The sequence below is a fragment of the Pseudomonas sp. yb_5 genome (assembly GCF_043103865.1).
In the GTDB taxonomy this organism is placed as follows: Bacteria; Pseudomonadota; Gammaproteobacteria; order Pseudomonadales; family Pseudomonadaceae; genus Aquipseudomonas; species Aquipseudomonas putida_Y.
Genome location: NZ_JBICKE010000077.1, coordinates 57,672 through 112,685, shown reverse-complemented (window position 1 = coordinate 112,685; position 55,014 = coordinate 57,672). Strand labels below are relative to the sequence as shown.

The 55,014-nt window shown below is 63.0% G+C and carries 54 protein-coding genes and 1 pseudogene (2 of these 55 running past the window's edge); 26 read left to right on the top strand and 29 right to left on the bottom strand.

The features are described 5' to 3' along the window. Positions 1-1,078, bottom strand: the 5' portion of a protein-coding gene (locus ACF8GF_RS12700; RefSeq protein WP_392487868.1) for a DUF2868 domain-containing protein. It extends 314 nt beyond the left edge of the window; the window shows 1,078 of its 1,392 coding nt (coding positions 1-1,078); it begins with the start codon at positions 1,076-1,078; its stop codon lies beyond the left edge, outside the window. A 54-nt stretch (positions 1,079-1,132) separates the two neighbouring features. Between ACF8GF_RS12700 and ACF8GF_RS12695 the strand changes: the two genes are divergently transcribed. Next, a complete protein-coding gene (locus tag ACF8GF_RS12695; protein ID WP_176684755.1) occupies positions 1,133-1,648 on the top strand; it encodes a dihydrofolate reductase in 516 nt (171 codons plus the stop codon). A 275-nt stretch (positions 1,649-1,923) separates the two neighbouring features. On the opposite strand, the gene ACF8GF_RS12690 is transcribed toward ACF8GF_RS12695, so the two are convergent. Next, positions 1,924-3,315: an L-cystine transporter gene (locus ACF8GF_RS12690; RefSeq protein ID WP_209969350.1), complete on the bottom strand. Its 1,392-nt coding sequence runs from the start codon at positions 3,313-3,315 to the stop codon at positions 1,924-1,926. A gap of 244 nt (positions 3,316-3,559) precedes the next feature. On the opposite strand from ACF8GF_RS12690, the gene ACF8GF_RS12685 reads away from it, so the two are divergent. Continuing rightward, positions 3,560-4,615 (top strand): haloacid dehalogenase-like hydrolase, encoded by a 1,056-nt coding sequence (locus ACF8GF_RS12685; protein WP_392487867.1) that lies wholly within the window; start codon positions 3,560-3,562, stop codon positions 4,613-4,615. A gap of 8 nt (positions 4,616-4,623) precedes the next feature. Here the strand turns inward: ACF8GF_RS12685 and ACF8GF_RS12680 are convergent, their stop codons facing one another. Then, positions 4,624-5,292, bottom strand: coding sequence for an NAD(P)H-dependent oxidoreductase (locus ACF8GF_RS12680; RefSeq protein ID WP_176684757.1), 669 nt, complete (start codon positions 5,290-5,292; stop codon positions 4,624-4,626). A gap of 102 nt (positions 5,293-5,394) precedes the next feature. Here ACF8GF_RS12680 and ACF8GF_RS12675 point away from each other — a divergent pair, with 102 nt between their 5' ends. Beyond that, complete coding sequence (locus tag ACF8GF_RS12675; protein ID WP_218115555.1) at positions 5,395-6,285, top strand: LysR family transcriptional regulator; 891 nt, start codon at positions 5,395-5,397, stop codon at positions 6,283-6,285. Positions 6,286-6,355: 70 nt separating this feature from the next. Here ACF8GF_RS12675 and ilvD read toward each other — a convergent pair whose 3' ends face one another. Then, positions 6,356-8,197 carry a dihydroxy-acid dehydratase gene (ilvD, locus tag ACF8GF_RS12670; protein ID WP_003249056.1) on the bottom strand — a complete coding sequence of 614 codons (1,842 nt, stop codon included), beginning with the start codon at positions 8,195-8,197 and terminating at the stop codon, positions 6,356-6,358. A gap of 270 nt (positions 8,198-8,467) precedes the next feature. Then, the gene (locus tag ACF8GF_RS12665; protein ID WP_004575470.1) at positions 8,468-9,664 is read right to left on the bottom strand and encodes a class I SAM-dependent rRNA methyltransferase; all 1,197 of its coding nucleotides are present in this window, start codon (positions 9,662-9,664) and stop codon (positions 8,468-8,470) included. Between the two features lie 175 nt (positions 9,665-9,839). Between ACF8GF_RS12665 and ACF8GF_RS12660 the strand changes: the two genes are divergently transcribed. Then, positions 9,840-10,658 (top strand): HDOD domain-containing protein, encoded by an 819-nt coding sequence (locus ACF8GF_RS12660; RefSeq protein ID WP_176684827.1) that lies wholly within the window; start codon positions 9,840-9,842, stop codon positions 10,656-10,658. Between the two features lie 3 nt (positions 10,659-10,661). Beyond that, positions 10,662-11,474 carry a bifunctional DNA-formamidopyrimidine glycosylase/DNA-(apurinic or apyrimidinic site) lyase gene (mutM, locus tag ACF8GF_RS12655; RefSeq protein ID WP_004575471.1) on the top strand — a complete coding sequence of 271 codons (813 nt, stop codon included), beginning with the start codon at positions 10,662-10,664 and terminating at the stop codon, positions 11,472-11,474. Between the two features lie 104 nt (positions 11,475-11,578). On the opposite strand, the gene ACF8GF_RS12650 is transcribed toward mutM, so the two are convergent. The 5 genes from ACF8GF_RS12650 to ACF8GF_RS12630 form a co-directional block, all read right to left on the bottom strand. Continuing rightward, positions 11,579-11,830, bottom strand: coding sequence for a YfhL family 4Fe-4S dicluster ferredoxin (locus ACF8GF_RS12650; protein WP_003249063.1), 252 nt, complete (start codon positions 11,828-11,830; stop codon positions 11,579-11,581). Positions 11,831-11,931: 101 nt separating this feature from the next. After that, positions 11,932-12,417: a pantetheine-phosphate adenylyltransferase gene (gene coaD / locus ACF8GF_RS12645; protein ID WP_010955660.1), complete on the bottom strand. Its 486-nt coding sequence runs from the start codon at positions 12,415-12,417 to the stop codon at positions 11,932-11,934. Positions 12,418-12,529: 112 nt separating this feature from the next. Continuing rightward, positions 12,530-14,128 carry a GMC family oxidoreductase gene (locus ACF8GF_RS12640; RefSeq protein ID WP_176684758.1) on the bottom strand — a complete coding sequence of 533 codons (1,599 nt, stop codon included), beginning with the start codon at positions 14,126-14,128 and terminating at the stop codon, positions 12,530-12,532. A 20-nt stretch (positions 14,129-14,148) separates the two neighbouring features. Then, positions 14,149-14,634, bottom strand: coding sequence for a twin-arginine translocation pathway signal protein (locus tag ACF8GF_RS12635; RefSeq protein ID WP_176684759.1), 486 nt, complete (start codon positions 14,632-14,634; stop codon positions 14,149-14,151). 10 nt (positions 14,635-14,644) lie between these two features. Then, positions 14,645-16,075, bottom strand: a complete 1,431-nt coding sequence (locus ACF8GF_RS12630; protein ID WP_176684760.1) for a coniferyl aldehyde dehydrogenase — start codon at positions 16,073-16,075, stop codon at positions 14,645-14,647. 151 nt (positions 16,076-16,226) lie between these two features. Between ACF8GF_RS12630 and ACF8GF_RS12625 the strand changes: the two genes are divergently transcribed. Both ACF8GF_RS12625 and ACF8GF_RS12620 read left to right on the top strand, forming a co-directional pair. Further along, complete coding sequence (locus ACF8GF_RS12625) at positions 16,227-16,892, top strand: TetR/AcrR family transcriptional regulator (RefSeq protein ID WP_176684761.1); 666 nt, start codon at positions 16,227-16,229, stop codon at positions 16,890-16,892. A 35-nt stretch (positions 16,893-16,927) separates the two neighbouring features. Further along, positions 16,928-17,782 (top strand): sulfurtransferase, encoded by an 855-nt coding sequence (locus ACF8GF_RS12620; RefSeq protein WP_339444584.1) that lies wholly within the window; start codon positions 16,928-16,930, stop codon positions 17,780-17,782. A gap of 51 nt (positions 17,783-17,833) precedes the next feature. Here the strand turns inward: ACF8GF_RS12620 and ACF8GF_RS12615 are convergent, their stop codons facing one another. The 4 genes from ACF8GF_RS12615 to ACF8GF_RS12600 all read right to left on the bottom strand — a co-directional run bounded on the left by ACF8GF_RS12615 (position 17,834) and on the right by ACF8GF_RS12600 (position 22,408). Further along, a complete protein-coding gene (locus tag ACF8GF_RS12615) occupies positions 17,834-18,826 on the bottom strand; it encodes a hydrolase (RefSeq protein ID WP_021783650.1) in 993 nt (330 codons plus the stop codon). A 141-nt stretch (positions 18,827-18,967) separates the two neighbouring features. Then, a complete protein-coding gene (gene rsmD / locus ACF8GF_RS12610) occupies positions 18,968-19,570 on the bottom strand; it encodes a 16S rRNA (guanine(966)-N(2))-methyltransferase RsmD (RefSeq protein WP_176684765.1) in 603 nt (200 codons plus the stop codon). After that, positions 19,570-21,060, bottom strand: coding sequence for a pitrilysin family protein (locus ACF8GF_RS12605; protein ID WP_176684766.1), 1,491 nt, complete (start codon positions 21,058-21,060; stop codon positions 19,570-19,572). The genes rsmD and ACF8GF_RS12605 overlap by 1 nt, the downstream gene beginning before the upstream one ends. Continuing rightward, a complete protein-coding gene (locus tag ACF8GF_RS12600; protein WP_176684767.1) occupies positions 21,053-22,408 on the bottom strand; it encodes a pitrilysin family protein in 1,356 nt (451 codons plus the stop codon). The genes ACF8GF_RS12605 and ACF8GF_RS12600 overlap by 8 nt, the downstream gene beginning before the upstream one ends. 231 nt (positions 22,409-22,639) lie before the next feature. On the opposite strand from ACF8GF_RS12600, the gene ftsY reads away from it, so the two are divergent. From ftsY to rpoH, 4 genes are all read left to right on the top strand, one after another. Continuing rightward, entirely contained in the window at positions 22,640-24,133 is a 1,494-nt protein-coding gene (ftsY, locus tag ACF8GF_RS12595) for a signal recognition particle-docking protein FtsY (RefSeq protein ID WP_392487866.1), read from the top strand. A gap of 2 nt (positions 24,134-24,135) precedes the next feature. Then, entirely contained in the window at positions 24,136-24,807 is a 672-nt protein-coding gene (gene ftsE / locus ACF8GF_RS12590) for a cell division ATP-binding protein FtsE (RefSeq protein WP_176684769.1), read from the top strand. Continuing rightward, positions 24,804-25,829, top strand: a complete 1,026-nt coding sequence (gene ftsX, locus ACF8GF_RS12585; RefSeq protein WP_021783657.1) for a permease-like cell division protein FtsX — start codon at positions 24,804-24,806, stop codon at positions 25,827-25,829. The genes ftsE and ftsX overlap by 4 nt, the downstream gene beginning before the upstream one ends. Before the next feature lie 111 nt (positions 25,830-25,940). After that, entirely contained in the window at positions 25,941-26,795 is an 855-nt protein-coding gene (rpoH, locus tag ACF8GF_RS12580) for an RNA polymerase sigma factor RpoH (RefSeq protein ID WP_003249083.1), read from the top strand. A 384-nt stretch (positions 26,796-27,179) separates the two neighbouring features. Here rpoH and mtgA read toward each other — a convergent pair. Further along, positions 27,180-27,925 (bottom strand): annotated as a pseudogene (gene mtgA, locus ACF8GF_RS12575) (monofunctional biosynthetic peptidoglycan transglycosylase). Positions 27,926-27,954: 29 nt separating this feature from the next. Here mtgA and ACF8GF_RS12570 point away from each other — a divergent pair. The 4 genes from ACF8GF_RS12570 (at position 27,955) to trmB (ending at position 30,228) form a co-directional block, all read left to right on the top strand. Next, positions 27,955-28,326, top strand: a complete 372-nt coding sequence (locus ACF8GF_RS12570) for a DUF423 domain-containing protein (RefSeq protein ID WP_176684771.1) — start codon at positions 27,955-27,957, stop codon at positions 28,324-28,326. 102 nt (positions 28,327-28,428) lie between these two features. Further along, the gene (gene thiS / locus ACF8GF_RS12565) at positions 28,429-28,629 is read left to right on the top strand and encodes a sulfur carrier protein ThiS (RefSeq protein ID WP_003249090.1); all 201 of its coding nucleotides are present in this window, start codon (positions 28,429-28,431) and stop codon (positions 28,627-28,629) included. 54 nt (positions 28,630-28,683) lie between these two features. Further along, positions 28,684-29,496, top strand: a complete 813-nt coding sequence (locus ACF8GF_RS12560) for a thiazole synthase (protein WP_003249091.1) — start codon at positions 28,684-28,686, stop codon at positions 29,494-29,496. A gap of 9 nt (positions 29,497-29,505) precedes the next feature. Further along, complete coding sequence (gene trmB / locus ACF8GF_RS12555; protein ID WP_004575478.1) at positions 29,506-30,228, top strand: tRNA (guanosine(46)-N7)-methyltransferase TrmB; 723 nt, start codon at positions 29,506-29,508, stop codon at positions 30,226-30,228. Between the two features lie 588 nt (positions 30,229-30,816). Here trmB and ACF8GF_RS12550 read toward each other — a convergent pair. The 9 genes from ACF8GF_RS12550 to ACF8GF_RS12510 form a co-directional block, all read right to left on the bottom strand. Further along, a complete protein-coding gene (locus ACF8GF_RS12550) occupies positions 30,817-31,143 on the bottom strand; it encodes a DUF3392 domain-containing protein (RefSeq protein ID WP_003249095.1) in 327 nt (108 codons plus the stop codon). 9 nt (positions 31,144-31,152) lie between these two features. After that, positions 31,153-32,328: a radical SAM family heme chaperone HemW gene (hemW, locus tag ACF8GF_RS12545; protein ID WP_392487865.1), complete on the bottom strand. Its 1,176-nt coding sequence runs from the start codon at positions 32,326-32,328 to the stop codon at positions 31,153-31,155. Continuing rightward, entirely contained in the window at positions 32,325-32,921 is a 597-nt protein-coding gene (rdgB, locus tag ACF8GF_RS12540) for an RdgB/HAM1 family non-canonical purine NTP pyrophosphatase (RefSeq protein ID WP_176684773.1), read from the bottom strand. The genes hemW and rdgB overlap by 4 nt, the downstream gene beginning before the upstream one ends. Continuing rightward, complete coding sequence (locus tag ACF8GF_RS12535; RefSeq protein WP_021783663.1) at positions 32,918-33,352, bottom strand: DUF4426 domain-containing protein; 435 nt, start codon at positions 33,350-33,352, stop codon at positions 32,918-32,920. The genes rdgB and ACF8GF_RS12535 overlap by 4 nt, the downstream gene beginning before the upstream one ends. A gap of 22 nt (positions 33,353-33,374) precedes the next feature. Continuing rightward, on the bottom strand, positions 33,375-33,995 hold the full coding sequence (gene metW / locus ACF8GF_RS12530; protein ID WP_176684774.1) for a methionine biosynthesis protein MetW: 621 nt from the start codon (positions 33,993-33,995) through the stop codon (positions 33,375-33,377). A gap of 7 nt (positions 33,996-34,002) precedes the next feature. Next, on the bottom strand, positions 34,003-35,142 hold the full coding sequence (locus ACF8GF_RS12525; protein WP_252460712.1) for a homoserine O-acetyltransferase: 1,140 nt from the start codon (positions 35,140-35,142) through the stop codon (positions 34,003-34,005). A gap of 99 nt (positions 35,143-35,241) precedes the next feature. Then, positions 35,242-35,832 carry a YggT family protein gene (locus tag ACF8GF_RS12520; protein WP_012053960.1) on the bottom strand — a complete coding sequence of 197 codons (591 nt, stop codon included), beginning with the start codon at positions 35,830-35,832 and terminating at the stop codon, positions 35,242-35,244. A 10-nt stretch (positions 35,833-35,842) separates the two neighbouring features. Continuing rightward, positions 35,843-36,661, bottom strand: a complete 819-nt coding sequence (gene proC / locus ACF8GF_RS12515; protein WP_004575483.1) for a pyrroline-5-carboxylate reductase — start codon at positions 36,659-36,661, stop codon at positions 35,843-35,845. Positions 36,662-36,699: 38 nt separating this feature from the next. Further along, the gene (locus ACF8GF_RS12510) at positions 36,700-37,386 is read right to left on the bottom strand and encodes a YggS family pyridoxal phosphate-dependent enzyme (protein WP_176684776.1); all 687 of its coding nucleotides are present in this window, start codon (positions 37,384-37,386) and stop codon (positions 36,700-36,702) included. A gap of 65 nt (positions 37,387-37,451) precedes the next feature. Between ACF8GF_RS12510 and ACF8GF_RS12505 the strand changes: the two genes are divergently transcribed. Further along, positions 37,452-38,447 (top strand): type IV pilus twitching motility protein PilT, encoded by a 996-nt coding sequence (locus tag ACF8GF_RS12505; RefSeq protein ID WP_176684777.1) that lies wholly within the window; start codon positions 37,452-37,454, stop codon positions 38,445-38,447. 130 nt (positions 38,448-38,577) lie between these two features. Here ACF8GF_RS12505 and ACF8GF_RS12500 read toward each other — a convergent pair whose 3' ends face one another. Beyond that, the gene (locus tag ACF8GF_RS12500) at positions 38,578-39,204 is read right to left on the bottom strand and encodes a C40 family peptidase (RefSeq protein WP_176684778.1); all 627 of its coding nucleotides are present in this window, start codon (positions 39,202-39,204) and stop codon (positions 38,578-38,580) included. A 165-nt stretch (positions 39,205-39,369) separates the two neighbouring features. Here ACF8GF_RS12500 and ACF8GF_RS12495 point away from each other — a divergent pair, with 165 nt between their 5' ends. Continuing rightward, positions 39,370-39,789 carry a TM2 domain-containing protein gene (locus tag ACF8GF_RS12495; protein ID WP_010955634.1) on the top strand — a complete coding sequence of 140 codons (420 nt, stop codon included), beginning with the start codon at positions 39,370-39,372 and terminating at the stop codon, positions 39,787-39,789. 92 nt (positions 39,790-39,881) lie between these two features. Here the strand turns inward: ACF8GF_RS12495 and ACF8GF_RS12490 are convergent, their stop codons facing one another. From ACF8GF_RS12490 to ACF8GF_RS12480, 3 genes are all read right to left on the bottom strand, one after another. Continuing rightward, complete coding sequence (locus ACF8GF_RS12490) at positions 39,882-40,580, bottom strand: SPOR domain-containing protein (protein WP_053870424.1); 699 nt, start codon at positions 40,578-40,580, stop codon at positions 39,882-39,884. 1 nt (position 40,581) lies between these two features. After that, positions 40,582-42,318 (bottom strand): arginine--tRNA ligase, encoded by a 1,737-nt coding sequence (argS, locus tag ACF8GF_RS12485; RefSeq protein WP_209969416.1) that lies wholly within the window; start codon positions 42,316-42,318, stop codon positions 40,582-40,584. 187 nt (positions 42,319-42,505) lie between these two features. Continuing rightward, entirely contained in the window at positions 42,506-44,725 is a 2,220-nt protein-coding gene (locus tag ACF8GF_RS12480) for a primosomal protein N' (RefSeq protein WP_392487864.1), read from the bottom strand. Between the two features lie 167 nt (positions 44,726-44,892). Here ACF8GF_RS12480 and rpmE point away from each other — a divergent pair, with 167 nt between their 5' ends. The 3 genes from rpmE (at position 44,893) to ACF8GF_RS12465 (ending at position 47,379) form a co-directional block, all read left to right on the top strand. After that, positions 44,893-45,108 (top strand): 50S ribosomal protein L31, encoded by a 216-nt coding sequence (gene rpmE, locus ACF8GF_RS12475; protein ID WP_003249127.1) that lies wholly within the window; start codon positions 44,893-44,895, stop codon positions 45,106-45,108. A gap of 2 nt (positions 45,109-45,110) precedes the next feature. Continuing rightward, positions 45,111-45,932 carry a thermonuclease family protein gene (locus tag ACF8GF_RS12470; RefSeq protein WP_176684781.1) on the top strand — a complete coding sequence of 274 codons (822 nt, stop codon included), beginning with the start codon at positions 45,111-45,113 and terminating at the stop codon, positions 45,930-45,932. A 178-nt stretch (positions 45,933-46,110) separates the two neighbouring features. Further along, positions 46,111-47,379: a malic enzyme-like NAD(P)-binding protein gene (locus ACF8GF_RS12465; protein ID WP_003249133.1), complete on the top strand. Its 1,269-nt coding sequence runs from the start codon at positions 46,111-46,113 to the stop codon at positions 47,377-47,379. A 178-nt stretch (positions 47,380-47,557) separates the two neighbouring features. Here ACF8GF_RS12465 and ACF8GF_RS12460 read toward each other — a convergent pair whose 3' ends face one another. After that, on the bottom strand, positions 47,558-50,008 hold the full coding sequence (locus tag ACF8GF_RS12460; protein WP_370844389.1) for a penicillin-binding protein 1A: 2,451 nt from the start codon (positions 50,006-50,008) through the stop codon (positions 47,558-47,560). A 206-nt stretch (positions 50,009-50,214) separates the two neighbouring features. Here ACF8GF_RS12460 and pilM point away from each other — a divergent pair, with 206 nt between their 5' ends. From pilM to aroB, 6 genes are all read left to right on the top strand, one after another. Then, positions 50,215-51,096: a type IV pilus biogenesis protein PilM gene (pilM, locus tag ACF8GF_RS12455; protein ID WP_176684784.1), complete on the top strand. Its 882-nt coding sequence runs from the start codon at positions 50,215-50,217 to the stop codon at positions 51,094-51,096. Next, positions 51,093-51,629, top strand: coding sequence for a PilN domain-containing protein (locus ACF8GF_RS12450; RefSeq protein ID WP_392487863.1), 537 nt, complete (start codon positions 51,093-51,095; stop codon positions 51,627-51,629). The genes pilM and ACF8GF_RS12450 overlap by 4 nt, the downstream gene beginning before the upstream one ends. 11 nt (positions 51,630-51,640) lie before the next feature. Continuing rightward, a complete protein-coding gene (locus ACF8GF_RS12445; protein ID WP_392487872.1) occupies positions 51,641-52,642 on the top strand; it encodes a pilus assembly protein PilP in 1,002 nt (333 codons plus the stop codon). Then, on the top strand, positions 52,566-53,828 hold the full coding sequence (locus ACF8GF_RS12440) for a type IV pilus secretin PilQ (protein WP_392487862.1): 1,263 nt from the start codon (positions 52,566-52,568) through the stop codon (positions 53,826-53,828). The genes ACF8GF_RS12445 and ACF8GF_RS12440 overlap by 77 nt, the downstream gene beginning before the upstream one ends. Before the next feature lie 4 nt (positions 53,829-53,832). Next, complete coding sequence (aroK, locus tag ACF8GF_RS12435; RefSeq protein ID WP_176684787.1) at positions 53,833-54,351, top strand: shikimate kinase AroK; 519 nt, start codon at positions 53,833-53,835, stop codon at positions 54,349-54,351. Positions 54,352-54,447: 96 nt separating this feature from the next. Continuing rightward, positions 54,448-55,014, top strand: the 5' portion of a protein-coding gene (gene aroB, locus ACF8GF_RS12430) for a 3-dehydroquinate synthase (protein WP_003249149.1). Its footprint extends 531 nt past the window's final position; only the first 567 of its 1,098 coding nucleotides appear in the window; it begins with the start codon at positions 54,448-54,450; the stop codon falls past the right edge of the window.

The following is a 55,014-nucleotide window of genomic DNA, read 5'->3' as shown; positions in this document are numbered from 1 at the left end:
TTGGCAGGGCGGGTGGCCAAGGGCGCTGGTCGTCCAGCTCCAGGCCCACCAGCAGGGCACCGCTGCTGCCGCTTTCCAGCTGCCCGGCGGCAAACTGCGGCAAGGCTTCCGGGGCTGCATCCTGCACGCCGATGCGCTCGCTGCGCGGCATCAGTGCTTCGCGCAGTTGCGTGTAGCCGGGCAGGCCCAGGTCTAGCATCAGGCGTTCACGGCCCTGGCGCCAGCGCCACAGGCACAACCCGGCCAGTAGCAGGCGGGGCAGCAGGCCGTATACCAGCACTACGCCGAGCAGCCAGCTGGCCCAGGCCTGGCGTGCCATGTCCAGTGCCGGCAGGCTGTCGCCGCTGGCGCGGATCATGGCTTCGTCGGGCACGGCGAAGCCCAGCAACGAGGGCAGGGCGCCCAGCGATTGGGTCAGGTGAATGAACGGGGCGGGGGCGAGCAAGGTGGTTTCCCAGACAAAGCCATAGCGCCGGGTCGCCAGCAAGGCCAGCAGCATGCCCAGTGCGGTAAGCATCGCCAACAGCCAAAGGCCATGTACCAACAGGCCGAGCAGCCACCGGTTGAGGCGTTGACGTTGCAGCAGCACCAGCAGCGCTGGCGCCAGGTGCGCGGCCTTGGCATCGCGGGCAAAGCGTTCGCTTAGCCACAGCCACAAGCGGCCCAGCCCTGCGCCATGCTCGCGGCTCAGGGCAAAACCCATGCCCCAGCCCAGCAGCATCAGCAGGTTCAGCCCGAGCAGGCTGCCCAGCGCCCAGAACACATTCACCGGGCGCTGCCCGTCACCGAGGGCGGCCAGCCCCAGGCCCGCACCGCTGAGCACGGCCAGCAGCAGCAGGGCCAGCAGCGCCAGGCGCGCGCCCTGCTTCCAATGGCGCAGGGCGCCGGTCATGCCATCGCGCTCGGCCAGGAACAGCGCACGTGTTTCGATGCGCGTGGCCAGGTCGCCACCTAGCTGGCGGGCGTGGCGGTTGGCTTCCTGGTCTTCCAGCGGGCCGGCATGTTCTTCGCGCAGGCGTACCGCTTCGGTGAGCCAGCGCTTGTCCAGTGGCGTGGGTGCAGTCACAAGGTCTTCCATTGCACAGGTCAAGGCAGAAGCATAACCCACACGCCCGGTGCTATCCTCGCTGGCATGAATACATCACTCCCCCTCAGCCTGATCGCGGCGTATGCCGAGAACCGCGTGATCGGCATCGACAACTCCATGCCCTGGCATTTGCCGGGGGACTTCAAGTACTTCAAGGCCACCACCCTGGGCAAGCCGATCATCATGGGGCGCAAGACCTGGGATTCGCTGGGGCGGCCGCTGCCGGGGCGGCTGAACATCGTGGTCAGCCGCCAGCCGGGGCTTGAACTGGCGGGGGCCGAGGTGTTCGCCTCGCTTGAAGAGGCTTTGGTGCGGGCCGAGCAGTGGGCGCGCGAGCAGGGCGTCGGTGAGCTGATGCTGATTGGTGGCGCGCAGCTGTATGGGCAGGCGCTGGAGAAGGGGCTGGTCAGCCGCATGTACCTGACGCGGGTTGAGTTGGCGCCAGAGGGGGATGCGTGGTTCCCGGCGTTTGATGAAGGGCAGTGGAGGCTGACTTCTAGCGAGGCACGGGCTGAGGAAGGTAAGCCGGTGTATCACTTCGAGGTTTGGGATAAGGGTTGAGATTGTTGGGGGCTGCTTTGCAGCCCTTCGCGGGTGAACCCGCTCCTACAACGGCCTGTGTCCAACCCCCGATGTGTATCCACCACCCTGTAGGAGCGGGTTTACCCGCGAATACGATAGCGGCGGCAACGGCGAACGGCTGGTGAAAATTGGCCAGCAGGCCTGGCCCTTTCGCGGGTGAACCCGCTCCTACGGGGGACAGCAGGGTGTTCAGACTTTGAGCAAGACACGAGCGGTCTTGTCGCGAAAGGGGCGCATTGCGCCCCGGCGATCTGTCAGGTGTGGCTCAGCTCGGCATGTTCATCACCGGCCAGCACTTCCTTGTCCGTCTCTTTCAACAGCTGGCTGGTGACAACGCCCGCCGTCATCGAACCGTTCACGTTCAACGCCGTACGGCCCATGTCGATCAGCGGCTCCACCGAAATCAGCAGCGCCACCAACTCCACCGGCAAGCCCATGGCTGGCAGCACGATCAGCGCGGCGAAGGTGGCACCGCCGCCCACGCCGGCAACGCCTGCCGAGCTCAGCGTGACGATTGCCACCAGGGTGGCGATCCACAGCGGGTCGAAGGTATCGATGCCTACCGCTGGCGCGACCATCACCGCCAGCATGGCCGGATAGAGCCCGGCGCAGCCGTTCTGGCCAATGGTGGTGCCGAACGATGCGCTGAAGCTGGCGATCGATTGCGGCACCCCCAGACGGCGGGTTTGTGCCTCGATGTTCAGCGGAATGCTGGCGGCGCTGGAGCGGCTGGTGAAGGCGAAGGTCAGCACCGGCCACACCTTGCGGAAGAAGCGCAGCGGGCTCACGCCGGTGGCGGCGAGGATCATGCCGTGCACCACGAACATCAACCCCAGGCCCAGGTACGACACCACCACGAAGCTGCCCAGCTTGAGGATGTCCTCTGTGTTGGAGCTGGCCACGACTTTGGTCATCAACGCCAGCACGCCATAGGGGGTCAGCTTCATCACGACCCGCACCAGGCGCATCACCCACGCCTGCAGGGTGTCGATGGCCGACAGGGCGCGCTCGCCCTTCTCGGCGTCGTCCTTGATCAACTGCAGCGCGGCCAGGCCGAGGAACACCGCAAAGATCACCACGCTGATGATCGAGGTCGGCTTGGCCCGCGCCAGGTCGCCTACCGGGTTGCTGGGGATGAACGACAGCAGCAGTTGCGGGATGTTGAGGTCGGCGACCTTGCCCGCGTAGTCACTGTGGATAACCTGCATGCGTGCGCTTTCCTGGACGCCGGCCACCAGGCCCTCGGCGCTGAGGCCGAACAGGTTGGTCAACACAATGCCGATCAGGGCAGCAATGGCAGTGGTCAGCAGCAGGGTGCCGATGCTCAGCACGCTGATGCGGCCCAGCGAAGAGGCATTGTGCAAACGTGCCACGGCACTGAGGATCGAGGCGAAGATCAGCGGCATGACGATCATTTGTAACAGGCCGACATAGCCGTTGCCGACCAGATCGAGCCAGGCGATGGTTGCCTTGAGCACGGGGTGGCCTGCGCCATAGATCGTATGCAGCACAAGGCCGAAGACCACGCCCAGCACCAGGCCAAGCAGTACCTTCTTGGCCAGGCTCCAGTCGGTGCGGCGGGTTTGTGCCAGGCCCAGCAACAGGGCCAGGAACGCCAGCAGGTTGAGTGACAGCGGCAGGTTCATTGAAGCTCCAGCAGAAAAAAGCAGAAGTGGCATCGCCTCTGTGAGCGATTGCGAACGGAAATGCTAACAGCCTGAAAACAAACGAATTTATACCCAAATGGAATTTACATAGTCGTTTATGGAATAACGAGGTGTCGCGAATTGCAATGAACAAGGCGTTTACAGTTGCCTGGGGGTCGTTATCGAGGGTTTGCAGTGGGGATTGTTGCACTAGCGTTTCTGGGTCATTTCAGGAGATTCGTACATGAAAGTCGCTGTGAAAGCCGCCGCCATCGGCCTGTCCCTGCTGTTCAGTATCGAAACCTTCGCCACCGAGCTCAAACACTGGCCTGCCGACGCGGCCAAACAGCTCGACAGCATGATCGCCGCCAATGCCAACAAGGGTAACTACGCGGTATTCGACATGGACAACACCAGTTACCGCTATGACCTGGAAGAAGCCTTGCTTCCGTTCATGGAAAACAAGGGCCTGCTAAGCCGCGACAAGCTCGACCCTTCGTTGAAGCTGATGCCGTTCAAGGACACTGCCGAGCACAAGGAAAGCCTGTTCAGTTACTACTACCGGCTGTGTGAAATCGATGACATGGTCTGCTACCCGTGGGTAGCCCAGGTGTTCTCCGGTTTTACCCTCAAGCAGCTGAAGGCGCAGGTGGATGAGCTGATGGCCTTGACCAAGCCGATCCCCAGCACCTATTACGAAGGCGACCAGGTCAAGGCCATCGAGGTTCAGCCGCCCAAGGTCTTCAAGGGCCAGGCCGAGCTGTACAACAAGCTGATGGAGAATGGCATCGAGGTCTATGTGGTTTCGGCTGCCTCCGAAGAGCTGGTACGCATGGTCGCCTCGGACCCCAAGTATGGATACAACGTGAAACCCCAGAACGTGATTGGCGTGAGCCTGCTGCTCAAGGACCGCGCCAGCGGCCAGCTGACCACTGCGCGCAAGCAGATCAGCGCCGGGCACTACGATGCCAAGGCTAACGAGGGCCTGGAGCTGACCCCCTACCTGTGGACCCCAGCCACCTGGATGGCGGGCAAGCAGGCGGCGATCCTTACCTACATCGATGAATGGAAGAAACCGGTGCTGGTGGGCGGCGACACGCCGACCAGCGATGGCTACATGCAGTTCCACGGGGTGGATGTGGGCAAAGGCGGTATCCACCTGTGGATAAACCGCAAGGCCAAGTACATGGACCAGCTCAACGGGATGATTGCCAAAAATGCGGCGGCGCAGGCCAAGGAAGGGTTGCCGGTGACGGCCGACAAGAACTGGGTGATCGTCACGCCGGAGCAGATCCAGTAACGGGAATATCAACCATCGCGGCCCACAATGAGGGTCTGGGCCGCTTTCTGGTCAATGGTCTGCGCCAGCAGGGTCACTTGTTCAATGGCACGTTCACGGATCCTGGCGCCCTCAGGGCCGAGGGTCTGTTCGACCACTAAACTGTGCGCCTGGTTAATCCCAACGAAGCGAAACCATGTGTCGATGAAGGTTTTCTCCAGGCCAAACACCTGGTCGGGTGTCTGTGAGCCGGGCCCGTAGCCCAAACCACGGGTGTAGATGGCAATCGCTCGACGCCCGCCAAGCATGCCGTTCAATCCTTGCTCATCGAAGGTGAACAGCACGTCTTTGTGCGAAATCGCGTCGATCAGGTGCTTGAGCTTGTACGGAATACCGAAATTCCACAGCGGTACGCTGAACACCAAGGTATCCGCCCGGTGGAACCGTTGAGCGAGGGCCTTGATCCGGTCCCATGCAGCTGCCTGTGTGGTTGACAGCGGGGCATCGGCAAGCCCCGCGTACTTCGCCGCGAGCAAGGCGCCATCTACCTCAGGCAGTTCACATTCCCAAGGATTCAAGTGATCGATTTCCACCGCTTTGCGCTCGGCCAATGCCGCCAGGAACACGTCGGTAATCTGAGCGGAAACGGACCGCTCTCCTCTGGGTGAGGCGCAGACATACAAGATACGTTCAACCACGGGGCTTCTCCCAAGTAGTGTTGATAAGCCTTGCCCGGCGCTTGAGCGCCCAGGCGTTCGGTGGTCAGTCTGATTCAGGGCGATTCATTATAGAAATGACGTATGCTCGCGAGATTGAGTGAGATAGGTGATGAATCTGTGTTCGATACTGTGCTTTTGCGGAGCTTGCTTGCCGTTGCCGACACCGGTGGTTTCACCCGTGCTGCGCAGAGGCTGCACCTAACGCAGTCGGCGATCAGCGCTCATATTCGGCGGCTTGAACGCGAAGCCGGACAAAAATTGCTGGAGCGTACGACCCGCTCGGTCAGCCTGACACCCGCAGGCGCTCGGTTGGCAGGCTATGCCCGCACCATCCTGGCGCTGCACGATGATGCCCGCGCAAGCCTTGGGGCAGGTCGGCGGGTGTCAGGCACGGTGTACGTGGGGTTGAGCGAGGAAATGGTGAAAGCCCCGATCATCGACTGCATGCGTCGTTTTTCGGTGGCACATCCCGATGCAGAGGTGTCCCTGACCGTCGGCCTGACTGGGGAGTTGCTCTCGCTCGTCCACTCGGGTGGGCTGGATATCGTATTGGGCAGCCGCTGCAGCGATGAAGAACGTGGCGAGGTGCTTTGGTCCGAACCATTGGTGTGGGCGAGAGGGCCGATTGCGCTGGGCAGCGATGAGGTCACCACGCCTGTGCCCTTGGCGGTATTTTCTGATCAATGCCCTTATCGGGCCGCAGCTATCGAGGCCTTGGTACGCGCCGGGCGGCAATGGCGCATCGTTTGCCAGAGCCCAAGTGTCGGCGGGCTGATGACCGCCGTAAGTGGCGGGCTTGGGGTAACGCCTGTCACGCGATCTTCTGCTCTGGCTGCCGGCCTGGTGGAGGTGTCGACGTTGCCAGCCTTGCCTCAAGCGCAGTTCGTGCTGACGTCGGCGGCGACACCGAAGCGCTCGGCTGCCCTGCTGCTGGCGCAATTACGCCAATGTGTCGCGAAGGGAGAGCTTTGATCCGGCCTTTATCCACAGGCAAAAAAAACCGGCGTACGAGACGCCGGTTGTGCCAATGCCAGAAAAGCCCTTACAGCCCTTCGAGCATTGCCTTGTTACGCACCGCACCCTTGTCGGCACTGGTGGCCAGCAGGGCATAGGCCTTGAGCGCCGTGGTCACCTTGCGTGGACGGACCTCGGCTGGCTTCCAGCCCTTCTTGTCCTGTTCGACACGGCGTTCCGCCAGCTCTTCATCGCTGACCAGCAGGTTGATCGAACGGTTAGGGATGTCGATCAGTACCTTGTCGCCGTCGCGCACCAGGCCGATGGCGCCGCCCGCCGCGGCCTCTGGCGAGGCGTGGCCGATCGACAGGCCCGAGGTACCGCCCGAGAAGCGACCGTCGGTGAGCAGGGCGCAGGCCTTGCCCAGGCCTTTGGACTTGAGGTAGGAGGTCGGGTAGAGCATTTCTTGCATGCCCGGACCGCCTTTCGGGCCTTCGTAGCGGATGATCACGATGTCGCCGGCTTTTACCTCGTCGGCGAGGATGCCGCGCACGGCGCTGTCCTGGCTTTCGAAGATCTTCGCGGTGCCCTCGAACACGTGGATCGATTCGTCGACACCGGCGGTTTTGACCACGCAGCCATCCAGCGCGATGTTGCCGTACAGCACGGCCAGGCCGCCCTCTTGCGAGTAGGCGTGTTCGAAGCTGCGGATACAGCCGTTTTCACGGTCGTCGTCGAGGGTTTCCCAACGGGTCGACTGGCTGAATGCGGTCTGGGTCGGGATACCGGCAGGGCCGGCCTTGAAGAAGGTGTGCACGGCTTCGTCATCGGTCTGGGTGATGTCCCATTTGGCGATGGCTTCTTCCATGCTGCGGCTGTGCACGGTCGGCAGGTCGGTGTGCAGCAGGCCGCCACGGGCCAGCGAACCGAGGATGCTGAAGATGCCGCCGGCGCGGTGGACGTCTTCCATGTGGTACTTCTGGATGTTCGGCGCCACTTTGCACAGCTGCGGCACTTTGCGTGACAGGCGGTCGATGTCGCGCAGGTCGAACGCCACTTCGCCTTCCTGTGCTGCTGCCAGCAGGTGCAGGATGGTGTTGGTCGAACCGCCCATGGCGATGTCCAGCATCATGGCGTTTTCGAACGCTTTGAAGTTGGCGATGCTGCGTGGCAGGACCGACTCGTCATTCTCGCCGTAGTAGCGTTTGCACAGCTCGACGATGGTGCGGCCGGCCGTGAGGAACAGCTGCTCGCGGTCGGAGTGGGTGGCCAGGGTCGAGCCGTTGCCCGGCAGGGCCAGGCCCAGGGCTTCGGTCAGGCAGTTCATCGAGTTGGCGGTGAACATGCCGGAGCACGAACCGCAGGTCGGGCAGGCGCTGCGCTCGTATTCTGCGACTTTCTCGTCGGAGGCCGTGGAGTCGGCTGCGATGACCATGGCATCGACCAGGTCCAGGCCGTGGCTGGCCAGCTTGGTCTTGCCGGCTTCCATCGGGCCGCCGGAAACGAAGATCACCGGGATGTTCAGGCGCAGGGCGGCCATCAGCATGCCGGGGGTGATCTTGTCGCAGTTGGAGATGCAGACGATGGCGTCAGCGCAGTGCGCATTGACCATGTATTCCACGGCGTCGGCAATGATTTCGCGGCTTGGCAGCGAGTACAGCATGCCGTCGTGGCCCATGGCGATGCCGTCATCGACCGCGATGGTGTTGAATTCCTTGGCCACGCCACCGGCGCGTTCGATTTCGCGAGCCACCAGCTGGCCCAGGTCCTTCAGGTGCACATGGCCCGGGACGAACTGGGTGAACGAGTTGGCGATGGCAATGATCGGTTTCTTGAAGTCTTCGTCCTTCATCCCGGTGGCGCGCCACAGGGCGCGGGCGCCGGCCATGTTGCGGCCTTGGGTGGAAGTCTTGGAACGATAATCAGGCATGAAACACTCCTGGCGGCTTAATCAGGTCACAAATAGGGGAGTGAGCTTCTCTTGTCCTTTGCGCCGCAGGCCGGTTGCCACTGGCACGGATGGGGCCAAGACGGCGCGGGATCGCCGCGTGCTTGACCAGAGCTCATAAACCCGCCGGGGATGACTGGCGATGAATAGGCCGATTCTACACCGCTGGCGCGGTGAGGGAATGCAGATGTGGATGGTTGGCGGGGGGATTGCGGCAGGAAAGGGCCGCTGGGCGGCCCTTTTTGGCAGATTTCAGCTGTTCGGCAGTAACCGGCAGGTGATGCTTTTGATGTAGCGGGTTTCGGCAATGGCCGGGTGTACCGGGTGATCCGGGCCCTGACCGCCTCGCTCGAGCAACTGCATGTTGCGGTCCAGGTGGCGGGCGCTGGTCAGCAGGATGTTGTTCAGGTCGTCCTCGGGCAGGTGCATCGAGCACGAGGCGCTGACGAGGATGCCGTCTTTGTTCAACATGCGCATGGCCTGTTCGTTCAGGCGGCGGTAGGCCGCTTCGCCGTTTTTCAGGTCTTTTTTGCGCTTGATGAAGGCAGGTGGGTCGGCAATGATCACGTCGAAGCGTTCTTCGGCCGCCTTGAGCTCGCGCAGGGCTTCGAACACGTCGCCTTCGATGCAGGTCAGCTTCTCGCTGATGCCGTTCAGTGCAGCATTACGCTCCACGCCGTCCAGGGCAAAGCCCGAGGCATCGACACAGAACACTTCGCTGGCGCCAAAGGCACCGGCCTGCACGCCCCAGCCGCCGATGTAGCTGAACAGGTCGAGTACACGCTTGCCCTTCACGTATGGCGCCAGGCGGGCCCGGTTCATGCGGTGGTCGTAGAACCAGCCCGTCTTCTGGCCTTCGCGCACCGGGGCCTCGAACTTGACGCCGTTCTCTTCCAGCGGCACCCAGTCCGGCACTTCGCCGTAGACGGTCTCGACATAGCGCTGCAGGCCTTCGGCGTCGCGCGCGGCGGAATCGTTCTTGAACAGGATGCCGCTGGGCTTGAGCACCTGCACCAGTGCGGCGATCACGTCATCCTTGTGCGCTTCCATGGTGGCCGAGGCCAGCTGCACCACGAGGATATCGAAGAAGCGGTCGACCACCAGGCCTGGGAGCAGGTCGGAGTCACCGTAGACCAGGCGGTAGCACGGCTGGTCGAACAGGCGCTCGCGCAGCGACAGGGCGACGTTCAGGCGGTGTACCAGCAGCGACTTGTCCAGCGGCAGCTTGATGTCGCGTGACAGCAGGCGGGCGCAGATCAGGTTGTTAGGGCTCAGCGCGACGATGCCCAGCGGCTTGCCGTTGGCTGCCTCGAGAATGGCCTGCTGACCCGCCTGGAAGCCTTGCAAAGGGGTCGCGCTGACATCGACTTCGTTGCTGTAGACCCACAGGTGGCCGGCGCGCAGGCGGCGGTCGGCATTGGCTTTGAGGCGAAGGCTGGGCAGGGACATGACGTCGCTCCGGGAAAAAGAGCGGGATTATAACGTGTCTGCGGTGCTTTCGCCTTTAGAGGAGTGGTAACCGGGGGCGCTTAGAGGGTTAAAATGCCGCGTCCTAAACGAGTGTGCACGTATGTCCCAAGAACTCAGCGCCGAACAGATCCAGCAAGCCTTGCAAGGCATCACCATCCCGCCTCAACCGCAGATCATGGTCGATCTGCAGTTCGAGCAGTACATGCCTGACCCGGACCTGGAAACCATCGCCAAGCTGATTTCCCAGGACCCGGGCCTCTCTGGCGCCTTGCTCAAGCTGGTCAACTCTCCGCACTTCGGCTTGTCCAACAAGATCGGTTCGATCCAGCGTGCGGTGAACCTGCTGGGTAGCCGTTCGATCATCAACCTGATCAACGCCCAGTCGATCAAGGGTGAGATGAGCGACGAGACCATCGTTACCCTCAACCGCTTCTGGGATACCGCCCAGGACGTGGCGATGACCTGCCTGACGCTGGCCAAGCGAACCGGCATTCAGGCGGCGGACGAGGCCTATACCCTTGGCCTCTTCCATGACTGTGGCGTGCCGTTGATGCTCAAGCGCTTCCCCACTTACATGGACGTGCTGGAAGAGGCATACGCCAAGGCCGATGAAGAAACACGCGTGGTCGATACCGAAAACCGAGCGTTCAACACCAACCATTCAGTGGTTGGCTACTTCACAGCCAAATCCTGGCGCTTGCCCGAACACCTCAGTGCGGCCATCGCCAACCACCACAATGCCTTGGCCGTGTTCCGCGACGATACCTCGCGCAACACCCAGAGCCAGCTGAAAAACCTGCTGGCGGTGCTGAAGATGGCCGAGCATATCTGCGCGTCCTACCGGGTGCTGGGCAACCAGTCGGTGGACCACGAATGGAATGCGGTCGGCCCGTTGGTGCTCGATTACATTGGCTTGTCGGAATACGATTTCGAAAACCTCAAGCAGAACATTCGCGAGTTGGGCGGACACTGACACATGCCGGAATTGCCAGAAGTAGAAACCACCCGGCGCGGTATTGCGCCACACCTGGAAGGTCAGCGCGTCAGCCGTGTGGTGGTACGCGACCGACGCCTGCGCTGGCCGATTCCGGAAGACCTCGATGTGCGTCTGTCAGGGCAGCGCATCGTCAGCGTGGAGCGACGCGCCAAGTACCTGTTGATCAATGCCGAAGTGGGGACGCTGATCAGCCACTTGGGCATGTCGGGCAACCTGCGGCTGGTCGAGCTGGGCTTGCCGGCGGCCAAGCATGAGCATGTCGACATCGAACTGGAGTCCGGGCTGATGCTGCGCTACACCGACCCACGCCGCTTTGGTGCCATGCTGTGGAGCCTGGACCCTCTGAACCATGAGCTACTGCTGCGCCTGGGGCCTGAGCCGCTGACCGACCTGTTCGATGGTGAGCGGCTGTTCCAGCTGTCCCGCGGGCGGTCGATGGCGGTCAAGCCGTTCATCATGGACAACGCGGTGGTGGTGGGAGTGGGCAACATCTACGCCACCGAGGCGCTGTTTGCTGCCGGTATCGACCCACGCCGGGAGGCGGGCGGGATTTCCCGGGCGCGCTACCTGAAGCTGGCGACCGAGATCAAGCGGGTGCTGGCGGCGGCGATCGAGCAGGGCGGTACCACCCTGCGTGACTTCATCGGTGGCGACGGGCAGCCGGGGTACTTCCAGCAGGAACTGTTTGTGTACGGGCGTGGCGGGCAGCCGTGCAAGGTATGCGGCACTGAGTTGCGCGAGGTGAAGCTGGGGCAGAGGGCGAGCGTGTACTGCCCGCGTTGCCAGCGATGAAACGTTCGCTGCGAACCTGTTGAAGCGAAACCTGAACGTTGGCGCGGTAACTGTGGGAGCGGGCATGCCCGCTCCCACAGGGACCGTGCAGAGAAGGGCAGTGATCAGCCCTTGCCAGTGATCCGGCGATACTTGGCCATCAGCTGTTCTTCGGTTTCCGGGTGCGCTTCATCCAGCGGGATGCAGTCGACCGGGCAGACCTGCTGGCACTGCGGCTCGTCGTAATGGCCTACGCACTGGGTGCACAGGTTAGGGTCGATCACGTAGATCTCTTCGCCTTGGGAGATAGCCTCGTTCGGGCACTCGGGTTCGCAGACGTCGCAATTGATGCAATCGTCGGTGATGATCAGGGACATGGGGGCTCCGGCCGGGGCTCACAGCCCGGGCATGTTCAACGCAATGGGCACAATTGTGCCGCATTCGCGCCCGCAGTGCACGCGGGCGCGACAATCAGGCGTCAGGCTTGCTTCTTGAAGCGTTCAGTCAGCGCGTCGGCTACCACCGGGTGGACGAACTTGCTGATATCACCGCCCAGCGCTGCAATCTCCCGGACCAAGGTCGAGGAAATGAACGAATAACGTTCCGACGGCGTCAGGAACAGGCTCTCGACATCGGGGGCCAGTTGCCGGTTCATGTTCGCCAGCTGGAACTCGTACTCGAAGTCGGACACCGCACGCAGGCCACGCAGGAAGACGTTGGCACCCTGTTCCTTGGCGAAATGCGCCAACAGGGAAGAGAAGCCGATGACTTCGACATTGGGCAGGTGCTTGGTGACCTCACGGGCGAGCTCAACCCGTTGTTCCAGCGGGAACAACGGGTTTTTCTTGGGGCTGGCCGCCACCGCGATGATCACGTGGTCGAATAGCCGCGAAGCGCGCTCGACCAGATCGCCATGGCCTTTGGTAATGGGGTCGAAAGTACCCGGGTACAACACTCGGTTCATCGCGTCATCCTGGCTGGAGTGCGTTGGGGAGTCGGATGGTAGCGCAGCGACGGCGCCCCGGCCAAGTCATGCGGCCGACTGATGGCACTATAGACAGGGGTCATATTCGTTGTCATGCGCTGTGTGCCAGGCGGGTGGCCAGTGCTTCACTGAGCCTGGCGCTGATGGCATACACCGACAATTGCGGGTTGGCGCCGATGCTGGTGGGGAACAGCGAGCCGTCGTGAATCGACAGGTTTTCCAGCTGGTGATGGCGGCCCAGGCTGTCGCACACCGCCTGGCGCGGGTCTTCGCCGAGGGCGCAGCCGCCCATCACATGGGCGCTGCCCAAGCGCGTGCGGAAGAGCTCCAGGCGCAGCCTGTCGATCATGGTCAGGGCCTGCTCCAGGCCTGATGCGGCGCTGGCGTCGCTGTGCACCGGGGTTACCTGGGTGGCGCCAGCGGCAAACTGGACTTGTGCCATGCTCCGGTAGGCGCGCCGCAAGCCGTCACGCAGGTAGTCGGTGACCGGGTAATCGAGCACGGGTGAACCATCGCCGCGCAGATCCACGGTCCCACCCTGGCTTTCGGGGTGAAAACCATCGCGTAGCAGCGCCAGCATCACATGGGTATGGGGCAGCTCGGCCATGCGCCGGGCATTCTCGTGGCCGTGCCCGCCCAGCAGGGTGCTGGCCAGGGCCGGATGCAGCGGCGGTACTTCCAGCTTGTAGCCAACCGGACCGTCTGCGCCCCCTTGCCACTGGAAATGGTCGCTGTAGATCGACTGCGGGGCGCCATAGTAGGGGTCGATACGCTCGCTGAAGCGCGCCGCACTGAAGTTGACCAGGTGCAGGAAGGTCCGCTTGCCCAGGCGGCCATGTGGGTCGGGCGCGGCAGAGCGCAGCAGCAGGGCCGGGCTGTTGATACCGCCACCGGCCAGGAGGTAATGGCGTGCCCGCACGCTGACCTGCCTGCCGGTTGGGTGTATGCCTTGGGCGTCCAGGGCCTGGCATGTCAGGCTCTGAATGCGTTCGCCGTTGTGGGTGAAGCGCTCGGCCCGTGCCAGGTACAGCAGCTCGCCGCCTTGCTCGAGGGTGGCAGGTATACGGGTCACCAGCATCGATTGTTTGGCATTCACCGGGCAACCCATGCCGCAGTAGCCCAGGTTCCAGCAGCCGCGCACGTTGCGCGGGATCACCCCCCAGCGGTAGCCCAGCTGTTCGCAGCCCCGACGCAGCACATCGTTGTTGGCATTCGGCGGCAAGGCCCAGGGGCTGATACCCAGTTCCTGCTCCATGCGTTCGAACCAGGGGCGTAGTTCATCCTCGCCCAAACCGTTCACGCCGTGGACCGAGGCCCAGTGCGCCAGGGTTTGCGGCGGGGTGCGAAAGCTCGAGGTCCAGTTCACCAGCGTGGTGCCCCCCACGGCACGGCCCTGCAGGATGGTAATGGCGCCATCCTTGCTCATGCGCCCCAGGCCTTCCTGGTAAAGGCTGGCGTAAGCTTCATTCTCCAGCAGGTGAAAATCGCTGCTGGTCTTCAGTGGGCCTTCTTCGATCAGCAGCACCTTGAAACCGGCTGCGCTGAGCACCTGTGCGCTGGTGGCGCCGCCGGCACCACTGCCGATCACGGCGATGTCGGCCTCCAGAAACAGGTCGTGCTCCAGGCGCGAGGCGTCGCGGGTGATCCAGCCGCGTTCGAGGCCTTGGCGAAACGGGTCGGGGACAGGCATTGGCGATGCTCTTGTTGTTTTCAGATTTTTGGTGGGCCCGGGTAACCGCAGTCTGCCCAGGATTCGGGGCGTTCGTACCAGGCCATTTGCAGCAGTTGCAGCAACGAGGCGTGCCCCATGCGTAGCAGGTTCAGCGAGCTGTCCTGCCAACGCTGCAGGAACGCCGTGACCTGTGTGGCGCCAGCTTGGCCCCAGCTGCCCCAGACGCCGGTCAGCGGGCCGCGAGTCAGCGGCAGGCTGAGCACGTCGAACAATTGCCGGGTGAGCTTGAGCATTTCCGGCGACAACGCCGCCAGCTTGTTGTCGAGGCTGCGCAACACCGGCGCATCGGTGGCCTGTGTACCGGCCAGGACCACCGGGATCAGCGCACGCAGCAGGGGCAGGTCGTCGTCACGGAGTACCTGATAGCCGGTCGCGGCGGTTTGCGCGCTGCACCCCACCAGGCTGGCGCCAGCCAGAAAAGCACTGGCGCCGAGGCTGAAGCGCAGCAGTTCGCGGCGGTGCATGGCGCGGCCCTCAGCGGATGAACAATTTGTAGACCAGGCGCTGCAAGGCTTTGCCATAAGGCGGGTAAATCAGCCGTGCGGCGTTGAAACGTTGCTTGGCAAGTACCGCCTTGGCCTTGCTGAAGGTCAGGAAACCGTCGTGACCATGGTAGTGGCCCATGCCTGAAGGGCCGATGCCACCGAAGGGCAGATCGTCCTGGGCGACATGCAGCAAGGTGTCGTTCAGGCACACACCACCGGAGTGGGTGTGACGCAGCACATGCTCCTGGGTGCGGCGGTCATAGCCAAAGAAGTACAGCGCCAATGGGCGCGGGCGCTGGTTGATGTAGGCCAAGGCCTGGTCGATGCCGTCATAAGGCACTAGCGGTAGTAGCGGGCCGAAGATTTCGTCCTGCATCACCTGCATGCTGTCGTTCACGTCCAGCAGCAAGTGTGGCGGCATGCGCCGGCCCTGAGGGGCTTCGCCTGGGTACAAGTCGAGTACTTGCGCGCCTTTGGCGCGGGCATCGTCCAGCAGGTGCTGCAAGCGCTGCAACTGGCGCGGGTTGATGATGGCGGTGTAGTCGGGGTTGTCGGCGATGCGCGGGTACAGTCGGTGCACGGCGCGCTGGTAGGCGTCGCTGAAGGCGGGCAGCCGTTCGCGCGGCACCAGTACGTAGTCGGGGGCGACGCAGGTCTGGCCGGCGTTGAGGGTCTTGCCGAAGGCGATGCGCTCGGCGGCGCTGTCCAGCGGCACATCGGCAGAAACAATAGCGGGGGACTTGCCACCCAGCTCCAGGGTGACCGGGGTCAGGTTGTGTGCGGCAGCCTGCATCACCTGGCGGCCCACGCTGGTGGCACCGGTGAACAGCAGGTGGTCGAAGGGCAGGCGGGCGAAGGCCTGGCCCACCTCGACCTCACCGAGCACAACGCTGACCAGGTCTGTGGGGAACACGCGCTCGAGCAGTTGCTGCAGGGCCAGGCCCGTCGCGGGCGTGGCCTCGCTAAGCTTGAGCATGACCCGGTTGCCGGCGGCCAGGGCGCAGGTCAACGGGCCGATGGCGAGGAACAGCGGGTAGTTCCACGGTACGATGATGCCGACCACGCCCAAGGGTTGATAGCGCACCTGTGCGCTGGCCGGCTGGAACGCCAGGCCGACGCGGCGTCGGCTGCTGCGCATCCAGCGTTGCAAGTGCTTTTCGGCGTGGCGCAGGCCCTGTACTGACGGTAGCAGCTCGGCCAGCAAGGTCTCGTCCGCACTGCGCCCGGCAAAATCCTGGCTGATGGCGTCGATCAGTTCTGCCTGGCTGCTCAGCAAGGCTTCACGCAGGCTTTTCAGCCACTGCCGCCGCTGCGCCAACGGTGGCAGCGGGTTACCGGCAAAGGCCAGGCGTTGGGCCGCGAACGCCGTCGCGAGGTCGAGGTCGGATTGCACAGAGGGCAAGGCACTGGACGAGTTCATGGCGGTGTCGAGTCCGGGCAGGGGTTGCCTAGAGCCTATACTCTAATTTGTACCATGGTGCGAATTTTTACAGGCCGTTCAACGGTGCATTCCACCTGTAATAAGCCGTAAGATAAACCTTTGATGAAGGCCCGCAGACTGGGAGCTGAGCATGGCCCCGCGCATGAAGACCCGAGAGCGCATCGTGCAGAACAGCCTGGAGCTGTTCAACCAGCAGGGCGAACGCAGCGTCAGTACCAACCACATCGCCGCGCACATGGAAATCTCGCCCGGCAACCTGTATTACCACTTCCCCAACAAGCAGGCGATCATTGCCCTGTTGTTCAGCCAGTACGAAGCGCTGGTGGACAGCTTTCTGCGCCCGCCACAGGGCCGCGCGGCAACCGTGGAAGACAAGCGCTTCTACCTCAAGGCCTTGCTGGCGGCGATGTGGAACTACCGCTTCCTGCACCGTGACCTGGAGCATCTGCTGGACAGCGATGCCGAACTGGCCGCCCGTTACCGGCGATTTTCCGAGCGCTGCCTGCGCCAGGGCCAGGCGATCTACCGCGGCTTCGTCGAGGCGGGCATCCTGGCCATGGCGCCGGCACAGATCGAATCGCTGACCATCAACGCCTGGATCGTGCTGACGTCATGGGTACGTTTTCTCAGCACCACGCGTGAACATTCCGCGCACTTGGGTGAAGAAGCCTTCAAGCGCGGCGTCTATCAGGTGCTGGTGCTGGAACTCGGCTTCGTCACCGACAATGCTCGCACTGCCGTGGACGCACTGTGCGAGGAATTCCATGTACCGTTCAACCAGGCCCTGGAGCACTAGCTCAGGGCCCTCGTGCCATTGATCAGGAGATTGTCATGCCCCTTGCGCAATTGATCACCCCGCAGCAGTTGGCCGAGCGACTGGACTCGCCCGGGTTGGTGATCCTCGACTGCCGTTTTGCTCTCGAGGATGTGGACTATGGCCAGCGCAGCTATGCCCAGGGGCATATTGCCGGGGCGCATTTTGCCGACCTGGACCGCGACCTCAGCGGGCCGGTGAGCAAGGGGCGCACCGGGCGCCACCCGTTGCCCGATCCGCAGCGGCTGGTCGAGCGCCTGCGAGAGTGGGGGCTGAACAACGATAGCGAAGTGGTGCTGTATGACGATGGCCCCGGCGCCTTTGCCGCCCGGGCCTGGTGGCTGCTGGTCTGGCTGGGCAAGCGCAGCGGTGTGGCGATTCTCGACGGTGGCCTGAAGGCCTGGCACGCGGCGCACCTGCCGTTGAGCCTGGACCCGCCGCCCAAACGAGAGGGCACTTTCAGTGGTGAACCGGACGCGAAGCTGCTGATTGATGCCGACCATCTGGGCAAGCGCCTTGGTAGCACAGACCTGACCTTGATCGATGCGCGTGCCTTGCCGCGTTTTCGTGGTGAAGTGGAGCCGATCGACCCGGTGGCGGGGCATATTCCCGGTGCCCAGTGCGCGGCGTTTACCGACAACCTGGGGGCTGATGGGCGTTTTTTGCCGGCGGATCAGCTTAAGCAGCGCTTTGCTGAAAAGCTGGCCGGGCGGGCACCGGCGCAGTTGGTGTCTTACTGCGGCTCTGGGGTAACGGCTTGCCATAACCTGTTTGCCATGGCGCTGGCGGGGTACCCACTGGGCAAGTTGTATGCCGGGTCGTGGAGCGATTGGATCAACAACCCGCAGCATGCTGTGGCCACCGGCGAGTAAGCAGGTCGGGTTGAATCCCTGTAGGCGCGCGCAGCCTCTATCAGCTTGAGGCTAGCTACCGTCCACCAGCCACTGCGGAATCCGTCGCTCCAGGTAGTACCCCGGATTTCGCAGGCTGCCATCGACAAAGCCCACATGCCCACCGCGGCCATGCAGTTCGAAGCGGGTCTGTGGTGACAGTTCACGGGCCGTCGGCAGGCTGTGACTGGACACGAACGGGTCATCGCTGGAATGGATGATCAGCGTTGGCGTGCGGTTCTGGCCAAGGAAGAAGTGGCTGGATGAGCGGCGATAGTAGTCATGTGCATCGCGAAAGCCATTGAGCGGTGCAGTGACTTTTCCGTCGAAGTCCCAGAATGTGCGCAAGTTGGTGAGTTGGCCCAGACGTTCCAGTGTCGCCAGCTGCTCGTGCTGGCCCCGGGCGTGGAAGTGCCGCTGTTTGAGCTGAACATATGCAAGCATTTCGCGCATGAAATGCGCCTGATACACCTTGGAGAAGCCCTGGCCGATGCGGTCGGCACAGTGGTCCAGGCGAAAGGGTACCGATACTGCAACTGCTGCCTCCAGTTGGCTGGCGACGCCGCTCTCACCCAGGTACTTCAACAGTACATTGCCACCCAGCGAATAACCCACTGCGTACAGCGGTGCCAGCGGGCGCTGGGCGCGAAGATGGCTGACAATTTCCGCCAGGTCTTCGCTGGCGCCGGAGTGGTAGCTGCGCGGCAACAGGTTGGGTTCGCCTGAACAACCACGCCAGTTCACTGCCACGCTGGCCCAGCCGCGGCTTTGCAGCGCTTGCTGCAAGCCTTTCACGTAAGGCGAGTGAGACGAGCCGGTCAGCCCATGCAGCACCAGTACCAGTGGTGCATGGGGTTGGTGCGGGCCGTGCCAGTCCAGGTCGATGAAGTCGCCGTCGGCCAGCCACAGTCGCTCACGGTCACGCTGCAGCTCAGGCAGCTTGCGCCAGAGTGGCCCCCACAGGGTCTGCAGGTGGGGATTGGACAGGCCGATGGCCGGACGGAATGTGGCGTTGTGGCTGGGCATGCTAGGCGACTCATGATGTGCCGTTCTAGCTTGCCACGAAACAGCGCCCCAGTACCTGCGCTATTGGTGGAAGTGAAGGTGCAGCTTCAACCATGGCGCAGGTGGGGTGTGGTCACTGCGTACACCCCACCCGGCGGGTAATCAGCCCCGCTGCCAGAGTGCGTAGTGCACCTGGCCGGTCTTCTTCTCGCGGTGCAGGCGCCAGTTGCCTGGCAACTGCAAGGTCGAGGGTGCCGCTTCGCTTTCGGTGTAGACCCATGCCTGCTCGCTCAGCCACTGGTTCTGCTCCAGCATGTTGCAGGTGTTGGCCAACAGGTCCTGGTGGAACGGCGGGTCGAGGAACACGACATCGAACTGCTGCTTGGCCGGGCCTTGCAGGTAGCGCAGGGCGTCGGTCTGCAGAATTTGCCCGCGGGGACAGCGCAGGATTTCGAGGTTGTTCTTCAGGTTGGCGATGGCCGCAGGGTTGCTATCCAGCGCCACGGCGTCCTCGGCCCCACGGGACAGGGCTTCGAGCACCAGGGCGCCACTGCCGGTGAAGGCGTCCAGCACGCGGGCACCCTCGATGTAGGGGGCCAGCCAGTTGAATACGGTTTCCCGTACGCGGTCAGGCGTTGGCCGCAGGCCTTCGCCTTCCGGCACCGCCAGGCGGCGGCTGCGCCACTCGCCGGCGATGATGCGCAGGTGGCCCTGGCCCTTGCTTTGGCCCGCTTGCGGGCGGGCGGGAGGGGTGGATCTTGGCATTAGTGCTCCGGTACCCCGAGCGGTTGCTCGGAGGGCTTGTCAGTGGGTGCTGGCAGCGGTTTTTGTGGCACTTTCGGGCCAACGGTGACGATCACCAGTTTATCGGCTGACAGGTGTTTGTTCATGGCTGCCTTGACCTGTTCGACGGTAAGGGCCTGGGACTGTTGCATGAAGTCCTCCAGCCAGGTCAGCGGCAAGTTGTAGAAGCCGATCGCGCCCAGTTGGCCGACGATGCTGGCGTTGCTGGCATTGGACAGCGGGAAGCTGCCGGCCAGCTCGCGCTTGGCATCGTCCAGCTCCTGTTGGGTCGGGCCCGTCTTCAGGTAGTCGGCGAGAATGCCTTGCACCAGCTTGAGCGTGCCTTCGCTAAGCTCGGCACGGGTTTGCAGGTTGATCATGAACGGGCCGCGCACCTGCATCGGGCTGAATGCCGAGTAAACGCCGTAGGTCAGGCCGCGCTTCTCTCGCACCTCGCTCATCAGCCGGGTACCGAAGGCGCCACCGCCAAGGATCTGGTTGCCCATGGACAGGGCTGGCCAGTCCGGGTCCTGGCGGTCGATCCCCAGTTCGGCCAGCATCAGGTGGGTCTGCTTGGACGGGAAGTCGATGTGGGTCAGGCCGGCCTTGGCGTCTGTGGGTTGGGCCGGTGCGGCCAGCGCAGGGCCCTTGGGCAGGCCGGCAGACACCTGTGCGGCGATGGCTTCGGCCTCTGCACGGCTGAGGTCGCCGACCAGGGCGATTACCGCATTGCCGCCGGTATAGGCCTTTGCGTGGAACGCGCGCAACTGCGCAAGGCTGATGCCCGTGATGCTCTCGGCGGTGCCGTCGCTTGGGTGGGCGTAGGGGTGGTCGCCATAGAGCTTGCCGAAAAGGGCCTTGCCGGCGATCTTGCCGGGGTTTTGCTTCTCATACTCGAAGCCAGCCAGCATCTGGTTCTTGATGCGCTTGAGGGCATCCTCGGGGAATGTCGGCTTGCCCGCCACCTCTGTAAACAGTTTGAGGGCCGGTTCGCGCTTGTCCTTGGCACTGAGGCTGCGCAGCGATGCGACGGCCATGTCGCGGTAGGAGCCGTTGCCAAAGTCTGCACCCAGGCCTTCGAAGCCCTCGGCGATGGCGGTGACGTCCTTGCCGGCCACGCCCTCGTTGAGCATGGCGTTGGTCAGGGCGGCCAGGCCTGGCGTGCCGCCATCCTGGCTGCTGCCGGCGGCGAAGGTGACACGCAGGTCGAACATGGGCAGTTCGCGAGCCTCGACGAACAGCACCCGGGCACCCTCGGCGGTGTTCCAGTGCTGGATGTTCAACTGACGCCGGCTGGGTGCCTTGCCATTCAGTTCGGCCAGCGATTGCAAGGTGTTGGCCGGGCGGGCTGCGCTGCTGTCGGCCTTGGCAGCGTTGTCGGCCATGGCCGGAGCGGCCAGCACAGCTGCCAGCGCCAGGGCACGAATGCCCGTGGCCAGCAGGGTTGGGCGTGGTGCGCGGCGATCACTCATGAGCGGACTCCTCGGGCAGTACATGGGCAACGCTCAGGCGTTCGCGGGTGAAGTAGGTGCGCGCGGCGTTCTGGATGTCCTGCGGGGTGACGCGCTTGAGCTCGTCCAGTTCGCTGTCGATCAGCTTCCAGGACAGGCCGACGGTTTCCAGCTGGCCGATGGTGGTGGCCTGGCTGCTGATGGAGTCGCGGTCGTAGACGAGGCCGGCGATGACCTGGGCGCGTACGCGTTCCAGCTCTTCGGCGCTGGGTGGCGTGCTCTTGAGTTCGTCAAGCAGTTGCCAGATGCCTTTCTCGACGTCGGCGAGGGTTTTCTGCTTCTGCACATTCGGCGTCGCCGAGATCAGGAACAGGCTGTCGCCGCGGGTGAAGGCGTTGTAGCTGGACGAAGCGCCGGCGACCAGTTCCTGGCCACGCTCCAGGCGGGCCGGCATGCGGGCGCTGTAGCCACCGTCGAGCAGTGCCGAGATCAGGCGCAGGGCATGCACCGTACGTGGGTCCTTGGCGGTGGGCAGGCCGGGCACGTTGAAGCCGTAGATCAGGCTTGGCAGTTGGGTGCGTACGTGCAGGGTCAACTGGCGCCAACCTGGTTCGGCCAGTTCCAGAGGCAGCTTGGCTGGCGGCACGGCGCGTTTGGGAATATTGCCGAAATACTTCTGCGCCAGGCCCTTGACCTCGTCGGCGGTGACATCACCGACCACCACCAGGGTGGCGTTGTTGGGGGCGTACCAGGACTCGTACCAATGGCGAAGTTCCTCGACCTTCATACGCTCCAGGTCGGCCATCCAGCCAATGGTCGGCGTGTGGTAGCCGCTGGCCGGGTAGGCCATGGCGCGGAACAGCTCGAATGCCTTGGCATTGGGCTTGTCGTCGGTGCGCAGGCGGCGTTCTTCCTTGATGACCTCGATTTCGCGGCTGAACTCGTCGGCAGGCAGACGCAGGCTGGCAAGGCGATCGGCCTCCAGCTCCAGCGCTACCGGCAGGCGGTCACGGGCCAGCACTTGGTAATAGGCGGTGTAATCGTCGCTGGTGAAGGCGTTTTCATCGGCGCCGAGGTCACGCAGAATGCGCGAAGCCTCGCCGGGGCCGACCTTTGCGCTGCCCTTGAACATCATGTGTTCCAGCGCATGGGACAAGCCGGTCTGGCCCGGGGTCTCGTAGCTGGAGCCAACCTTGTACCAGATCTGCGATACCACCACCGGGGCGCGATGGTCTTCGCGGACCACGACCTTCAGGCCATTGTCGAGGATGAATTCGTGGGTGGGTTGCACATCGGCGGCGAAGGCCGCGAGCGGCAGGCAGAGCGTGCCGAGCAACAGGCCAGCGGCGCGGCGGGCTAGAGCATTCATACGGTGTTTAACCTGTTCGGCGGCCCGCTGGGTTTAGCGTCGGCAGGCCAGGAGGTGCTAGGATACTGATCCGGTTGCCTGGCGACCATGCCTGTCGCCGTTCTGGCCCACAGGACACTAAGACAAAACGTTGCGCATGAACCAGCCGGCTTCAAGATAGTCTGTTCTGCGTAGAGAGAATTCCCGATTGGCCATAGCTGGCCTATCGCTACCCTGAGATAGCCGTCTTCCATGTTTGGTTCCAACGACGACAAAAAAGCGCCGGCCGAGGCTGGTGAGAAGAAAGGCCTGTTCAGCTGGTTTCGCAAGAAGCCGCAGCCACCTGTGGGAGCGGACGTACCCGCGAATGCCCCCCCCGCTGTCGAGCAGTCTGCAGCCGCTCCGGTCGAGGGTTCTACCGCCGAAACGCCACAGGCCCCCGAACCCGCCCAGGCCCCTGCGACCCCACCGCTGACCGAGCCGCAGCCGGTCGCTGCACCCGCCCGGCCCCCGGTAGTCGAGGCCCCCGCCCCTGAACCGGTAGCGTCCCAGCCGTTGCAGGCCCCTGAGCCCGAGCCGGTCGCATCCCGGCCACTGGTGGCACCTGCACCGCAGCCGGTCGCGTCCATGCCCTTGCAGGCGGCCCCTGTCGAGTCCGCCCCTGTCGAGGCCGCAGCGCCGGTCAGCAACCTGGTGTTGCCGGTTGCCGAAGAGCCCGTCGCCCTGGTACCGGACCTGGAGCCAAAAGCACCGCCGGCAATCCCGGAGCGCGCGGTGCCAGCCCCCGTGGCCTCTGTTGCTGCACCCGTCGAACAGGCCAAGCCCGGATTCTTCGCGCGCCTCAAGCAAGGCCTGTCCAAGACCAGTGCCAGCATCGGCGAGGGCATGGCCAGCCTGTTCCTCGGCAAGAAGGTCATCGACGACGACCTGCTCGACGAAATCGAGACGCGCCTGCTGACCGCCGACGTGGGTGTGGAGGCTACCTCGGCCATCGTCCAGAACCTGACCCAGAAGGTTGCGCGCAAGCAGTTGGCCGATGCCGATGCCCTGTACAAATCGTTGCAGGAAGAACTGGCTGCGCTGCTGCGCCCGGTCGAGCAGCCGCTGAGTGTACAGGCCCAGAACAAGCCTTATGTGATCCTCGTGGTTGGCGTCAACGGTGCCGGCAAGACCACCACCATCGGCAAACTGGCGAAAAAGCTGCAACTGGAAGGCAAGAAGGTCATGCTGGCTGCCGGTGATACCTTCCGTGCAGCAGCGGTCGAGCAGTTGCAGGTGTGGGGCGAGCGTAACCAGATTCCGGTGATCGCCCAGCATACCGGCGCCGACTCAGCTTCGGTGATCTTCGATGCCGTGCAGGCCGCCAAGGCCCGTGGCGTCGACGTGCTGATCGCCGACACTGCCGGCCGCCTGCACACCAAGGACAACCTGATGGAAGAGCTGAAGAAGGTCCGCCGGGTCATCGGCAAGCTCGACGTTGAGGCACCGCACGAGGTGCTGCTGGTGCTTGACGCCGGCACCGGCCAGAACGCCATCAGTCAGGCCAAGTACTTCAACCAGAGCGTCGAGCTGACCGGCCTGGCCCTGACCAAGCTGGACGGCACTGCCAAGGGCGGGGTGATCTTCGCCCTGGCCAAGCAGTTCAACATCCCGATCCGTTTCATCGGTGTCGGTGAAGGCATCGACGACCTGCGTACCTTCGAAGCCGAGCCGTTCGTCAAGGCTCTGTTCGCCGAGCGAGATTGACCATGATCCGATTCGAGCAGGTTGCCAAGCGCTATCCCAACGGTCATGTGGGTTTGCATGAGCTGAGTTTCCGGGCGCGCCGGGGCGAATTCCTGTTCGTCACCGGCCACTCGGGCGCTGGCAAGAGCACCTTGCTGCGCCTGTTGCTGGCCATGGAGCGCCCGACCAGCGGCAAGCTGATGCTGGCAGGGCAGGACCTGGGCCAGATCAGCAATGCGCAAATCCCGTTCCTGCGCCGGCAGATCGGCGTGGTGTTCCAGAACCACCAGCTGTTGTTCGACCGCACGGTATTCAACAACATTGCCTTGCCGCTGCAGATTCTCGGCCTGTCCAAGCTCGAGATCGCCAAGCGCGTGGACTCGGCCCTGGAGCGTGTATCGCTGTCCGACAAAGGCGAGCTGTTCCCGGCCGACCTGTCCACCGGGCAGCAGCAGCGGGTGGGTATCGCCCGCGCCATCGTTCACCAGCCGGCGCTGCTGCTGGCCGACGAGCCCACCGGTAACCTCGACCCGCGCCTGGCTGCAGAGATCATGGGCGTGTTCGAGGACATCAACCGCCTGGGCACGACGGTATTGATCGCCAGCCACGACCTGGCACTGATCGCGCGCATGCGCCACCGCATGCTGACCTTGCAACGCGGCCGCTTGATCGGCGATGGGGAGGCCGGGCAATGAACACTACACGTACGCCGAAGGTTTCCGAGCGGGTCGCACCGAAACCGGCCGATCCGCAACCTGCGAAGAAAAAACGCGGTGAAGACGATGATGGCCCGGACTTCCGCACCCTGCTGCATGCCTGGCTGGAAAGCCACCGTGCCAGCTTGGCCGACAGCCTGCGCCGTCTGGGCAAGCAGCCGATCGGCAGTTTCTTCACCTGCCTGGTGATGGCAGTGGCGTTGAGCATGCCGATGGGCCTGTCCTTGTTGCTGAAGAACGTCGAGCAGCTTGGCGGTTCGTGGCAGCGCGCTGCGCAGATTTCGCTGTACCTCAAGCTTGATGCCGGCAGCCGCGATGGCGAAGCGCTGCGCGACGAGATCAAGGGCATGCCTGGGGTGGCGGACGCCCAGTATGTCAGCCGCGAGCAGGCGCTGGAGGAGTTCCAGCAGCAGTCCGGGCTGGGCGAGGCCCTGCGCGAACTGCCAGACAACCCACTGCCGGGTGTGGTGGTGGTAACCCCGACCGAGGTCGACAAGCCGGCCCTGGAAGCCTTGCGTCAGCGCCTGTCGGAGTTGCCGCGGGTGGACGTGGCGCAACTGGACCTGGTCTGGGTCGAGCGCCTGGCAGCCATCCTCAAGTTGGGTGACCGCTTCGTCTTCGGACTGGCCGTGATGCTGATTTCTGCCCTGCTGTTAGTAATCGGTAACACAATTCGTCTACACATTGAAAACCGCCGAATCGAGATCGAAGTGATCAAGCTGGTCGGCGGCACCGACGCCTACGTGCGCCGGCCTTTCCTGTACATGGGCGCCCTGTATGGCCTGGGCGCAGGCCTGCTGGCGTGGGGCATCCTGGCGTTTGGCCTGAACTGGCTGAACGAGGCGGTGGTAGGGCTTTCCGGGCTGTATGGCAGTGACTTCGCCCTGGGCGGCGTCCCGGCTTCCGATGGTCTGTCGCTCTTGATCGGAGCCGTGCTGTTGGGGTATATCGGTGCATGGATTGCAGTCGCCCGCCACTTGAACGAGCTGGCGCCGCGATAGTTTTTACCTGCCAGCATTGACATTTTCTTCACTACGGAACTTGTACCGTCGTTCCGGGTCAATGTTGGCAGCGCCCACAAGGTGCGAGTTTTGTAAGTCGGAGGTTCTTGAATGACCACATCGTTGCAACCTGCCTATGCCCTGGTACCCGGTGCAAACCTGGAAGCCTATGTGCACACGGTCAACAGCATCCCGCTGCTGACGGTCGAGCAGGAGCGTGATCTGGGCGAGCGTCTCTATTATGAGCAGGATGTCGAGGCCGCTCGTCAGATGGTGATGGCCCACCTGCGTTTTGTTGTACATATCGCCCGTAGCTATGCCGGCTACGGGTTGGCACAGGCTGACCTGATCCAGGAAGGCAACGTCGGCCTGATGAAAGCCGTCAAGCGCTTCAACCCGGAAATGGGCGTGCGTCTGGTGTCGTTCGCCGTGCACTGGATCAAGGCAGAGATCCACGAGTTCATTCTGCGCAACTGGCGCATCGTGAAGGTGGCTACCACCAAGGCTCAGCGCAAGCTGTTCTTCAACCTGCGTAGCCAGAAGAAGCGTCTGGCGTGGCTGAACAACGACGAAGTGCATCGCGTGGCGGAAAGCCTTGGCGTCGAGCCGCGCGAAGTGCGCGAGATGGAAAGCCGCCTCAGTGGCCAGGACATGGCCTTTGACCCTGCAGCGGAAGCTGACGACGACAGCGCCTTCCAGTCGCCTGCGCATTACCTGGAAGACCACCGTTACGATCCGGCGGTGCAGCTGGAGGATGCCGACTGGAGTGACAACTCCACCAGCAACCTGCACGAAGCGCTGCAGGGCCTGGACGAGCGTAGCCGCGACATTCTCTACCAGCGTTGGCTGGCGGAAGAGAAGGCCACGCTGCATGAACTGGCAGACAAGTACAGCGTATCGGCGGAGCGTATTCGCCAGCTGGAGAAGAATGCGATGAACAAGGTCAAGGCCCTGATCGCTGCCTGATCGAGTCTGGGTTGTAAAGAAAAGCCGCTGACCCGAATGGGGTGAGCGGCTTTTTTGTTTGTGCTGGTTTTGCTGGCCTCTTCGCGGGTAAACCCGCTCCTACAGGAGATGCGGTTGCCCGTAGGCGCGGGTTTGCCCGCGAGGAGGCCGGGGATGCGGTTGCCCGTAGGTGCGGGTTTGCCCGCGAGGAGGCCGGGGATGCGGTTGCCCGTAGGCGCGGGTTTGCCCGCGAGGAGGCCGGGGATGCGGTTGCCCGTAGGCGCGGGTTTGCCCGTGAGGAGGCCGGGGATGCGGTTGCCCGTAGGCGCGGGTTTGCCCGTGAGGAGGCCGGGGATGCGGTTGCCCGTAGGAGCGGGTTTACCCGCGAAAGGGCCGGGCCTGCATTCAAAGCTTTCTGGATGAGTCCAGCTGCATCAAGTAGCTGGGCCCGCCCAACTGGCTCATCTGCCGGCGAATCCAGCTGGCCCGGCTGGCCACATACGCACTCGGCCGGCTGGCGCTCCACTTGATCGGGCTAGGCAGCACCGCAGCCAGCTGCGCTGCCTGCTGACGGCTGAGCCGGCTGGCGTCGACACCAAAGTGATAACGCGCCGCCGCCTGGGCACCAAACACGCCCTTGCCCCACTCAGCGCTGTTCAAATAGACCTCGAGAATCCTTTCCTTCGACCAGAACAGCTCGATCAGTGCAGTGAACCAGGCCTCCAGTCCCTTGCGAAACCAGCTGCGGCCTGACCACAGGAAGAGATTCTTGGCCACTTGTTGGGTCAGGGTGCTGGCGCCGCGAATATTACCGCCGCGCTCGTTGTGCGCCAGGGCCGCCTGAATGGCCGGGATGTCGAAACCCCAGTGGCTGGCGAACTTCTGGTCCTCGCCAGCAATGACCGCAACCTTGAGCTGATCGGAGATGTTCTCCCATGGCTCCCAGTCGCGCTGCAGGTCGATCGGTTCACCACTCACCCAAGACTGTACCTTGCGCTCGACCATCAGCGCCGTGCCGGGCGGTGGGATCCAGCGGAACACCAGCACCAGTACGATGCTGCCGGCAACGAACCAGAGCAGGGCACGGGAGAGGCGACGGATAAGCGTTGACAGCATGTCGATGGCTTGGCCCTAAGGGTGGAAGGGGCCATTATACAGACCCGATACAAGGAGTCGTCCCATGCTTCGCAGCTTCCTGATGCTTGCCGCCTTTTTTGGCTTTACCGGGGTCGCCCTGGGCGCCTTCGCCGCTCATGGCCTGAAAAACCGGCTGACGGCTGACTACCTGGCGATCTTCCATACTGGCGTGACTTACCAACTGGTCCATGCCTTGGCGATTTTCGGCGTTGCGGTGCTCTCGGCGCACCTGCCCGGGCGCCTGGTGGGGTGGGCCGGCGGCCTGTTTGCGTTGGGCATCCTGCTGTTCTCCGGCAGCCTGTACCTACTGACCCTCAGTGGCCTCGGCAAGCTTGGCATCATCACCCCGATTGGTGGCTTGTGCTTCCTCGGCGGCTGGTTGTGCCTGGGCCTGGCAGCCTGGCGGCTGGGCTGACCGAGTGGTCCACAATCACGACTAATGGCGCGCACCGCCCTTGGGTTGCAGGGCGGTTCGGCGCTAGAATGCTGGCCCCAAAGAACAATGGTGGCCGTGCGCATGCGCATTAAATTGAACGGTGAACCTTACGAACTGCCTGCCGGCGAAAGCGTTGCAGCCCTGCTGGCGCGCCTTGAGCTGACCGGGCGCCGTGTTGCAGTGGAACTGAACCTGGATATCGTGCCGCGCAGCCAGCACGACAGTACGCTGCTGAATGACGGTGACCAGGTCGAAGTGGTCCACGCCATCGGTGGCGGCTGACAGCAGCCCGGCGGTTCACAAGCAAGCCCTGCAACCTTTTCCCGAGGAACAACGATGAGCAACGTTCGTAGCGACAAGCCCTTCACCCTGGCCGGGCGTACTTTCCAGTCGCGCCTGCTGGTCGGTACCGGCAAGTACCGTGACATGGAAGAAACCCGCCTGGCCACCGAGGCCTCGGGTGCCGAAATCGTCACTGTCGCTGTGCGCCGCACCAACCTTGGCCAGAACGCGGGCGAGCCGAACCTGCTCGATGTGCTGTCGCCTGACAAGTACACCATCCTGCCGAACACTGCAGGCTGCTTTGATGCAGTGGAAGCGGTACGCACTTGCCGTCTGGCGCGCGAACTGCTCGATGGGCGCAAATCGCACGAGTCCCGCACGCTGGTGAAGCTGGAAGTGCTGGCTGACCAGAAAACCCTGTTCCCCAACGTGATCGAAACCCTCAAGGCTGCCGAAGTGCTGGTCAAGGAAGGTTTCGACGTCATGGTCTACACCAGCGATGATCCGATCATCGCCCGTCAGCTGGCCGAAGTCGGCTGCATCGCAGTCATGCCGCTGGCTGGCCTGATTGGCACCGGCCTGGGTATTTGCAACCCTTACAACCTGCAGATCATCCTGGAAGAATCCAAGGTGCCGGTGCTGGTCGATGCCGGTGTGGGTACCGCATCCGACGCCACCATCGCCATGGAAATGGGCTGTGAGGCGGTGCTGATGAACTCGGCCATCGCCCATGCCCAGCAGCCAGTGCTGATGGCCGAGGCCATGAAGCACGCCATTGTCGCGGGTCGCATGGCCTATCTGGCCGGTCGTATGCCGAAGAAACTCTATGCCAGCGCCTCTTCGCCGCTGGATGGTCTGATCAAGTAAGAGCAACTGATGACTGAATCGCACGATACGCCGATCACCCCCGACGGCGAAGCCCGCCCACACCGCCGCATCAAGAGCTTCGTGATGCGTGCCGGGCGCATGACCGAAGGCCAGCAACGCGGCCTTGACCAAGGCGGCCCGCTGTACATCCTGCCACTGGCTGACAGCCCGGTGGACTACGACCAGGTGTTCGGCCGCTCGGCCCCGCGCACCTTGGAGATCGGCTTCGGCATGGGCCATTCCCTGCTGGAAATGGCCGCTGCCGCACCGGAGCAGGACTTCATCGGTGTGGAAGTGCACCGCCCGGGTGTTGGCGCGCTGCTCAATGGCGTGCTGACTCAGGGGCTGAAAAACCTGCGGGTGTATGACTGTGATGCCATCGAAGTGCTGAACCGCTGCGTGGCGGATAACAGCCTCGATCGGTTGATGCTGTTCTTCCCAGACCCTTGGCACAAGGCGCGTCATCACAAGCGCCGCATCGTCCAGCTGGAGTTCGCCGAGCTGGTACGTCGCAAGCTCAAGCCCGGTGGCGTGTTCCACATGGCCACCGACTGGGAGCCGTATGCCGAGTACATGCTGGAAGTGATGAGCGCTGCCCCGGGCTATCGCAACCGTGCGGCAGACGGCACCTATGTGCCGCGCCCCGAAGAGCGCCCGATCACCAAGTTCGAACGCCGCGGTGAGCGGTTGGGGCATGGGGTGTGGGACTTGAAGTTCGAGAAGGTGGATTGAGCGGCTGATACGGCTTTTCGATGTGCTGATGCCTGCAGGAATGCAGGCGAAAATAACCGCCTTGAGAAGGGCGGTTTTTTTCGGTAATACACAACATCTCAGGGCATGCCCGCGAAGAAACTAACGCGGTGGATGGCACCGGCTTTGCCGGTGTTCGCGGGCGGCTGCGACGGTGAGCGGCGGGTGGAGATTGGCCAGCAGGGCCGGCCCATTCGCGGGTGAACCCGCTCCTACAGCGGTCTGTGTCCAACCCCGAGATGTGTCCACCACCAGTCTGTGTAGGAGCGGGTTTACCCGCGAATACGGTGGCGGCGGCAACGGTGAACGGCGGGGAAATTGGCCAGCAGGGCCGGCCCTTTCGCGGGTAAACCCGCTCCTACAGTGGGCTGTGTCCAACCACCGATGTGTGTCCACCACCCATCTGTGTAGGAGCGGGTTTACCCGCGAATACGGTGGCGGCAGCAACAGTGAATGGCGGGTGGAAATTGGCCAGCAGGGCCGGCCTCTTCGCGGGTAAACCCGCTCCTACAGGCGGCCGCGCAGGTCTTTCAAATGTTGAGCAAGACAGTTGACCCAGGGGCCATTGGCTCAGCCGCGGCGATCCGCCACCACGCCAATCAACACCAGCACCACCAGCAACACCGGCGCCAGCGCATAGTTGTTGAACTGGCTCAGCCCCTTCACCACCCACGGCGTGGCATAGATCAGCGCAGCACCGCTGCCGATCATCACCATCAGCGCCATGAACGGCACGCGCAGGGCGCCGGCGAGGCCGCCCAGGCGCTGCTCGGCCCAGGCTTTGACATCGGTGCCGAACAGCACCAGCAGGCAGCCTACCAAGGCCAGTGAAATCTCCGACAGGTTGCTGCGGCTCCAGCGGGAAACCGTCGCGAGCAGATCAAGTACCAGATCCATGGGTCATCCTTAGGTCAAGAAATACTGCAGCAGGTCATTGAGGAACAACTGGCCCCTCGGCGTGGCTACCAGTCGATCCGGTTCGACCTGCAAAAGGCCCTTTTGTTCGGCGGCACGGCGTGCCTCATGCAGCTGTGCCAGTGGCAAGCCGGTGCGTTGGGTAAACAAGTCGGCTTCCACTCCATCGGTCAGGCGCAGGGCGTTCATCAGGAACTCGAACGGCAGTTCTTCGACTGGCAGCAGCTTCTCGCCGGCCTTGAACGGTTTGGCCAGGTTCAGGTAGTCCTTGGGCAGGCGAGTCTTCCAGGTACGCAGGATGCGCCCGTCGGCGAAAGTGAGCTTGCCGTGGGCGCCGGCGCCAATGCCGATGAAGTCGCCGAAGCGCCAGTAGTTGAGGTTGTGCCGGGCGGCGCGGCCTGCCTGGGCGTAGGCCGATACCTCGTACTGGCGGTAGCCGTGCGCGGCCATCAGCGTTTGGCCGGCTTCCTGAATATCCCAGAGGATATCGTCTTCCGGCAGCTCTGGCGGCTGGTTCCAGAACACCGTGTTCGGTTCCACGGTCAGCTGATACCACGACAGGTGTGTCGGCCCCAGGTCGATGGCCTGGCGCAGGTCAGCCAGCGCGTCGTCCAGCGACTGGTCGGGCAGGCCGTGCATCAGGTCCATGTTGAAATTGTCGAAACCGGCCGCGCGCGCCATGCCAGCGGCCCGAACCGCTTCGTCGCCATTGTGGATGCGACCAAGTGCTTCCAGCTTGGCTGGCTGGAAGCTCTGCACACCGATCGACAGGCGGTTGATGCCCGTCTGCCGGTAGGCCTTGAACTTGTCCTGCTCAAAGGTGCCTGGGTTGGCTTCCAGGGTAATCTCGATGTCTGGCGCGAACGCAATACGTTGCTCTACGCCCCGCAGCAGCCGGCCGAGGGCGTTGGCACTGAACAGGCTTGGCGTACCGCCACCGAAGAAGATCGAGCTGATCGGGCGGCCTTGTACGGCAGCCAGTTCCTGGTCGAGGTCGTCGAGCAGGGCTGTGACATAGGCATCTTCCGGTAGCTCAGGCCCGGCAGCGTGGGAGTTGAAGTCGCAATAAGGGCATTTGCGTACGCACCACGGAATGTGGATGTACAGCGCCAGCGGCGGCAGGCTGCTAAAGCCTGCCGCACCGGGGGGCGACAGCATTTCGATCATGCCAGGCCCAGACGTTGGCGCAGCAGGGCCATGGCACGGGCGCGGTGGCTGAGCTGGTTCTTGTCTGCGGGGGGCAGATCGGCGCTGGAGCAGTTGCGCTCCGGTACCCAGAACAGCGGGTCGTAGCCAAAGCCCTGCTCACCGCTGGCCTCGAACAGGATGCGCCCTTGCCACAGGCCTTCGCACAGGATCGGCAACGGGTCGTCGGCGTGACGTACCAGTGCCAGAACGCAGACGAACTGTGCACCGCGCTCAGCTTCAGGCACGTCTTTCAAGGCTTCGAGCAGCTTGGCGTTGTTTGCCGCGTCACCCTGGCCATCGGCATAGCGTGCCGAGTAGATGCCCGGCGCGCCGCCGAGGAAATCCACCGCCAGACCGGAGTCATCGGCCAGGGCCGGCAGGCCGGAAATGCGGGCGGCGTTGCGCGCCTTGAGGATGGCGTTCTCGACGAACGACAGGCCGGTTTCTTCCGGCTCGACCTGGCTGAACTCACCAATCGAGCGCAGTTGCACGGATTGGCCGAGCATGGCCTGGAGTTCCTTGAGTTTGCCGGCGTTGTGGCTGGCCAATACGAGTTGCTGGAAATTCATCATTCGCCTGGGAACACTTCCTGGTTGAAGCGGAGAGAGTTGCTGATGCCGCCGGTTTCGATGTTCAGGTCGAAGGTGACGGTTTCTGGCTGGTCGATCTTGAACTGGGCGATGTAGTACACCGCGCCCTGTTCGGTAATCTGCTTGAACGACAGCGGGCTGCTGCGCCCGGTCAGGTCCTTGATCGTGCCGCTGACCACCGCTGTGGCCGGTTTGCTGGCCTTGAGTACGGTAATGTTGAGCACGCCCTGGTTCTTGCTGCGAACCAGGCCGGTGGCCGCGGCCACCTCGGGCGTGAGCATGCTCGACGTGAACGCGCTGTAGTGCACCGTCACGTCGCCAAATACCTCCTTGCGCTCGGGGCGTGCGGCATCGGCAGCCAGTACTGGCAGGGCCAGGCACAGGCTGATCAGGAACAGGGCTAGGCGGCGCATGGGGCGATTCCTCCGGTGGGCGTCAGACCGCGAGCGGCTGCTCTTGCAGGCCCGGACTGCTGACGCGGTAGATGCCGATCTCACCTAGAAGATTAGGCCATAGCCGGCCGCCCCACCCATTGCGGTGCAAGTGGTCGACCGCCAGGCGGTCGAGTACCTTGGCTCGGCGTTCGTGCACAAGTTCTTCGAAGTCGGCGAAGGTGCAGAAGTGGATGTTCGGCGTGTTGTACCAGGTATACGGCATGAAGTCCGATACCGGCATGCGGCCTTTGGTCGCCAGGTACCAGCGGCAGCGCCAGTGGCCGAAGTTGGGGAAGGTGATGATGCACTGACGGCCTACGCGCAGCATTTCGTCGAGGATGCGGTCGGGGTATTCCACGGCCTGCAGGGCCTGGGTCATGATCACCACGTCGAAGCTGTCGCTGGCAAAGTTGCCCAGGCCTTTGTCCAGGTCTTGTTCGATGACGTTGACGCCCTTGGCCACGCAGGCGGCGATGTTGTCGGCGTCGATTTCCAGGCCATAGCCGGTGACCTGTTTGCGGTCACGCAGCGAGGCCAGCAGTTCGCCGCTACCGCAGCCCAGGTCGAGTACCCGGCTGCCGGCGGGGATCCAGTCGTGGATGATTTCCAGATCGGCTCTCATGCTGTCCTCAGATGGCAATGCGGTTCATGTAGTTCGAGAAACCCTGCATGTAGCGAGGTGTGGGGATCAGGAAGGCATCGTGCCCGTAGGGCGAATCGATCTCCAGATAGCAGACGTTCTTGCGTGCAGCCATCAGCGCGTTGACGATTTCGCGCGAACGGGCCGGAGAGAAGCGCCAGTCGGTGGTGAACGACATGATGCAGTAGTCCGCCGTGACGTGGGCCAGGGTGGCTGCCAGGTCACCCCCCTGCTTGGCGGCCGGGTCGAAATAGTCCAGTGCCTTGGTCATCAGCAGGTAGGTATTGGCATCGAAACGGCCGGAAAACTCCTCGCCCTGATAGCGCAGGTAGCTTTCGACCTGAAACTCGACGCTGTGGAAGTCGTAGTTGAGCTTGTCGCTTTTCAGCTCACGGCCGAATTTTTCACCCATCGAGTCGTCGGACAGATAGGTAATGTGCCCGACCATGCGTGCCAGCATCAGGCCCCGTTTGGGGATCACGCCCTGGTCCTGGAACGAACCGCCATGGAACTCCGGGTCGGTGAGAATGGCCTGGCGCGCCACCTCGTTGAAGGCGATGTTCTGCGCCGACAGCTTGGGCGCCGAGGCAATGTCGACGCAATGGCGCACACGCTCGGGGTAGCTGATGGTCCATTGCAGCGCCTGCATGCCGCCAAGGCTGCCGCCGACGACAGCGGCCCATTGCTGGATGCCCAGGCGCTCGCCCAGGCGCACCTGGCTGTGTACCCAGTCCTCTACGGTCAGTACAGGGAAATCGGCGCCATACGGTTTGCCGGTGGCAGGGTTGACGCTGCTGGGGCCAGTGCTGCCGTTGCAGCCACCGAGGTTGTTCAGGCTGACCACGAAGAAGCGGTTGGTATCGATCGGCTTGCCGGGGCCGATGCAGCTGTCCCACCAGCCCGGCTTGCGGTCGGTGGCGGCATGGTAGCCAGCGGCATGGTGGTGGCCGGACAGGGCATGGCAGATCAGCACGGCATTGCTCGCGCTGGCGTTCAGGGTGCCATAGGTCTCGTAGACCAGTTCGTAACTGGCCAGTGAGCGGCCACAGGCCAGTGCCAGCGGTTCATCGAACCGGGCGGTTTGCGGTACTACCAGACCGACGGAATCTTCGGGAAAGACAGTTGACATCGACCCTGCTCACGCTTGACGGAGGCGTAAGTCTAAAGAGCGCTACCCCCAGCGGCAAGCAAAGGCTTGCGACTGGGGGCAAGCTGGCTCTGGCGAGCCTCAGATCATTCGCCACAGCTCTTGAGGCATGCCGGCGTAGGCAGCCAGCGGGGGCATGACAAACGACTGGATTACCTGGATCGCCAGGAAGGCGAAGATCGGCGAGATGTCCATGCCGCCCAGATTTGGTACCAGGCGGCGGAATGGCGCCAGCACTGGCTCGCTGATCTGGTAGGCCAGTTCGGCCGCCGGGTTGTGGCTGTTGGGTGCAACCCAGGACACGATCACCATGACGATCATCGCCACCCAGAAAATCTTCAGGAACAGCGAGGTGATGCCGATGATCGCCCACATCAGCAGGTGCAGGACGTCACCGAAGGTACCGTAGGTGACCATCAGCACGAAGCCCATCAGCAGGGCCTGGATAACCACCGCCAGCAGCAGCGACGAGGTGTCCAGCCCGCCAACGCTGGGGATGATCCGGCGGATCGGCTTGAGCAGTGGTTGGGTGGCACGAACTGCGAACTGGCACAGCGGGTTGTAGAAGTTGGCCTTGACCAACTGCAGTACGAAGCGCAGCAGGACGATTACCAGGTAAAGGCTTACCAGGGTTTGCACCACGAAAATCGCGGCGCCTGACAGTGCATTCATCTAAAGCTCCTTATTTGCCCAGTTGTTCGGCCAGCTCGGCGGAGCGCGTGGCTGCAGCCTGCAGCGCCTGCTCGACGATGGCTTCGAAGCCGCTGGCCTGGAACGACTTGATCGCCGCTTCCGTGGTGCCGGCGGGCGAGGTGACGCGGCGGCGCAGTTCGGCGGCATCGACATCGCTTGCAACCGCCATGCGCGCGGCGCCCAGGGCCGTCTGCAAGGTCAGTTGGGAGGCGGTTTCGCGTGGCAGGCCGAGTTTTTCGCCGGCCGCAGTCATGGCCTCGATCAGCAGGAAGAAGTACGCCGGGCCACTGCCGGACACAGCAGTCACGGCGTCCAGTTGCTGTTCCTGCTCCAGCCACAGGGCGGTGCCCACGGCCGACAGCAGTTGTTCGGCCTGCTGACGCTGTTCGCCGGACACTTCAGCGGTGGCGTACAGGCCGCTCACGCCTTGACGCAGCAATGCCGGGGTGTTGGGCATGCAGCGCACTACCGGGCGAGCGCCCACCCAGCTTTGCAGGCTGGCGCACGTGATACCGGCGGCGATGGAAACGATCAGCTGGCCATCCTGCAGGTTGGGTTGCAACGCCTGACAGACGGTTTTCATGACTTGTGGCTTGACCGCCAGCACGATGACGTCGGCGCCATCGATGGCCTGGGCGTTGTCCTCGAACGCTTCAATGCCGTGCTCGGCCTGGATGCGACTGCGGGTCTCGGCGCCCGGGTCGCTGGCGCGGATCTGCGAGGCGTCCAGGCCCTGGGCACGCAGACCACCGATCAGGCTGGCGGCCATGTTGCCGGCGCCGATAAAGGCAATACGTGTCTTGCTCATGTCAGGTCCTTGTGGGAAAGAGTGAGTGAAACATGGAATCAAGTGTTGCCGTAGTCGCGGGCACCGAACAGGGCCGTGCCAATCCGTACCCACGTCGCGCCCTGGGCGATGGCCGCTTCCAGGTCGTGGCTCATGCCCATGGACAGGGTGTCCAGGCCAAGCCCCAGGCCTTCCTGCAACTTGCGCAGGCTGGCGAACGCGGCCTCTTGGGTGGCGCGGTCTTCGGTGGGTTCGGGAATTGCCATCAGCCCGCGCAGGCGCAGGTTGGGCAGTGCGGCTACGGCTGCGGCCAGCGCGGGCAGGTCGGCCGGGGCGCAGCCGGATTTACTGTCTTCGCCGCTGACGTTTACCTGCAGGCAGATGTTCAGCGGTGCCAGGCCGGCAGGGCGCTGTTCCGACAGGCGTTGGGCAATTTTCATGCGGTCCACGGAATGTACCCAGTCGAAGTGCTCGGCAATGGCTTTGGTCTTGTTCGACTGAATGGGGCCGATGAAGTGCCAGATCAAGGGCAAGTCGCTGAGCGCCTGCTGCTTTGTCAGTGCTTCCTGTAGGTAATTTTCCCCGAAGTCGCGCACACCGGCGGCATGGATCTCACGGATAGCGCTGGCGGGCTTGGTCTTGCTCACGGCCAGCAACTGGACGCTGGCCGGATTACGCCCGACTGCCTGGGCAGCACTGGCGATACGGGCGGAAATCGCGGAAAGGTTGTCTGCTAGGGTGGACATGGATCAATGCCGGCAGCTGTAGGGTCTGCGGCATTCTACCTGCTTGAAGGCCTTTGGGGAGTCTCATGGATGTGACCGACCTGTTGGCCCGAGCTGTGGATGCGGGGGCTTCGGACCTGCACCTGGCGACGGGCCAGATTCCGATGCTGCGTCTGGATGGCGAGTTGCAGCGTATGGGCTTGCCACCCTTGAGCGCGGGTGCCTTGATCGAGGGCATGGCGAGCTTGCTGGATGACCACCAGCACCAGCAGTGGGCCCAAGGCGATGAACTGGACCTTGCGCTGGAGTTGCCGACGCTTGGGCGCTTTCGGCTGAACCTGTTTCGCCAGTTGAATGGCCCGGCGGCGACCTTTCGGCTGATTCCGGGGCGAATTGCCACGGTGAGCGAGCTGGACCTTGCGGATGTGTTTCAAGCTGTTGCGCAATGCAGTGATGGCTTGATCCTCGTGGGCGGGCCGACCGGCAGTGGCAAGTCCAGCACCCTGGCAACGCTGCTCGACCAACTGAACCGCGAGCGGGCACTGCACATCATTACTTTGGAAGACCCTGTCGAGGTCATCCATGGCAGCCAGCGCAGCCTGGTCAACCAGCGTGAGATGGGGCGCCATAGCCGCGGCTTTGCTCAGGGGCTACGCAGTGCGCTGCGCCAGGATCCGGATGTGATCATGATCGGCGAGTTGCGCGACCTGGAAACCATTCGCCTGGCCCTGCGCGCGGCCGAAACCGGGCACCTGGTGCTGGCAACCGTGCATGCGCGTTCGGCGACCAGCAGCCTCGACAGGTTGGTGGAGGTTTTTGCTGCCGAGGAAAAACCGTTGGTGCGGGCGATGCTGGCCGAGTCGCTGCGCCTGGTGGTCGCGCAGGTGCTGGTCAGGCGCGTGGGCGGTGGGCGGGTGGCTGTGCGGGAAGTGCTGGTGGCGACGCCGGCGGTGCGTAACCTGGTTCGGGAGGGGCGGTTGGCGCAGTTGTCTTCGGTGATGCAGGGCGGCGCGGCAGAGGGGATGCGGACGATGGAGGGGGCGTTGCGGAGGCTGAGGGAGCGAGGGTTGATCAAAAGCTAGTAGTACCTGCAAAGGCCCTTTCGCGGGCGCGCCCGCTCCCACAGGTATGGCGCTGCCCGCGAGAGCGACGCGGTACCTGTGGGAGCGGGCGTGCCCGCGAAGGGGCCGGTACCGGATAGCGCCGATCAGATTAACGCTTGGCCAGGTTCAGCTGTTGATGCTCTTTCGGCAGCACCCGCTTGGCCACCACGTAGTGCTTCTGCCAGTAAGGCTTGCTCAAGGTATCGATACTCACGCGCTTGCCACGGCGTGGAGCGTGGATGAAACGGTCGTTACCCAGGTAGATGGCGACGTGATTGACCCGACGGCTCTTGATGTTGAAGAAAATCAGGTCGCCAGGCTTCAGATCTTTCTTGGCCACTTTCACCCCGTGGCCCTTGGCCATCGCATTGGAGGTGCGCGGCAGATCGACGTCGGCGATGTCGTTGAAGGCGTATTTGACCAGCCCGCTGCAGTCAAAGCCTTTTTTCGGGCTGCTGCCGCCCCAAACATAAGGGGTGCCGAGCACATTTACCGCACGGCTGAGCACATCGCTGCTTTGCTTCGGCGACATGGCGGTGACCTGCGCACCGTGGCTGCTGGCGGCATTGCTTGGGCGGGCGTGTAGCGCGGTCTGTTTGACGGGGGCGCGTTTCACCGAGGCGTTGGTCGTGTAGCCGGTGAAACCATTGGGAAGACGTTGCTCACGATTGGTGGCGTGGGCGGCCAAGGGCAATAATAGGCAGAGGGTCAGCCATGTCTTGATCAAAGGCGGCATAGATGAAGCTCTTATGAATAGTTGTGTGTTGGCGCGCAACTTTATAACAGCTTTTTGATCAGTTATTGATCCGTTGGTCGATTGTCCAGGTGCCGTATGTCGGCTTGCGACGAAAAAGTCACATTTTTTCTTAGAAAATTTTTGGATAACCCACAGGGGCTATGAATGAACAGTTATCAACAGGGGGTGCCCTTTCACGACACCCACAGCAAAACCATCGGCTACCTGCTGTGGATTTTCGGCTTCACCGGTTCCCATCGTTTCTATTACGGCAAGCCGATTACCGGGACCATCTGGTTCTTCACCTTGGGCTTGCTGGGCATTGGTTGGTTGATCGACCTGTTCCTGATTCCGTCCATGGACCGTGAAGCCGACCTGAGGTTTCAATCGGGGCGTATCGACTACAACATCGCCTGGATTCTGCTGACCTTCCTGGGGGTGTTTGGCCTGCACCGGCTGTATCAGGGTAAGTGGATCACCGCGATCATCTACTTCTTTACCGGCGGGTTGTTTCTGGTGGGGGTGCTGTATGACTTCTGGACGTTGAACAGCCAGGTGTCCGAAAGGAATGCGGGGCGGGGCTGACGGCGCCGGGGGCTGTTTTACAGCCCATTCAAGGGCTAGCCCGCCCCTATGAAAAAAGGCCTTGTCGCACCGCTGCGGCAAGGCCTTCTTTGTTACTGGCGGGTCTGCCGCTGTTGCAGCAACAGGTTGCTGAAACCGGCCCCAGCCAGCTGCTTCTGAGCCCCGGTCAGCTGCTCGCGGTTGCTGAACGGCCCGACCAGCACGCGGTACCAGGTTTCTTCCTTGACCGTGCCTGACTCCACCTTCACAGACTGGCCCAGCAGGATGATCTGTGCCCGTACCTTGTCGGCATCGGCCTGCTTGCGGAACGAGCCGGCCTGAAGGAAGTACTGCGTGGTTGCCGCCGGCTTGATCACGGGGGGGGGCGGTGGCGGGGTCTGGCCGAGCAGCGCTGCCTGTGCCCTCGCCGTGTCGATTTTCGCCGCTTCTGCAGGCGTCACCGGGGCTACCGGCTGGGCCGGCACTGGTGGCGTTTTCTCCGGTACGGCTTCCGGCGGCACGATCACCTCAGACTCCGGCAGCAGGGTGTAGAAGTCGTACTTCGGCTTCACCGGCTGTTGCGGGGTTGCTTGCGCTGGCTTGCCGGCTTCGGCCGTTTTCGCCGGCTTCTGCTGCTCGGGTTTGGTGCGTTTGATGTCGTCGCCACCGGGTTCGAGCTTCATCAGGAACACGATGAACGCGCCTACGGTCAGGCCGACCGCCAGCCATACCCAGCCGGGGATCGGTTGTTTGGCCGGTGCCGTCTGGCGGCTGGCGCCGCGTTTCGGAGCAGGTTTTTTCTTGGCAGCCAACTTACATGCGCTCCAGGGTTTCCAGGCCGAGCAGTTCCAGACCTTGTTTGAGGGTGCGGCCGGTCAGGGCGGCCAGGCGCAGCCGGCTCTGCTGCTGCGAAGGGGTTTCGGCAGCGAGGATCGGGCAGTTCTCGTAGAAGCTGGAGAACAGGCCGGCCAGGTCGTACAGGTAGCTGCACAGCACATGCGGCGTGCCTTTTTCGGCGACGTTGTTGAGAATTTCGCCAAACTGCGCCAGGCGCGCGGCCAAATCTTGTTCGTGGGCAGCCTGCAGCACGATTTTGCCGTCGACTTCGTCAAAGCCTTTGCCCAGCTTGCGGAACACGCCGGCTACGCGGGTGTAAGCGTACAGCAGGTAAGGCGCGGTGTTGCCTTCGAAGTTGAGCATCAGCTCGAAGTTGAAGCTGTAGTCGCTGGTGCGGTGCTTGGACAGGTCGGCGTATTTCACCGCGCCAATGCCCACCACCTCGCCGATGTGGCGCAGTTCGTCGTCGGCCAGGCTCGGGTTCTTTTCCTTGACCAGCGCGTAGGCGCGCTCCTTGGCCTCGGTGAGCAGGTCGATCAGCTTCACGGTGCCGCCGTCACGGGTCTTGAACGGGCGGCCGTCGGCGCCGTTCATGGTGCCGAAGCCCATGTGCTCCATTTGCATCGGGTGGCTGACGAAGCCTGCGCGGCGGGCTACTTCGAACACCTGGTTGAAGTGCAGGGCCTGGCGCTGGTCGACGAAGTACAGTGCGCGGTCAGCTTTCAACACGTTGCTGCGGTAACGCACGGCAGCCAGGTCGGTGGTCGCGTACAGGTAGCCGCCGTCGGCCTTCTGCACGATCACCGGCAGGGGGTCGCCTTCGCTGTTCTTGAACTCGTCGAGGAACACGCATTGGGCGCCCTGGTCTTCCACCAGCAGGCCCTTGGCCTTGAGGTCGGCCACCACGTTGGCCAAGTCGTCGTTGTAGGCGCTTTCGCCCATCACGTCGGCCATGGTCAGCTTGACGTTGAGCAACTCGTAGGTCTTCTGGCAGTGCGACAGCGAGATATCCTTGAAGCGAGTCCACAGGGCCAGGCACTCGGGGTCACCGGCTTGCAACTTGACCACCAGGCCGCGGGCGCGAGTGGCGAACTCTTCCGATTCATCGAAGCGTTTCTTCGCCGCGCGGTAGAAGTTTTCCAGGTCCGACAGCTCGTCGCTGGTGATCGGGTTTTCCTGCAGGTAGGCCATCAGCATGCCGAACTGGGTACCCCAGTCGCCGACGTGGTTCTGGCGGATGACGTTGTCGCCCAGGAACTCCAGCACGCGTGCAACGCTGTCACCGATGATGGTCGAGCGCAGGTGGCCGACGTGCATTTCCTTGGCCAGGTTGGGTGCCGACATGTCGATCACCACCTTTTGCGCCGGACCGGCTTTGCGCGCACCCAGGTGGGCGTCGGCCAGGGCGGCATCCAGGCGGTTGGCCAGGGCGTCGGTGTTCTGGAAGAAGTTGAGGAAGCCGGGGCCTGCGATCTCAACCTTGCTGATGTCGGCGCTGGCCGGCAGGGCGTTGATCAGTTTTTCGGCGAGGTCGCGCGGCTTCATGCCGGCCGGTTTGGCCAGCATCATGGCGATGTTGCTGGCGAAGTCGCCGTGGGTCTTGTCCCGGGCGTTTTCCACCTGGATCGCCGGCGACAGCCCTTCAGGCAGCACACCGTCGGTGACGAGTTGGGTGAGGGCTTGCTGGATCAGCTGGCGAATGGTGTCTTTCATGGGGATCTCTTTTCGACCGCAAGCGCGGTGAGCGCCTGGATGCGCAGGTGGAAAAACTGGGCATTATCCGTTGCCGGGAGCAGGTTGCCAACCTTTGGGCGGCAAGCTGGAGACCACAAGCTGCAAGAAAAAGCGGCATCGCACCCACCCGGCGCATGCTTGCGGCTGGTAACTCGCAGCTTGCAGCTCAATACAGGTCTACCGGGTCGACATCCAGCGACCAGCGCACCTGGCGCCCGCTTGGCATCTGTTCCAACACTAGCAACCAGGCGCTGATCAGTCGATGCAACGGCGCCCGGGTATTGGCCTGTATCAACAGTTGCGCGCGGAATCGTCCGGCGCGACGCTCCATGGGCGCCGGTACCGGGCCCAGCAGTTCGATGCCCGGCAGGCGTTGTTCGGCCACCAGGCGCTCGGCGGCGGCACAGGCTTCGTCGAGGAAACCTTCGGCCTGCCCCGGCTTGTGTGCTTCGGCACGCAGCAAGGCCAGGTGCGAGTAGGGCGGCAGCCCGGCGGCTTGGCGTTCGTCCAGGGCCTGTTCGGCGAAGGCAAAGTAGCCTTGCTCGGTAAGCTGTACCAGCAGTGGGTGGTCTGCCAGGTGGGTCTGGATGATGACCTTGCCGGGTTCTTCGGCCCGCCCGGCCCGCCCGGCCACCTGCACGATAAGTTGTGCCATGCGCTCGCTGGCGCGGAAGTCGCCGGAAAACAGCCCGCCATCGGCATCAAGGATGGCCACTAGCGTCACCCGCGGGAAGTGGTGGCCCTTGGCGAGCATCTGGGTGCCGACGAGGATGCTCGGCTGGCCGCGCTGGATGGTGCTGAACAGGTTGTGCATGGCGTCCTTGCGCGCCGTGCTGTCGCGGTCCACACGCAGGATCGGGTAATCCGGGAACAGCACCTTCAGGCGCTCTTCGGCGCGCTCGGTGCCGGCGCCGACCGGGCGCAGGTCGACGTGGTTGCATTGCGGGCACTGGTGCGGCAGGCGTTCGTCATAGCCACAGTGGTGGCAGCGCAGCACGCCGGAGCGCTGGTGCACGGTCATGCGCGCATCGCAGCGTGGGCATTCGGACAGCCAGCCGCAATCGTGGCACAGCAGGGTTGGAGCAAAGCCGCGGCGGTTGAGGAACACCAGCACTTGTTGGCCGGCCTCCAGCGTCTGTCGGATAGCCTGCTGCAGCGGGCCGCTGATGCCGCTGTCCAGCGGCAGGCTTTTCACATCCAGGCGCAGCATGCGCGGCGGGCGTGCCCCTCCGGCGCGCTGGTTCATACGCAGCAGGCGGTAACGGCCGGTCAGGGCGTTATGCAGGGTTTCCAGCGACGGGGTGGCGGAGCCGAGCAGGATCGGAATGTTCTCCTGGTGAGCGCGTACCAGCGCCAGGTCGCGGGCGTGGTAACGCAGGCCTTCCTGCTGTTTATAGGAGCCGTCGTGCTCTTCGTCGATGATGATCAGTCCGGGGTTTTTCATCGGCGTGAACAAGGCCGAGCGGGTGCCGATGATGATATCGGCCTCGCCGTCCCGAGCCGCCAGCCAGGCATCCAGGCGTTCGCGGTCGTTCACCGCTGAGTGCAGCAGGGCAATGCGCGCGTTGAAGCGTTGCTCGAAGCGCGCAAGGGTTTGCGGGCCGAGGTTGATCTCCGGGATCAGCACCAGCGCCTGCTTGCCGGCTTCCAGGGTTTCGCGGATCAGTTGCAGGTAGACCTCGGTCTTCCCACTACCGGTGACGCCGGCCAGCAAGAACGCGCCGAAACCGCCAAAGCCTTCGCATACGGCGTCGAAGGCATCGCGTTGTTCTTCGTTGAGCGGCAGTTCCGGTTGTGCCAGCCAGTGCTCATGGCGTAGTGCCGGCAGGTGGCGGCGCGTCTCGACCTGCACCAGATCCTTGGCCAGCAGCAGGTCGAGGCTGTCCTTGTTCAGGTTGAGTTTGGCCAGCAGGCTGTGGGCCACGCCGTGCGGATGCTGGGCCAGGGTCTTGAGGGCGTCGCGCTGGCGCGGCGCGCGGGCAATGCGCGGGTCTTCCAGGCGGGCGCCAGGGGCTATGTGCCAGAAACGCTCTTGGCGCATTTCGGCGGCTTCGCCCTGGCGCAGCAGCGTGGGCAACGCCCAGCTCAGGGTATCGCCCAGGCTGTGCTGGTAGTACTGGGCGGTCCACAGGCACAACTTGAACAGCGACGCTGGGATGGGGGACACCGGGTCGAGCAGGGCGCTGGCTGGCTTCAGTTTGTCGGCGGGCACTTCGCTCTGCGTGCACACTTCTATCAGTACACCGATCATTTCGCGGCGGCCAAAGGGCACGCGGATACGCATGCCAGGGGTCAAGGTCAGGCGCGCCATGCTCGCCGGTGCCTTGTAGTCGAACAGGCGCCGCAGCGGAGAGGGCAGGGCAAGGCGCAGGATGACGTCGGACACGCGAAAAGTCTCGGAGGGCGTTACAAGGACTGGCGAGCCTAGCAGACGACGGTCGGTGCAAGCGACATCTTGCGCTGACGGTGTGCTCTGGTATTATTCGCCGCCTAATTACGTGCGGTATTCAACAATTGGTGTTGGGTGGCGGCACGCAGCTCGAGGAAGTGACCATGAAAGAAGGTATCCACCCGAACTACGAAGTAGTTGCAGTCACCTGCAGCTGCGGTAACAAGTTCGAAACTCGTTCGACCCTGGGCAATGTCCTGTCGATCGACGTTTGCAACCTGTGCCACCCGTTCTACACCGGTAAGCAGAAAGTTCTGGACACCGGTGGTCGCGTACAGAAGTTCGCCGATCGCTTCGGCATGTTCGGTGCCAAGAAGTAATCATGCGCATGGCGATTCCTTCGGGTTTCGCATTGTTGCTGAAGAAGGCGCCCCTTGTGGGCGCCTTTTTTGTGGGCGTTATCTGGCATTTCCCGGTCCTGGCGTTCTGCCCGCAGCCGGATAAACCCCAATGGGTAGCGGTACGACAGGTGGTCGATGGTGACACCTTGCGTCTGGTCGATGGCCGCAGTGTGCGGCTGATCGGCATCAATGCACCGGAAATCGGTCGCAAGGGACGTAGCAGTGAGCCTTATGCCGAAGCTGCCAGGCGGCGATTGCAGGCCTTGGTAAAGGCCAGTGACCATCGCGTCGGGCTGGTGCCTGGTGTTGAAGGCAAAGACAAGTACGGTCGCACACTGGCGCACATCTACAGCCGCAATGGCGACAATCTGCAAGCACAATTGCTTAGCGAGGGCTTGGGCTATCGCGTGGCAATTGCCCCTAATGTGCGTTTCAGCGGCTGCCAGCAGCTTGCCGAACAAGTGGCGCGCCAGGCTGGCGCTGGCCTGTGGCGGCGTTCACCCGTGGTGCCTGCAGGCGACGTCAGGCAGTCAGGGTTCGCTGTTGTACGTGGTCGTATCGAAGGCATCGAGCGAAACCGTGGCGGGGTCTGGCTTACTCTGGGCAGTACCATGGTGCTGCAGGTTCCCGCTCGTCTGCAGCGCAACTTCCCTGCCAGCTTCTTCGATAACCTCAAGGGACGCCAGGTCGAAGCGCGCGGCTGGGTGCTGGATCGTTCCCGCAGGGGTGGCCTCAAGCACGAGCAGCGACGCTGGGTGTTGCCATTGACCGATCCGAGCATGTTGGAGCGTACTTCAGGCTAAAAGATGTAGACATTTCGCTACTGGATTGTACACACTGTAGGTCGTATGCCCCCGTGGGTTGTAGCGTAAAGTCGTAGGCTAAAGGCCTTGACACAAGTGACCGGCCAGTCTTGTGGCTCCCCGGCTCTTTGCGTATCCTCGGCGGTCCGTCAGAACAGTAAATAGCGGAATGCCCACCATGTCAGACCTGAAAACCGCCGCTCTCGAATATCACGCTCAACCTCGTCCGGGGAAACTGAGCGTTGAACTCTCCAAGCCCACTGCCACCGCCCGTGATCTCGCCCTGGCCTACAGCCCAGGTGTTGCAGAGCCGGTGCGCGAAATTGGCCGTGATCCAGAGCTGGCTTACAAATACACCGGCAAAGGCAACCTGGTTGCGGTGATTTCCGATGGTACTGCCATCCTCGGTCTGGGTGACCTTGGCCCACTGGCTTCCAAGCCGGTCATGGAAGGCAAGGGTGTTCTGTTCAAGCGTTTCGCCGGTATCGATGTGTTCGACATCGAAGTCGAGTCGGAAAGCCCGCAAGCGTTCATCGACACCGTTCGCCGCATTTCGATCACCTTCGGTGGCATCAACCTTGAAGACATCAAGGCACCTGAGTGCTTTGAAATCGAACGCACCCTGATCGAACAGTGTGACATTCCGGTGTTCCACGATGACCAGCACGGTACTGCCATCGTGACTGCCGCTGGCATGATCAACGCCCTGGAAATCGCTGGCAAGAAACTGGAAGACGCCAAGATCGTCTGCCTGGGCGCCGGCGCAGCTGCCATCTCCTGCATGAAACTGCTGGTAAGCATGGGTGCGAAGGTCGAGAACATCTTCATGATCGACCGTAGTGGCGTGATCCACGCTGGCCGTGACGACCTGAACCAGTACAAGGCGCAGTTCGCCCACGCGACCGACAAGCGCACCCTGGCCGACGCCCTTGACGGTGCCGACGTGTTCGTAGGCCTGTCTGGCCCGAACCTGCTGAGCCCGGAAGGCCTGAAGTCGATGGCTGCCAACCCGATCGTGTTCGCCTGCTCGAACCCAGACCCGGAAATCTCCCCAGAGCTGGCACATGCCACTCGCAACGACGTGATCATGGCGACCGGTCGTTCCGACTACCCGAACCAGGTCAACAACGTGCTGGGCTTCCCGTTCATCTTCCGTGGTGCTCTGGACGTTCGCGCCAAGCGTATCAACGAAGAAATGAAGATCGCTGCTGCAATCGCCCTGAAAGACCTGGCCAAGCTGCCAGTGCCGAAGGAAGTTTGCGAGGCCTATGGCGTTGAAGGCCTGGAGTTCGGCCGTGAGTACATCATTCCGAAGCCGCTGGATGCACGCTTGATCACCGTCGTTTCCGATGCTGTGGCCAAGGCCGCCATCGAATCTGGCGTGGCTACCCTGCCTTATCCGAAGCATTACCCGCTGACCAGCGTGGATGAAGTGTTCAACGGCTGATTGCCAGCGACACTAAAAAGCCCCGGCTCGCATGAGCCGGGGCTTTTTATTGGGGCTTGGGAATGTGTCAGGGCTGCAGGGTGTTCGTCAGGGCACTTGTGGCGCCTATCAGATCGAGCGCCGCCCGCGCGACGCTCGATTCACGCGCCCACGCAAAACCTGAGTCAGGCGCCCTGCCTTAGAACAGATCCATCGGCGTCGCTTCATCGGCTGGAAGCGGGCTGCCCGGTGCCACGCCATTGCCTAGTTCGTCCACCGACGGCGGTGAATCTTCGGCTTTGAACAGCTCGAAGTAGGCATTCGGTGTGCTCGGCGATGCGGCTCGACCGCTGACCGGGTCGACGCGCAAGCTGAGAATGCCTTCCGGCTCTGCCGGGGCATGCGCAGGCTTGTCCTTGAGCGCCGCGCCCATGAAGCTCATCCAGATTGGCAGTGCCGCAGTCCCACCATATTCGCGGCGGCCGAGGGTTTCCGGCTGGTCGAAGCCGACCCAAACGGTAGTCACGTAATCGGCGTTGTAACCGGAGAACCAGGCGTCCTTGGATTCGTTGGTGGTCCCCGTCTTGCCCGCCAGGTCGGTGCGGCCCAGGGCCAGCGCCCGGCGGCCGGTGCCGCGCTTGATCACGTCCTGCAGCATGCTGGTGAGGATGTAGGTGGTACGCCCGTCGATGATTTGTTCGGCCACTGCCGGCGCTTGCGGCGCCGTGGCCATCTGGCTGAAGGCAGCAGGTGCCTCGCCTGGCATAGCCGCAGTGCTGATCGGCTGCTCGGGGGCGGCCAGGCCCGCCTGATCTTCGGCACCTTGCGGTACGCGGGCCGGGTTGGCGGTGAACAGTGTCTCGCCGCTGCGGCTTTCGATGCGGTCGATCAGGTACGGGGTGATCTTGTAGCCACCGTTGGCAAAGGTACTCCAGCCGGTGGCAATTTCCATCGGGGTCAGGGTAGCGGTGCCCAGGGCCAGCGACAGGTTGCGCGGCAGGTCCTGTTTGTTGAAGCCGAACTTGGCGATGTAGTCGATGGTGCGGTCCACGCCCATGGCTTGCAGCAGGCGGATCGACACCAGGTTACGCGACTTGTACAGCGCCTCGCGCATGCGGATAGGGCCGAGGAAGGTGTTGTTGTCATTCTTCGGTCGCCACACTTTATCCACCGACTCGTCAACGAACACGATCGGCGCATCGTTGACCAGGCTGGAAGCGGTGTAGCCGCTGTCCAGCGCGGCGCTGTAGACGAATGGCTTGAAACTTGAGCCCGGTTGGCGCTTGGCCTGCACGGCGCGGTTGTAGTTGCTCTGCTCGAACGAGAAACCGCCAACCAGGGCGCGGATGGCGCCGCTGTTCGGGTCGAGGGTGACCAGGGCGCTTTGCGCAGCGGGTACCTGGCTGAACTTCAACGTGCCATCTTCGAGGCGTTGCAGGCGCACCAGGTCACCGACCTGGGCCACGTCGGCCGGCGATTGCGGTGCGCGGCCCTGGGCGTTGTTGTTGATGAACGGACGCGCCCATTTCATGGTGTCCCAGGCAACCTGCGCCTCTTGGCCGTCACGGGTCAGCACCTTGAGGCCGGTTTGTTCCACCTGGGTGACAATGGCTGGCTCCAGGCCGCCAAGGGTGCGTTGCTTGCCCAGCTCCTTCAGCCAGGCTGCCGGGGTGCGGCCCGGGAAACGTGCTTCAGGGCCACGATAGCCGTGGCGCTCGTCGTAATCGGAGAGCCCTTTGAGGACGGCCTTGTTGGCCATTTCCTGCATGTCGCTAGGCACGGTGGTCGTGACGCGGAAGCCTTCGGTGTAGGCGTCGCTGCCGTAGCGGCCGACCATTTCCGCGCGTGCCATTTCAGCGATGTACGGGGCATTCACCTCAGGCGTCGGCACGTGGTAGCTGGCGTTGAGCGGCTCGGCCAGGGCGGCCTGGTAGCTGGCCTCGTCGATCTTGCCCAGCTTGTACATGCGCCCGAGGATCCAGTCGCGGCGCTCTTTGGCACGCACCGGGTTGGCCAGCGGGTTGAAGCGTGACGGTGCCTTGGGCAGGCCCGCGATCATCGCCATCTGCGCCAGGCTCACGTCACGGATGGACTTGCCGTAGTACACCTGTGCAGCTGCATCGATACCGTAGGCGCGGTTGCCCAGGTAGATCTTGTTCACGTACAGCTCAAGGATTTCGTCCTTGGTCAGCTCACGCTCGATCTGCAGGGCCAGCAGGATTTCGTTGGTCTTGCGTGAGAAGCTGCGCTCGCTGGTGAGGAAGAAGTTCTTCGCCACCTGCATGGTGATGGTGCTACCGCCGGTCTGGATATGACCGGTTTTCACCAGTTGGGTCGCGGCTCGCATCAGGCTGCCGGGGTCGACACCGTAATGGTTGAGGAAATTGTCGTCCTCGGCTGACAGCAGCGCCTGAATGAATTGTGGGGGAATATCCGCGAAGCGGATCGGCGAGCGGCGCATTTCGCCGAATTCGGCAATCAGCTTGCCATCGCTGCTGTACACCCTGAGGGGGATCTGCAACTGGATGCTTCTGAGGGACTCGACCGAGGGCAGGCTGGGGCTAAGATACAGAAACGCACCGCTCACACCGAGTGCGAGCGCGCAGATGACTGCGACGGAAGACCACCAGAAGAACTTCAGCAGACGTATCAAGGCTTTTCGGTGTCCAGGTTGGGAGTGGATTGCACGCAGGTCCGGTGGACCAAAAAACGCTGGGCATTATAAGCATTTTTCGCCTCTCCGGGTGACCGGCCAGGCTACCCGTCGACTCGATGAGTAGCTCCGGCCCAGTGTTGCCGCGGGGTTGCGACAGGTGGCTGCGCTTGGCAGCTGCAACAGACAGCAAAGGAGTCGCCATGCTTGGACGCTTCGGCAAGGATGCCGGTTCACTCGTGGGGGTGGAAATCACGCCCGACGCCGTTCGGATAATGCAACTGCAGCAGCGCAATCGGCGCTGCCGTGTGATGGGGGCGGCACAAGAGCTGTTTCAGACGCCGCTGGCCGATGACTGGGTCGCAAAGCCTGAAGTGGTGGTGGCTGCGCTGCAGCGAGCTTATCGGCGCAGCGGCATCAGGCAACGCCGGGTGGCGCTGGCGCTGCCGGCGAGTCAGGTTATCTGCAAGTTGTGCCATCTGCCCGTGGAGGAGGATGGGGCACAGTTGGAGGCGCAGTTGCTAGCCGATGCAGAGCGGCTGTTTCCGTTCCCGCTGGAAGACCTGGCCCTGGACTTTCAGGTCATGGGGGCTTCCCATGACCAGCCAGATTGTTCCGAGGTGATGGTTGCTGCCTGTCGGCAGAGTGCGCTGGCGTCACTCGAAGCCGTCGTCGAGGAGGCGGGTTTGCAGTTGGAAGCCGTCGAGGTCGACAACATTGCCTTGTGCCGCATGTTGCCACGGGGCGGCCTTGAGGGAGCAGCACTGCTGCGTGTCGAAGCCCGCAGCGTGACCCTTCATGACTGGCAGCCGGGCAGGGCGTACCAGCGCTTTGAACTGCAAACGGCTGGCCCGGACATGAGCGGGCAATGGCCAGAGCGCCTGCAGGCTTTGCTTGCCGGGCAGAGCCTGCCCGCGGGGTTGTGGGTTGCCAGCAGCTCATCGATCAATCCGGGCTGGCTGCAAGGCCTTGGCAGCCGGCTGAATGTGCCGTGCACGTACCTGCCTGGGCTGGCAGGGCTTGAACATGTCGATGGGTCGATGCTTCTGGCCTGCGCCTTGGCCATGGGAGGGTTGCGCCCATGATGCGGCTGAACCTTCTGCCCTGGCGCGAACGGCAGCGTCAGGCGGCGCTGCGGCGCTTTCGAGGCCAGCTGGTTGCTGGCGCACTGTTGGCTTTGTGCGCGGTGATGCTGGTCGATCAGCTGGCCCGCCAACGCGGGCAGCAGCAGGTGTTGGCCAATACCCAGCGCCAAGCGACCCTTGGCGTACTGGGTGAGCAGTTGCAGCCGCTGGTCGAGGTACGTGCACAGCATGAAGCGTTACTTGCCCGTGCGGTGGCTTTGGAAGGCCTGCGTGCCCATCAGGATGTATTGGCCGGTGTGTTCGCCGACCTTGAAGGGGCGCTGCCTGAAGGTGTGCAGCTACTAGACCTGAGCCTTGATAGTGGCCGCTTGCAAATGACAGGGGTGGCTGCGTCCGGTGCTGTGGTTGCGCAGTTCATGCGCGATTTGAACCGCTCGAACGTTTTGCTCGATCTGGAACTCAAGCACATCAAGAGCCTACCGGACGGCGATGAGTTTTTGCTGACCGCTCGCGTTGCGGCGTTTTGGTCGTGAGTGCAGCACAGATGCTCGCTTGGCTGGCGGTGGTCGAGCGCTCAGGCCGCTTCCGACGGCTGGCGCCAGTGCTGGTAGCTGTTGTGCTGTTCGGCCTCGGCTGCGCGATACGCCTGCCCCCACTGTTACAGCAGCAGGCGCGTGAGGATGCCAGGCATGTCGAGCTGAGCCAGCTGCAGGCAGCCAGTGCATCGCAGTTGGCAGAACTGGAGCGGCTGAAGGCTTTAGTGGTGCTTGTCGAGCAGCGGTTGCAAGAGGCGTACTGGTATCTGGCTGCCGGGGAGAGCATGAGCGACCTGCTTGAGCGGCTGGCAGTGTCGGGGCATGCGCATGGCTTGCTTGTCGAGCGCCTCGATGTAGGTGAGGGCGAACAACAGGGCGGGTTCAGCAAGGTACCGCTGGTGGTGCAAGTGGTAGGGCGTTATCCGGCCTTGCGGTTGTGGCTGGACGACTGGTTAGGCCAGGCACGGGTTCTGCGCAGCAGTGACATGAGTCTGGCAGCCGTTGATCGCCAGCCTGGGTTGTTGCGTCTGCAGTTGCGGGTTGATGCCTATCACGCGGCTACGCCCATGAAGGCACCTGCAATGCTGGCGCACCTGCCGGCAAGGGCCGCAATGGCTGCACCTGAAGTGGATCCGTTTGCTCCCGCTGCGGCGCGAGTGGCCAGCGCCGGTCTGGTCGGCGTGCCGTTGGCGCAGCTGGAAATGGTCGGCAGCCTGGCGCGCGGGACGGCGCGCGAGGCACTGCTGATGGCGGCTGGCAAGCTTTATCGCGTGCGTCCGGGTGACCGGGTAGGGCGCGATCAGGGGGTAGTGATGCATATAGACCAACGCCAGGTCGAAGTGCGTGAGCGGCTGTTCATGGCGGGGGTATGGCACGAGCGCACAGCGTTCATCACCCTCGCCAAGCGCCTGGGCAAGGAGGCCTCGGACCCGAATGAGAACATGGATGAAATACCTGCTGGCAACCCTGTTGTCGATCCCGTTGGCTTCGGCGACGCCTCATCAGGGTGAGCCCCTGTCGCTGAACTTCCAGGATGTTGAGGTGCGAGCAGTGCTGCAGGTGCTGGCTGACTACGCCGGCGTCAACCTGGTCGCCAGTGATGCAGTACAAGGCAGTGTCACTTTGCGTTTGCAGGATGTGCCGTGGGATCAGGCGCTTGATCTGGTGCTGCGCAGCAAGGGCCTGTCCCGGCGTCAGGAGGGCAATGTGCTGTTGGTGGCGCCTGCAGCCGAGTTTGCCACGCAATCAGCAGACGCCCGTGTGAGTCAGGTGCTGGATGGGCACCTGCAGCCACTGCGTCGGGAGCTGCTGCCCATTCACCACGCCAAGGCCGCCGATTTGGCGCAGTTGCTGCAGACAAGTCTGGAGGGTGACGGCATCCCCACGGGTAGCCTGAGTGTCGATGAGCGCACCAATACGCTGGTGGTGTATCTGCCCGCTGAGCGCCTGGCCGAGTTGCGCCAGTTGGTGGCGCAGTTGGATGTGCCGGTGCGCCAGGTAGCGATCGAGGCGCGTATCGTCGAGGCTAACGTCGATTACGAGAAAAGCCTGGGGGTACGCTGGGGTGGGCCGCTGTACGGCGAGAAGCTGCGGCCTGGCAAGGAACTGTTCGTCGACCTCGGCCTGGAGCGTGCCGGCAGCAGTATCGGTCTTGGTTTGTTGCGCGGTGACGTGTTGCTGGACCTGGAACTCAGTGCCATGGAAAAAAGCGGCAACGGCGAAATCATTTCGCAGCCCAAGGTGGTCACGGCTGACAAGGAAACGGCGAGGATCCTCAAGGGTACCGAGGTGCCTTACCAGGAAACGAGCCAAAGCGGCGCTACCTCGGTATCGTTTCGCGAAGCCTCGCTGTCGCTGGAAGTAACGCCACAGATCACTCCGGACAACAAGGTGATCATGACCGTCAGGGTGACCAAGGACGAGCCGGATTACGTCAATGCCTTGAACAACGTACCGCCGATCCGCAAGAACGAGGTCAATGCCAAGGTTCGTGTGGCTGACGGCGAAACGATCGTGATCGGTGGCGTCTACTCGACTTCGCAAAACAATGTAGTCGACAAGGTGCCATTTTTCGGCGATCTGCCGTATGTTGGGCGGCTGTTTCGACGCGATGCATTACAAGAGAAAAAATCCGAGCTGCTGGTCTTCCTGACTCCGCGTATCATGAGTGACCAGGCGATTGCTGTGAGTCGTTGATTCTGTGCGAAATTTGATACTTGTGGGGCCCATGGGCGCTGGTAAAAGCACCATCGGACGCCTGTTGGCCAAAGAGCTGCGCCTGCTGTTCAAGGATTCCGACAAGGAAATCGAACTGCGATGCGGCGCAAACATCCCGTGGATTTTCGACAAGGAAGGCGAGCCGGGTTTCCGTGATCGCGAGCAAGCGATGATCGCCGAGCTGTGCGCGCTCGACGGTGTGGTTCTGGCCACCGGCGGTGGCGCGGTGATGCGAGAGGCTAACCGCCGGGCGCTGCATCAGGGTGGCCGGGTGATCTACCTGCATGCTTCGGTCGAGCAGCAAGTCGGTCGCACTGCGCGCGACCGCAATCGCCCGCTGCTGCGCACGGCCAATCCCGAGGCGACCTTGCGCACCTTGCTGGAAACCCGTGACCCGCTCTACCGCGAGATCGCCGACCTGGTGGTTGAAACCGACGAGCGGCCACCACGCATGGTGGTGATCGATATTCTCGAGCGCTTGCAGCAGTTGCCGCCCCGTTAACCCGGGACTATTCTCGGCTTCCAGCGCCGAGGCGAGGCTCAACGTTACCGCGCAGGTCGCCGGATGGCGCCGCGCCCAAGTACATTGTGGGGATACATGCAGACACTAAAGGTCGACCTGGGCGAGCGTAGCTACCCGATCTACATTGGCGAAGGCCTGCTGGACCAGCCCGAGCTGCTGGCACCGCACATCGCGGGTCGGCAGGTTGCCATCGTTTCCAACGAGACCGTCGCGCCGCTGTATCTCGAACGCCTGAGCAAGGCCCTCGGTGCCTACTCGGTACTGCCAGTGGTGTTGCCCGATGGTGAAGCCCACAAGAACTGGGAAACATTGCAACTGATCTTCGATGGCCTGCTGACAGCCCGCCATGATCGTCGTACGACTGTGGTCGCTCTGGGTGGGGGCGTGATTGGTGACATGGCTGGTTTCGCTGCCGCCTGCTACCAGCGCGGCGTCGACTTCATCCAGGTGCCGACTACCCTGTTGTCTCAGGTCGACTCTTCCGTGGGTGGCAAGACCGGCATCAATCATCCGCTGGGCAAGAACATGGTCGGTGCTTTCTATCAGCCCAATGCGGTGCTGATCGATACCACCAGCCTCAAGACCCTGCCAGCGCGCGAGCTGTCTGCAGGCCTGGCTGAAGTGATCAAGTACGGGCTGATT

Bases quoted from the DNA above. Each gene is read 5' to 3' on its own strand.
- ACF8GF_RS12695 (WP_176684755.1), top strand. From the start codon at position 1,133: ATGAATACATCACTCCCCCTCAGCCTGATCGCGGCGTATGCCGAGAAC.
- ACF8GF_RS12690 (WP_209969350.1), bottom strand. From the start codon at position 3,315: ATGAACCTGCCGCTGTCACTCAACCTGCTGGCGTTCCTGGCCCTGTTG.
- ACF8GF_RS12685 (WP_392487867.1), top strand. From the start codon at position 3,560: ATGAAAGTCGCTGTGAAAGCCGCCGCCATCGGCCTGTCCCTGCTGTTC.
- ACF8GF_RS12675 (WP_218115555.1), top strand. From the start codon at position 5,395: ATGCTCGCGAGATTGAGTGAGATAGGTGATGAATCTGTGTTCGATACT.
- ilvD (WP_003249056.1), bottom strand. From the start codon at position 8,197: ATGCCTGATTATCGTTCCAAGACTTCCACCCAAGGCCGCAACATGGCC.
- ACF8GF_RS12665 (WP_004575470.1), bottom strand. From the start codon at position 9,664: ATGTCCCTGCCCAGCCTTCGCCTCAAAGCCAATGCCGACCGCCGCCTG.
- mutM (WP_004575471.1), top strand. From the start codon at position 10,662: ATGCCGGAATTGCCAGAAGTAGAAACCACCCGGCGCGGTATTGCGCCA.
- ACF8GF_RS12650 (WP_003249063.1), bottom strand. From the start codon at position 11,830: ATGTCCCTGATCATCACCGACGATTGCATCAATTGCGACGTCTGCGAA.
- coaD (WP_010955660.1), bottom strand. From the start codon at position 12,417: ATGAACCGAGTGTTGTACCCGGGTACTTTCGACCCCATTACCAAAGGC.
- ACF8GF_RS12640 (WP_176684758.1), bottom strand. From the start codon at position 14,128: ATGCCTGTCCCCGACCCGTTTCGCCAAGGCCTCGAACGCGGCTGGATC.
- ACF8GF_RS12635 (WP_176684759.1), bottom strand. From the start codon at position 14,634: ATGCACCGCCGCGAACTGCTGCGCTTCAGCCTCGGCGCCAGTGCTTTT.
- ACF8GF_RS12630 (WP_176684760.1), bottom strand. From the start codon at position 16,075: ATGAACTCGTCCAGTGCCTTGCCCTCTGTGCAATCCGACCTCGACCTC.
- ACF8GF_RS12625 (WP_176684761.1), top strand. From the start codon at position 16,227: ATGGCCCCGCGCATGAAGACCCGAGAGCGCATCGTGCAGAACAGCCTG.
- ACF8GF_RS12620 (WP_339444584.1), top strand. From the start codon at position 16,928: ATGCCCCTTGCGCAATTGATCACCCCGCAGCAGTTGGCCGAGCGACTG.
- ACF8GF_RS12615 (WP_021783650.1), bottom strand. From the start codon at position 18,826: ATGCCCAGCCACAACGCCACATTCCGTCCGGCCATCGGCCTGTCCAAT.
- rsmD (WP_176684765.1), bottom strand. From the start codon at position 19,570: ATGCCAAGATCCACCCCTCCCGCCCGCCCGCAAGCGGGCCAAAGCAAG.
- ACF8GF_RS12605 (WP_176684766.1), bottom strand. From the start codon at position 21,060: ATGAGTGATCGCCGCGCACCACGCCCAACCCTGCTGGCCACGGGCATT.
- ACF8GF_RS12600 (WP_176684767.1), bottom strand. From the start codon at position 22,408: ATGAATGCTCTAGCCCGCCGCGCCGCTGGCCTGTTGCTCGGCACGCTC.
- ftsY (WP_392487866.1), top strand. From the start codon at position 22,640: ATGTTTGGTTCCAACGACGACAAAAAAGCGCCGGCCGAGGCTGGTGAG.
- ftsE (WP_176684769.1), top strand. From the start codon at position 24,136: ATGATCCGATTCGAGCAGGTTGCCAAGCGCTATCCCAACGGTCATGTG.
- ftsX (WP_021783657.1), top strand. From the start codon at position 24,804: ATGAACACTACACGTACGCCGAAGGTTTCCGAGCGGGTCGCACCGAAA.
- rpoH (WP_003249083.1), top strand. From the start codon at position 25,941: ATGACCACATCGTTGCAACCTGCCTATGCCCTGGTACCCGGTGCAAAC.
- ACF8GF_RS12570 (WP_176684771.1), top strand. From the start codon at position 27,955: ATGCTTCGCAGCTTCCTGATGCTTGCCGCCTTTTTTGGCTTTACCGGG.
- thiS (WP_003249090.1), top strand. From the start codon at position 28,429: ATGCGCATTAAATTGAACGGTGAACCTTACGAACTGCCTGCCGGCGAA.
- ACF8GF_RS12560 (WP_003249091.1), top strand. From the start codon at position 28,684: ATGAGCAACGTTCGTAGCGACAAGCCCTTCACCCTGGCCGGGCGTACT.
- trmB (WP_004575478.1), top strand. From the start codon at position 29,506: ATGACTGAATCGCACGATACGCCGATCACCCCCGACGGCGAAGCCCGC.
- ACF8GF_RS12550 (WP_003249095.1), bottom strand. From the start codon at position 31,143: ATGGATCTGGTACTTGATCTGCTCGCGACGGTTTCCCGCTGGAGCCGC.
- hemW (WP_392487865.1), bottom strand. From the start codon at position 32,328: ATGATCGAAATGCTGTCGCCCCCCGGTGCGGCAGGCTTTAGCAGCCTG.
- rdgB (WP_176684773.1), bottom strand. From the start codon at position 32,921: ATGATGAATTTCCAGCAACTCGTATTGGCCAGCCACAACGCCGGCAAA.
- ACF8GF_RS12535 (WP_021783663.1), bottom strand. From the start codon at position 33,352: ATGCGCCGCCTAGCCCTGTTCCTGATCAGCCTGTGCCTGGCCCTGCCA.
- metW (WP_176684774.1), bottom strand. From the start codon at position 33,995: ATGAGAGCCGATCTGGAAATCATCCACGACTGGATCCCCGCCGGCAGC.
- ACF8GF_RS12525 (WP_252460712.1), bottom strand. From the start codon at position 35,142: ATGTCAACTGTCTTTCCCGAAGATTCCGTCGGTCTGGTAGTACCGCAA.
- ACF8GF_RS12520 (WP_012053960.1), bottom strand. From the start codon at position 35,832: ATGAATGCACTGTCAGGCGCCGCGATTTTCGTGGTGCAAACCCTGGTA.
- proC (WP_004575483.1), bottom strand. From the start codon at position 36,661: ATGAGCAAGACACGTATTGCCTTTATCGGCGCCGGCAACATGGCCGCC.
- ACF8GF_RS12510 (WP_176684776.1), bottom strand. From the start codon at position 37,386: ATGTCCACCCTAGCAGACAACCTTTCCGCGATTTCCGCCCGTATCGCC.
- ACF8GF_RS12505 (WP_176684777.1), top strand. From the start codon at position 37,452: ATGGATGTGACCGACCTGTTGGCCCGAGCTGTGGATGCGGGGGCTTCG.
- ACF8GF_RS12500 (WP_176684778.1), bottom strand. From the start codon at position 39,204: ATGCCGCCTTTGATCAAGACATGGCTGACCCTCTGCCTATTATTGCCC.
- ACF8GF_RS12495 (WP_010955634.1), top strand. From the start codon at position 39,370: ATGAACAGTTATCAACAGGGGGTGCCCTTTCACGACACCCACAGCAAA.
- argS (WP_209969416.1), bottom strand. From the start codon at position 42,318: ATGAAAGACACCATTCGCCAGCTGATCCAGCAAGCCCTCACCCAACTC.
- rpmE (WP_003249127.1), top strand. From the start codon at position 44,893: ATGAAAGAAGGTATCCACCCGAACTACGAAGTAGTTGCAGTCACCTGC.
- ACF8GF_RS12470 (WP_176684781.1), top strand. From the start codon at position 45,111: ATGCGCATGGCGATTCCTTCGGGTTTCGCATTGTTGCTGAAGAAGGCG.
- ACF8GF_RS12465 (WP_003249133.1), top strand. From the start codon at position 46,111: ATGTCAGACCTGAAAACCGCCGCTCTCGAATATCACGCTCAACCTCGT.
- pilM (WP_176684784.1), top strand. From the start codon at position 50,215: ATGCTTGGACGCTTCGGCAAGGATGCCGGTTCACTCGTGGGGGTGGAA.
- ACF8GF_RS12450 (WP_392487863.1), top strand. From the start codon at position 51,093: ATGATGCGGCTGAACCTTCTGCCCTGGCGCGAACGGCAGCGTCAGGCG.
- ACF8GF_RS12445 (WP_392487872.1), top strand. From the start codon at position 51,641: ATGCTCGCTTGGCTGGCGGTGGTCGAGCGCTCAGGCCGCTTCCGACGG.
- ACF8GF_RS12440 (WP_392487862.1), top strand. From the start codon at position 52,566: ATGAGAACATGGATGAAATACCTGCTGGCAACCCTGTTGTCGATCCCG.